General features: G+C 69.4%; 51 protein-coding genes, 1 tRNA gene and 1 other annotated feature (2 of these 53 running past the window's edge). Of the genes, 20 read left to right on the top strand and 32 right to left on the bottom strand.

Going from position 1 to position 56674, the window contains the following annotated elements:
- The 4 genes from cysC to MFF58_RS00755 form a co-directional block, all read right to left on the bottom strand.
- Positions 1 to 557: the 5' portion of an adenylyl-sulfate kinase gene (gene cysC / locus MFF58_RS00770; RefSeq protein WP_238284659.1), read on the bottom strand. It extends 55 nt beyond the left edge of the window; only the first 557 of its 612 coding nucleotides appear in the window; its start codon is at positions 555 to 557; its stop codon lies beyond the left edge, outside the window.
- A gap of 22 nt (positions 558 to 579) precedes the next feature.
- Complete coding sequence (locus tag MFF58_RS00765) at positions 580 to 1602, bottom strand: hypothetical protein (RefSeq protein WP_238284658.1); 1023 nt, start codon at positions 1600 to 1602, stop codon at positions 580 to 582.
- A 297-nt stretch (positions 1603 to 1899) separates the two neighbouring features.
- On the bottom strand, positions 1900 to 3186 hold the full coding sequence (locus MFF58_RS00760) for a DUF5666 domain-containing protein (RefSeq protein ID WP_238284657.1): 1287 nt from the start codon (positions 3184 to 3186) through the stop codon (positions 1900 to 1902).
- Between the two features lie 11 nt (positions 3187 to 3197).
- Positions 3198 to 4052: a DUF6502 family protein gene (locus tag MFF58_RS00755; RefSeq protein WP_238284656.1), complete on the bottom strand. Its 855-nt coding sequence runs from the start codon at positions 4050 to 4052 to the stop codon at positions 3198 to 3200.
- A 151-nt stretch (positions 4053 to 4203) separates the two neighbouring features.
- Here MFF58_RS00755 and MFF58_RS00750 point away from each other — a divergent pair, with 151 nt between their 5' ends.
- The 4 genes from MFF58_RS00750 to MFF58_RS00740 all read left to right on the top strand — a co-directional run bounded on the left by MFF58_RS00750 (position 4204) and on the right by MFF58_RS00740 (position 6499).
- Positions 4204 to 4533 (top strand): hypothetical protein, encoded by a 330-nt coding sequence (locus MFF58_RS00750; protein ID WP_238284655.1) that lies wholly within the window; start codon positions 4204 to 4206, stop codon positions 4531 to 4533.
- Positions 4530 to 4655, top strand: coding sequence for a hypothetical protein (locus MFF58_RS32170; protein ID WP_283206413.1), 126 nt, complete (start codon positions 4530 to 4532; stop codon positions 4653 to 4655). Before MFF58_RS00750 ends, MFF58_RS32170 begins: the two co-directional genes overlap by 4 nt.
- Before the next feature lie 36 nt (positions 4656 to 4691).
- Positions 4692 to 5429, top strand: a complete 738-nt coding sequence (locus MFF58_RS00745) for an outer membrane protein (protein ID WP_238284654.1) — start codon at positions 4692 to 4694, stop codon at positions 5427 to 5429.
- A 140-nt stretch (positions 5430 to 5569) separates the two neighbouring features.
- Positions 5570 to 6499 (top strand): SGNH/GDSL hydrolase family protein, encoded by a 930-nt coding sequence (locus MFF58_RS00740; RefSeq protein ID WP_308445405.1) that lies wholly within the window; start codon positions 5570 to 5572, stop codon positions 6497 to 6499.
- Positions 6500 to 7081: 582 nt separating this feature from the next.
- Here MFF58_RS00740 and MFF58_RS00735 read toward each other — a convergent pair.
- From MFF58_RS00735 to MFF58_RS00720, 3 genes are all read right to left on the bottom strand, one after another.
- Positions 7082 to 8347: a site-specific integrase gene (locus tag MFF58_RS00735; RefSeq protein ID WP_238284652.1), complete on the bottom strand. Its 1266-nt coding sequence runs from the start codon at positions 8345 to 8347 to the stop codon at positions 7082 to 7084.
- Between the two features lie 1040 nt (positions 8348 to 9387).
- Positions 9388 to 9885, bottom strand: a complete 498-nt coding sequence (locus tag MFF58_RS00730; RefSeq protein ID WP_238284651.1) for a hypothetical protein — start codon at positions 9883 to 9885, stop codon at positions 9388 to 9390.
- Between the two features lie 1037 nt (positions 9886 to 10922).
- On the bottom strand, positions 10923 to 12020 hold the full coding sequence (locus MFF58_RS00720; protein ID WP_238284650.1) for an acyltransferase family protein: 1098 nt from the start codon (positions 12018 to 12020) through the stop codon (positions 10923 to 10925).
- A gap of 84 nt (positions 12021 to 12104) precedes the next feature.
- Positions 12105 to 12160 (bottom strand) — a sequence feature (sul1 is cis-regulatory element that is thought to sense ions involved in sulfur or methionine metabolism; They are found in Alphaproteobacteria).
- 820 nt (positions 12161 to 12980) lie between these two features.
- On the opposite strand from MFF58_RS00720, the gene MFF58_RS00715 reads away from it, so the two are divergent.
- The 3 genes from MFF58_RS00715 to MFF58_RS00705 all read left to right on the top strand — a co-directional run bounded on the left by MFF58_RS00715 (position 12981) and on the right by MFF58_RS00705 (position 15262).
- Positions 12981 to 13262: a hypothetical protein gene (locus tag MFF58_RS00715; RefSeq protein ID WP_238284649.1), complete on the top strand. Its 282-nt coding sequence runs from the start codon at positions 12981 to 12983 to the stop codon at positions 13260 to 13262.
- Between the two features lie 699 nt (positions 13263 to 13961).
- Positions 13962 to 14819, top strand: a complete 858-nt coding sequence (locus tag MFF58_RS00710) for a manganese catalase family protein (protein WP_238284648.1) — start codon at positions 13962 to 13964, stop codon at positions 14817 to 14819.
- Positions 14820 to 14944: 125 nt separating this feature from the next.
- Positions 14945 to 15262: a metal-sensitive transcriptional regulator gene (locus tag MFF58_RS00705; RefSeq protein ID WP_238284647.1), complete on the top strand. Its 318-nt coding sequence runs from the start codon at positions 14945 to 14947 to the stop codon at positions 15260 to 15262.
- 37 nt (positions 15263 to 15299) lie between these two features.
- Here the strand turns inward: MFF58_RS00705 and MFF58_RS00700 are convergent, their stop codons facing one another.
- Positions 15300 to 15545, bottom strand: coding sequence for a hypothetical protein (locus tag MFF58_RS00700; protein ID WP_238284646.1), 246 nt, complete (start codon positions 15543 to 15545; stop codon positions 15300 to 15302).
- 299 nt (positions 15546 to 15844) lie between these two features.
- Here MFF58_RS00700 and MFF58_RS00695 point away from each other — a divergent pair, with 299 nt between their 5' ends.
- The 5 genes from MFF58_RS00695 (at position 15845) to MFF58_RS00675 (ending at position 18897) form a co-directional block, all read left to right on the top strand.
- Positions 15845 to 16594: a sigma-70 family RNA polymerase sigma factor gene (locus MFF58_RS00695; protein WP_238284645.1), complete on the top strand. Its 750-nt coding sequence runs from the start codon at positions 15845 to 15847 to the stop codon at positions 16592 to 16594.
- 58 nt (positions 16595 to 16652) lie between these two features.
- Positions 16653 to 17030, top strand: a complete 378-nt coding sequence (locus MFF58_RS00690; protein ID WP_238284644.1) for an energy transducer TonB family protein — start codon at positions 16653 to 16655, stop codon at positions 17028 to 17030.
- 372 nt (positions 17031 to 17402) lie between these two features.
- Positions 17403 to 17624: a hypothetical protein gene (locus tag MFF58_RS00685; RefSeq protein ID WP_238284643.1), complete on the top strand. Its 222-nt coding sequence runs from the start codon at positions 17403 to 17405 to the stop codon at positions 17622 to 17624.
- 247 nt (positions 17625 to 17871) lie between these two features.
- Positions 17872 to 18081: a hypothetical protein gene (locus MFF58_RS00680; RefSeq protein WP_238284642.1), complete on the top strand. Its 210-nt coding sequence runs from the start codon at positions 17872 to 17874 to the stop codon at positions 18079 to 18081.
- A gap of 567 nt (positions 18082 to 18648) precedes the next feature.
- Entirely contained in the window at positions 18649 to 18897 is a 249-nt protein-coding gene (locus tag MFF58_RS00675; RefSeq protein ID WP_238284641.1) for a hypothetical protein, read from the top strand.
- A gap of 953 nt (positions 18898 to 19850) precedes the next feature.
- Here MFF58_RS00675 and MFF58_RS00670 read toward each other — a convergent pair.
- The 10 genes from MFF58_RS00670 to MFF58_RS00625 all read right to left on the bottom strand — a co-directional run bounded on the left by MFF58_RS00670 (position 19851) and on the right by MFF58_RS00625 (position 30354).
- Complete coding sequence (locus MFF58_RS00670) at positions 19851 to 20765, bottom strand: manganese catalase family protein (RefSeq protein ID WP_238284640.1); 915 nt, start codon at positions 20763 to 20765, stop codon at positions 19851 to 19853.
- 301 nt (positions 20766 to 21066) lie between these two features.
- Positions 21067 to 21543: an SRPBCC family protein gene (locus tag MFF58_RS00665; RefSeq protein WP_238284639.1), complete on the bottom strand. Its 477-nt coding sequence runs from the start codon at positions 21541 to 21543 to the stop codon at positions 21067 to 21069.
- A gap of 49 nt (positions 21544 to 21592) precedes the next feature.
- Positions 21593 to 22330, bottom strand: a complete 738-nt coding sequence (locus MFF58_RS00660; RefSeq protein WP_238284638.1) for an ABC transporter ATP-binding protein — start codon at positions 22328 to 22330, stop codon at positions 21593 to 21595.
- Positions 22327 to 23133 carry an ABC transporter ATP-binding protein gene (locus MFF58_RS00655; RefSeq protein WP_238284637.1) on the bottom strand — a complete coding sequence of 269 codons (807 nt, stop codon included), beginning with the start codon at positions 23131 to 23133 and terminating at the stop codon, positions 22327 to 22329. The genes MFF58_RS00660 and MFF58_RS00655 overlap by 4 nt, the downstream gene beginning before the upstream one ends.
- Entirely contained in the window at positions 23127 to 24167 is a 1041-nt protein-coding gene (locus MFF58_RS00650; protein ID WP_238284636.1) for a branched-chain amino acid ABC transporter permease, read from the bottom strand. The genes MFF58_RS00655 and MFF58_RS00650 overlap by 7 nt, the downstream gene beginning before the upstream one ends.
- A complete protein-coding gene (locus tag MFF58_RS00645) occupies positions 24164 to 25063 on the bottom strand; it encodes a branched-chain amino acid ABC transporter permease (protein WP_238284635.1) in 900 nt (299 codons plus the stop codon). Before MFF58_RS00645 ends, MFF58_RS00650 begins: the two co-directional genes overlap by 4 nt.
- A 37-nt stretch (positions 25064 to 25100) precedes the next feature.
- The gene (locus MFF58_RS00640; RefSeq protein WP_238284634.1) at positions 25101 to 26336 is read right to left on the bottom strand and encodes an ABC transporter substrate-binding protein; all 1236 of its coding nucleotides are present in this window, start codon (positions 26334 to 26336) and stop codon (positions 25101 to 25103) included.
- Between the two features lie 247 nt (positions 26337 to 26583).
- A complete protein-coding gene (locus MFF58_RS00635) occupies positions 26584 to 28968 on the bottom strand; it encodes a xanthine dehydrogenase family protein molybdopterin-binding subunit (RefSeq protein WP_238284633.1) in 2385 nt (794 codons plus the stop codon).
- Entirely contained in the window at positions 28965 to 29492 is a 528-nt protein-coding gene (locus MFF58_RS00630) for a (2Fe-2S)-binding protein (RefSeq protein ID WP_238284632.1), read from the bottom strand. The genes MFF58_RS00635 and MFF58_RS00630 overlap by 4 nt, the downstream gene beginning before the upstream one ends.
- The gene (locus MFF58_RS00625) at positions 29482 to 30354 is read right to left on the bottom strand and encodes an FAD binding domain-containing protein (protein ID WP_238284631.1); all 873 of its coding nucleotides are present in this window, start codon (positions 30352 to 30354) and stop codon (positions 29482 to 29484) included. The genes MFF58_RS00630 and MFF58_RS00625 overlap by 11 nt, the downstream gene beginning before the upstream one ends.
- Before the next feature lie 95 nt (positions 30355 to 30449).
- Here MFF58_RS00625 and MFF58_RS00620 point away from each other — a divergent pair, with 95 nt between their 5' ends.
- Positions 30450 to 31142, top strand: coding sequence for a TetR/AcrR family transcriptional regulator (locus MFF58_RS00620; protein ID WP_238284630.1), 693 nt, complete (start codon positions 30450 to 30452; stop codon positions 31140 to 31142).
- Between the two features lie 118 nt (positions 31143 to 31260).
- Complete coding sequence (locus MFF58_RS00615; RefSeq protein WP_238284629.1) at positions 31261 to 31695, top strand: cupin domain-containing protein; 435 nt, start codon at positions 31261 to 31263, stop codon at positions 31693 to 31695.
- A gap of 145 nt (positions 31696 to 31840) precedes the next feature.
- Here the strand turns inward: MFF58_RS00615 and MFF58_RS00610 are convergent, their stop codons facing one another.
- The 5 genes from MFF58_RS00610 to MFF58_RS00590 form a co-directional block, all read right to left on the bottom strand.
- Positions 31841 to 33064: an FAD binding domain-containing protein gene (locus tag MFF58_RS00610; RefSeq protein ID WP_238284628.1), complete on the bottom strand. Its 1224-nt coding sequence runs from the start codon at positions 33062 to 33064 to the stop codon at positions 31841 to 31843.
- Between the two features lie 443 nt (positions 33065 to 33507).
- Positions 33508 to 33582, bottom strand: a tRNA-Gln gene (locus MFF58_RS00605).
- Between the two features lie 96 nt (positions 33583 to 33678).
- Positions 33679 to 35256 carry an aldehyde dehydrogenase (NADP(+)) gene (locus MFF58_RS00600; protein ID WP_238284857.1) on the bottom strand — a complete coding sequence of 526 codons (1578 nt, stop codon included), beginning with the start codon at positions 35254 to 35256 and terminating at the stop codon, positions 33679 to 33681.
- A gap of 53 nt (positions 35257 to 35309) precedes the next feature.
- Positions 35310 to 36980 (bottom strand): thiamine pyrophosphate-binding protein, encoded by a 1671-nt coding sequence (locus MFF58_RS00595; protein ID WP_238284627.1) that lies wholly within the window; start codon positions 36978 to 36980, stop codon positions 35310 to 35312.
- 130 nt (positions 36981 to 37110) lie between these two features.
- Positions 37111 to 37821: a GntR family transcriptional regulator gene (locus MFF58_RS00590; protein WP_238284626.1), complete on the bottom strand. Its 711-nt coding sequence runs from the start codon at positions 37819 to 37821 to the stop codon at positions 37111 to 37113.
- A 190-nt stretch (positions 37822 to 38011) separates the two neighbouring features.
- Here MFF58_RS00590 and MFF58_RS00585 point away from each other — a divergent pair, with 190 nt between their 5' ends.
- The 3 genes from MFF58_RS00585 (at position 38012) to MFF58_RS00575 (ending at position 41584) form a co-directional block, all read left to right on the top strand.
- The gene (locus MFF58_RS00585; protein WP_238284625.1) at positions 38012 to 38731 is read left to right on the top strand and encodes a ribonuclease activity regulator RraA; all 720 of its coding nucleotides are present in this window, start codon (positions 38012 to 38014) and stop codon (positions 38729 to 38731) included.
- Between the two features lie 66 nt (positions 38732 to 38797).
- On the top strand, positions 38798 to 40528 hold the full coding sequence (araD, locus tag MFF58_RS00580) for an L-arabinonate dehydratase (protein WP_238284624.1): 1731 nt from the start codon (positions 38798 to 38800) through the stop codon (positions 40526 to 40528).
- 51 nt (positions 40529 to 40579) lie between these two features.
- Positions 40580 to 41584 (top strand): SMP-30/gluconolactonase/LRE family protein, encoded by a 1005-nt coding sequence (locus MFF58_RS00575; RefSeq protein WP_238284623.1) that lies wholly within the window; start codon positions 40580 to 40582, stop codon positions 41582 to 41584.
- A 134-nt stretch (positions 41585 to 41718) separates the two neighbouring features.
- Here MFF58_RS00575 and metH read toward each other — a convergent pair whose 3' ends face one another.
- From metH to MFF58_RS00545, 6 genes are all read right to left on the bottom strand, one after another.
- Positions 41719 to 45471 (bottom strand): methionine synthase, encoded by a 3753-nt coding sequence (gene metH, locus MFF58_RS00570; RefSeq protein WP_238284622.1) that lies wholly within the window; start codon positions 45469 to 45471, stop codon positions 41719 to 41721.
- A 236-nt stretch (positions 45472 to 45707) separates the two neighbouring features.
- A complete protein-coding gene (metF, locus tag MFF58_RS00565) occupies positions 45708 to 46628 on the bottom strand; it encodes a methylenetetrahydrofolate reductase [NAD(P)H] (protein WP_238284621.1) in 921 nt (306 codons plus the stop codon).
- Between the two features lie 57 nt (positions 46629 to 46685).
- Positions 46686 to 47741: an ArsR/SmtB family transcription factor gene (locus tag MFF58_RS00560; protein ID WP_238284620.1), complete on the bottom strand. Its 1056-nt coding sequence runs from the start codon at positions 47739 to 47741 to the stop codon at positions 46686 to 46688.
- 226 nt (positions 47742 to 47967) lie between these two features.
- Positions 47968 to 48864, bottom strand: coding sequence for a bestrophin family protein (locus MFF58_RS00555; RefSeq protein WP_238284619.1), 897 nt, complete (start codon positions 48862 to 48864; stop codon positions 47968 to 47970).
- 132 nt (positions 48865 to 48996) lie between these two features.
- Positions 48997 to 49923, bottom strand: coding sequence for an ROK family protein (locus tag MFF58_RS00550; protein WP_238284618.1), 927 nt, complete (start codon positions 49921 to 49923; stop codon positions 48997 to 48999).
- Positions 49923 to 51296, bottom strand: coding sequence for a dicarboxylate/amino acid:cation symporter (locus MFF58_RS00545; RefSeq protein WP_238284617.1), 1374 nt, complete (start codon positions 51294 to 51296; stop codon positions 49923 to 49925). Before MFF58_RS00545 ends, MFF58_RS00550 begins: the two co-directional genes overlap by 1 nt.
- Before the next feature lie 234 nt (positions 51297 to 51530).
- Between MFF58_RS00545 and MFF58_RS00540 the strand changes: the two genes are divergently transcribed.
- Positions 51531 to 51959 carry a L,D-transpeptidase gene (locus MFF58_RS00540; protein ID WP_238284616.1) on the top strand — a complete coding sequence of 143 codons (429 nt, stop codon included), beginning with the start codon at positions 51531 to 51533 and terminating at the stop codon, positions 51957 to 51959.
- A gap of 118 nt (positions 51960 to 52077) precedes the next feature.
- On the opposite strand, the gene MFF58_RS00535 is transcribed toward MFF58_RS00540, so the two are convergent.
- From MFF58_RS00535 to MFF58_RS00525, 3 genes are all read right to left on the bottom strand, one after another.
- The gene (locus tag MFF58_RS00535) at positions 52078 to 53064 is read right to left on the bottom strand and encodes a CYTH domain-containing protein (protein ID WP_238284615.1); all 987 of its coding nucleotides are present in this window, start codon (positions 53062 to 53064) and stop codon (positions 52078 to 52080) included.
- A gap of 318 nt (positions 53065 to 53382) precedes the next feature.
- The gene (gene msrB / locus MFF58_RS00530) at positions 53383 to 53793 is read right to left on the bottom strand and encodes a peptide-methionine (R)-S-oxide reductase MsrB (RefSeq protein ID WP_238284614.1); all 411 of its coding nucleotides are present in this window, start codon (positions 53791 to 53793) and stop codon (positions 53383 to 53385) included.
- Positions 53794 to 53901: 108 nt separating this feature from the next.
- On the bottom strand, positions 53902 to 55086 hold the full coding sequence (locus tag MFF58_RS00525) for a YihY/virulence factor BrkB family protein (RefSeq protein WP_238284613.1): 1185 nt from the start codon (positions 55084 to 55086) through the stop codon (positions 53902 to 53904).
- 117 nt (positions 55087 to 55203) lie between these two features.
- Here MFF58_RS00525 and MFF58_RS00520 point away from each other — a divergent pair, with 117 nt between their 5' ends.
- Positions 55204 to 56277, top strand: a complete 1074-nt coding sequence (locus tag MFF58_RS00520) for an apurinic/apyrimidinic endonuclease family protein (protein WP_238284612.1) — start codon at positions 55204 to 55206, stop codon at positions 56275 to 56277.
- 46 nt (positions 56278 to 56323) lie between these two features.
- A protein-coding gene (locus MFF58_RS00515) for an RBBP9/YdeN family alpha/beta hydrolase (protein WP_238284611.1) crosses the window boundary here: on the top strand, positions 56324 to 56674 show its 5' portion. Its footprint extends 201 nt past the window's final position; the window shows 351 of its 552 coding nt (coding positions 1-351); its start codon is at positions 56324 to 56326; its stop codon lies off the right edge, out of view.

The raw sequence follows: 56674 nt of genomic DNA, 5'->3' as shown, positions 1-56674 counted from the left end.
GACGCCACCGCCAACCCCTCCGTGCGTAGCACGAGGTCGGGGGCCTCCGGCACATCATAGAAGGCCGACACTCCGGTGAACGCGGCGACCTCGCCCCTGCTTGCCCGCGCGTAAAGCTTTTTCGGGTCTCGGCGTGCGCAAATCGAAACTGGCGTGTCAACGAACACCTCCAAAAACGGGATGTCTCCTGCCACGCGCCGCGCCAGTATGCGGTCGGCGTGGGACGGTGAGATCAGCGAGACGATCACCACCGTGCCGGTCTCGGCCATTAGGCGCGCCACTTCGGCGGCGCGCCGCACATTTTCCGATCTATCCCGGGGCGTGAACGCAAGGTCGGCGTTCAATCCATGGCGTAGGTTGTCGCCATCGAGCACAGCGCTGTGCCGGCCGGCGGCGATGAGGGATCGGTCCGCGGCAGCCGCGATGGTCGACTTGCCCGCACCGGGCAGACCTGTCAGCCACGCTATCGCTGGTCGCTGGTCGAGCCGCGCCCAGCGCAGCTCCCGCGGGGCGAGCGGATGCCATGTCAGGTCGGACCGCGGAGCCGGATTGGTCATAGGCTCGTACACTGCAGCCACCTCAGCGCACCCGCCAAGCCGGTCGCCCGGCGAGGTCGGCAATACGCTCCACGCCCCGCTCGACGATACCGTCCAGCCGCCTCAGCCACGCCGGGGGCGTCCGGAAAGCGACCCGCGCGGTCATCTCCGTCACCAAGCGGTCGACCTGCGCCTCAATCTCGGGTGGGATCGGCCGCCCGGCCAGTTCATTCGGCGGGCGCATTGGCACGCGGGCGACGACTGCGTCCCAGCCCCGGCCCCAGCAAATCGCAGCAAGTCGTTCGTTCGCGGGTCCGTGGCCGGCCTCGACCTTGGCGAGGGCGTTGGGCGCATTGCCGCGGAACGGTTCGGCGTCTAGGCCACGCGCCTGAGCCAGATCGTCCAGAAGATGCCCGAGCCGCCGCGGGTGCCGCCCGGTCGTCATGCGATGCAACCCGAGTCCGTGCAGGCGGCGGGACGCCTCGACGGCGACCGGGCCCGCGCTGCGGTTCGTGCGGTAGGTAAGGTCGTCAGGGGACAGCAGCGGTCCCAAGCGCGCATATAGTCCGAGGCTCTCAACGAGACGGACCAGCAGAGGCGCTTCGGAGCAAAGGTCTCGCACCGGCAGGGCGACGACCCGGCCTTCTGCGGCACGGCGCCATGGCTCAAGCCGCGCCACGTAGTCGTAGCGCCCGGAGGAGCCTTCCCGGCGCACGAACTCTTCGAAGGTTCGTGGTTCCGCGATGAGCTGCGTGCGCAGGGCGTAGGCCGAGGTGAGCTGTTCGGCCTGTGGCTTCACCACGAGCGCGACATCCATGCCGAAGTCGTGTCGCGCGAAGATGTCGGCCAGGACGCTGGGCACGCACAGGCCCGGCCGCTGCACAGCGAAATCCTCGTAGGACAGGATCACCGTATCGGCGCGGGTCTCGGACAGCGTCCGCGACAGGCGGTCGAGACAGTCGCGACGCAGGCGCCCGGCGTCACGGCCGTCGAGGGCCCGCCCGAGCAGATGGTGGTTTACGTCCGCCGCGGGGGCGAGCCGGGGGGTGCAAGCTTCGGGTAGCACAGACCGACCGAGCCGAGGCGCGGCCGCAGCCGAGCGAGCACCTCTTGGAACGAGGTCGACCCTGTCCGGGGCATGCCGATGTGGACGATCGCCCGTCGCATGTGCGTTGACCTCTGTGAAGGAGCGCAACATATCCGTGGGAATTATGACCACGTAAACCGTTCAAATCGCCGTGATGTGTGTTCGCGCACGCGTCTGGGATTAATGGCCCGGCGCCTCCCAGATCGCAGACACGATCTGGCTCTTATTGGGCGGCGGTCGCGGGATAACGTACGAATCTTCGTCGCCGACGTGTCGTCAACGCGGACGACCGGGACCACCCATCCCGCCGGGGCCTCCGGGGCCACCAGGACCTCCGGGCCCCGCACCGCCGGCACCGGGCGGGCCGCCGACCCCGGGTGCACCCCTCAAGCCGCCTTGACCGCTAGCCCCGCCGGAGCTGCTGGGATCGCTGAAACCGCCCGCGCCCGGCGCGTCGTCCGGCCCAGTACGGGGGTCAATCCGGAAGACCCGCGGTTCCCCGCCGGGCTCGACGTCGAGAGGACGGTCGGGCAAGCCGCGTGGGTCGAGACGGTCGCGTTCGAAGCGTGGGATGTCCCGCGGCGGCTCAACTGGCACGCCCCCGTCCTCCGAACGCAGGCGCTCGACGGTGAGGCCATCGTCCCCCGCCACGCGCGCCGTCAGGACCGCACGCACGCTGCCCGTGCGGGGAACAGAGGTGTCTGCCCGTCCGGCCACGGCAATCCCCGAGCCGAGTTCGATCCCGGCGCCGACGCGCCCGACGTAGTCCTCGATCGACATCTGCCGAAGTCCCGGCGGGAAAGGGTATCCGGCAAAGGCCGCGTTCGTGACCCTGAGGCCGCCGTTCGCCGACTCGCCGACGACGAGGGCGCGCTTGCCGGGCGGGGGAACGCCTACTCCCTCCAGCTGTAGATTACCGATCATCGCCACTCCGCGCTCACCACGGCGCACCGGGCCGACGACCCGGTCCGGGCCGGGGCCGCGCGGCTCGATCAGGCTCGCGACGATGATACCGTCCGGTCGGCGCAGGCCGCTCACCGCCACTCGCCCTCCGAGTGCCCATTCGCCGGTCAGCCCCGCCGTGAAGACCCGCTGCCCAAGGACGACGAGCCGCCCCGGAGCCACCGCCTCCACAGGGCCGACTACCTCGGACACCACGTCGATGCGGCCGGTTACGAGGCCGCCATCGGACCCGTCGGGCTGGACCGCGACCCGCGTAGCGACGACCTGCACCACCTGGCCGATCCTCAAGTCCCTGACCTTGGCCGGCTCGCCATCCACCGTGACCACCGCCTCGGTCGGGTAGGCGATGCGCAGGCCGTTCACGACGATCGAGCCGAACCCGCGGATCGTGCCGATCACCCCCGTGCCCCCGATGCCGCGATCGCCCTCACCGAGCGGGCGCTCGGGAGAGGGGTCCGTACGCATCATGCCGGTGCCGCCGATGCCCTGGTCGCCCGGCGCCTGCTGCGGGCAGGCCGCTCCCGGGCGCAGTGCCGACAGCGACGGGCCCGCACCGGCAAGCAGGCGTAGGACGGATCGGCGGTGGGGCGGGACGCGCACTGGCCGGTCCCTCAGCGCCGGTTGGCGGGTTGGGCGGATGGCGCCGGGGGATTGCCCTCGACGTATACGTAGACGCCAAAATTCCAGCGGTGCTCGCCGCCGGGATCGGTCTGGGAGGCTGCGTGTGCTTCTCGGTTGGCTTGCTGCAGGGCCTCCATGGCGATCTCGCGCGCCCGTGCCTCGAGCCTAGTGGCGAGGTCCTTCGACAGGCCGTCGTAGTGGACCGCCCGCTCCAGGAACCGCGGCGCCTCGCCCACGATATTGACCACGGCGGCCGCGATATGGTCGTGCAGGTTGCGGCCGAAATAGTAGAGCTGCGCGTCCGCCGCGCCGTCACCGCGGGGCACGTAAGCGGCTTCCGCCAGCACGATCCGGTCGTCGGCGTTCAGGAAGGCGAGCCCGCGATCGAGCCATTCGTCGAGCACGGCCCGGGGCCGCAGGTCCCGGGTGACGCCCGAAACCAGGACCTCGAACGACGGTGCGCCGCCGTCGGCCGTTCGTGGCAGCGGCAAGGGGTGCCCCTGCGGATCGGTGAAGGCCGGGTCGGCGATCCAGCGGGCGATGATCCGGCTCGTCCGCGAGACCACGGCCGGGACCGCACTCACCGGGGCGCCAGCTCCGCGCAAGCGCCGCACTTCCTTACGGTGGATGCCGGTGAGCAGGGAGACGCGGCTGTCCGTCTGCTCCTTGCCGGTGAGAGCGAAGTCGTACTCGGCGACGTTCACGTAGAGCTCACGCAACAGGTCGGTGAGGGCCGGGAAGGTGATGCCGCGTGAGACCAGCAGGCGCACGAGCGGGCGGAGCAGCCGCGCCAGGGGCGCGTGCAGGCTGGCGCCGTCTCGCGGTGTATTGGCAGTCTCAGACATGACCTCATCGATATAGAAAGTGTCGTGGGAGACAATCCCACAGCGTGCGAAAGCGCACACACGGCCAAGCTTTTCAGATTGACGTGGGAATTTTGCACACGTAGATAGATGGCGTGGTCAAGTTTCCCACGAACTCCGCGGAGGCGATGGCATGACGCTCGAAACACGCATCCTCATCGCGCAAGCGCTGCCGCCCATCAGGCTCGCAGCCGTTTCTGCGTCCCGCGCCGGCCATGACCAAGCCATGCTGCGGTTGCGACGCCTCGTCTGCGTCGCCGCCGCCCTCGCCCTGCCCGCCCTCGGTATCACTGTCGCGGATACGGTCCACCGCGCCGGCGGAACGAGGGCGTCGCAGACCGCCGCTCCCGTCATCCCCTCAGACGGGGCGGCGGTACCTTCGGGTGCCGTCACGCCCAAGCGCGCCCTGCGGGCCGTTCGGACGGCCGCGGCACCTGCCAGCCTCTCGCAGGTGCGCTCGTGATCGCCCTGTCCGCGACCGGCCGCGGCCCAGCGTCTACCTGCGGCGGAGCCCCGATCCTCGATCTGGCGCTCTGCCTAATCCTCTCCGCGACCGTCGTCGGCCTGCTCCTGCTGGCCCTCTGAACCCCGCGGCCCGGCCGCTTCAAGACGAGACCTCCTATGACGAAACCCTCCCGGGCCGTGCTCCTCGGCGCCGCGGCTGGCTTTATCGCGATCAAGGCCCAGGCGGCGGACCTTCCCCGCCGCGTGCCACCGCCGCCCCTGCCATCGCTGCCGGTCTTCACCTGGACGGGCTTCTACGCCGGTCTGAACGCCGGTTACGCCTTCCGCACCGGGAACGACAGCTACACCGATCCGACCTACGGAGCGGTGACGGGCGGCAGGCGGTCCGGCGGGTTCAGCGGCGGTGGCCAGATAGGGTACAATTATCAGTTTACGCCTGGCTCCGGCCTCGTGGTCGGCGTCGAGTCAGACATTCAGGGACTGGCGAACGCCAAGGCCGACGCGGCCTATCTCGGCACGACGCCCTACTACAGCGTCCGTTCGAACCTGGACTACTTCGGCACCGTGCGCGGACGGGTCGGCTACGCCTTCGATCGGGTTTTCGTCTACGGCACCGGCGGCTTCGCATACGGCGGCGGGTCTCGATCGGCTTACGCCTCCGCCTACCCCTACACGCTGTCGGATACGACCCGGACGGGCTACGCGCTCGGCGGCGGCATCGAGTACGCGTTCACGGAGAAACTCTCGGCCAAGGTCGAGGCTCTCTACCTCCACCTCGGTCGTGGTGCTGCAGCGGCGACGTACTACAGCGCTGGCACGCCGGCCTACTACGGTACGGGGCGCGAGGATGCGGGCTTCGCCGTCGTTCGCGCCGGTCTTAACTACCGTTTCTGATCTGAGAGGGACGACGTCGCCGGATCAGGCTGGACGCCCCGGTCCCCTCGGAGCCAGAAGACCCAACGCCCGCCACGTCTGTATGCGCTCGGCCGATAGAATAGTGGTCGGTTCCCGCGGGGTGGTGTGTCAATCCCGACATGCCCGCACAGCCGCGCAAGAGACCCACACGACCAGCAACGCCGCGAGTATGGCGAGCGGCCGACTTCCCCCAACAACACCAAACACCATCCTCAGCGCCTCGCGCCACGCCGCTGAGGCGATTGTCCAGGCACGGGATAATCATGCACACTCGGTGGGTTCACACGCTCGTTGGAGAATGGCGAGTCAGGCGCTTAGTTCGCCAGCTTGCAGATGCGCACTGGTCCCAAATCCGGACCAATCTCGCCGCCGCCGCTGAGGGTAGTGTCCTGCTCGCCGGCAATTCGCACGCGGCGCTGATGGGCACGTTACAGATCGCTGGCCGGCCACCATCTATCAACATCGCTGCCGGGGGCCTCACCGCTCGCGGCTGCGTTGCACGGCTAGCGCGTCTCGATCCACCAGCCCGAGCAGCCGCTGTGGTGCTGTTCCTGGGTACGAATGATATCAAGCGCCGCTATCATCCGGAATGGACGACCACGGGGCATCGGTTCGAAGCTGATGTGCGGCGCATCCTGGTAACCCTTCAGGAGTGGGCCGAGCATGTCTTCGTCGCCGCCATTCCCCCCCTCGGCCCCAGTGCGACGGATCGCGATCCTGCTGCCATAGCGACCTTCTCGGATCGCCTTGCACGGATCTGTGCGGAGGGCGATTACATCTTTTTCGACCCGTTTGCGGCAATCCGCTCTCCCGGGGGATGCCTCGCAACATCAGGTCTCTTCGCTGACGGCATACATCTCGCTGACTACCCAGCGTTAGCAGCCGACGTCGCCCAGTTTGTTGGGCTTGTTCTTGATAGTAAGCGCCGTCCCAACGGTAGGCAGCCGGTTGGCACGCCTAACGTGGAAGAACTGTACTACGATCTTGGCAACCATACGTTGCCGCCGGCCGCTGTTGGTCCGGGCATGCATGCCTATGCCACGCGTTAACAGAATGAGAACGCGCTCGACCGCTTCGCCTGAGCTATAGGTTCGGCCGGCACTGAATGCCGTATCATGAGCGTGACTTGAGCATCTTCAGTCCGATCAAAATGGCTGCTTAGTCTTGAGGCGTCTTCGGATCTAGTCCCAAGGCATTTTTGCGCGTACGATCATGTCAGTCTTCGTTCGATTCCTGAAACAATTGATCCGAGCGACCCCTGGCCGCCCGCGGCCCCAAGAATGCGCTTTCATCTACGGAATATACCTACCACATCGATGTGCGCCTTTTTACCCACGTAAAGTTGAGACATGAGCACGCCAGCCTTGTATGTCCTTGCACGGAGTCTGATGTGACTAAAGCCGTGATAATCCTGAGCTTGAGACCGTGGTCATTCAACATAACTGCAGCCAGCTAAATAAGAATGGTGTTGGAAAAATCCGCATGGATTTTGCATTCCAGGGCAATGCGATTTCTGAGAGAGCGTATGAACTTCAAACATCAGCACAGCTTTTGCTGGCTCGGATAAATTGTCGTGTCGACATGTTGACGGACCATATCGAATGATGGCAAGGGCAAATACGCCGAACTCATCACAGTTCGTCATTCTTGGTTCCCAACTCGACCCGGTGCAGCCCCATCGCATCTACCAAGCGACTGGCGATCAGGTCCGCGGCCTGCCGCAATGGATTTGCGTCGAGGTGGGCATAGCGTGCCGTTGTTTGCGGTTGCGTATGCCCCAGCAGTTTGCCGACAATCGGTAGGCCAAGGCTCTCGCCTGCGCCCACTGAGGCGAAGGTGTGTCGCAAGTCGTGCAAGCGCACCCCGGGCAAATCGGCCGATCGGCAGATCGCCGCCCAGGGACGCTGAAGGTCAACACGCGGACGCCCTTCCTTGATACCCGCGATCACAAAGGGCGATTCTGTCCGCGGCAAGCTGGACAGGATCCGCAATGCGGGACCACTGAGGGTCAGAGTCTTTCGACCGGTTTTTGAGTCGGGCAGGAACGCGAGACCCCGCTCAAAGTCGATCTCCTGCCAGCGCAGGTGCAGAATCTCTCGCAGCCGCGCGCCAGTGAGGATCAACAGGCGAATCGCGGCTACGGCTCCCGGGTCGAGCACGGTCCTTTGGTTCTCGGGTCGTGCCAGGTGCTTTGCCTTCGGGCCACGCGCTTCGATGGCCCACGGTAACCCGACCGTTTCAGCCTCGCGCAGGGTGGTGCCAAGCCGCTGCAATTCCTGGGAGGTGAGGTACCGTTCGCGACCTTGCTGCCGAAACCGGTCGACGCGAACGACGGGATTGAAGCCCTCTGGCACCAAACCTTGGCGGTCGCACCAGGAGTATAGCGAGCTGAGCACGGCCAGGACATAGTTGGCAGTCGCCGGCTGGGCGCTCAGGCGGCCATGCAACCGAGCGACATCGGCCCGGGTCACCGCCTCAGCGCGAAGTGATCCGAACTCCGGCACGATCCGGGCGATGAGCGCGTGCCGATAACTCGCGATTGTCGCAGCTTTGCGCTTGGGTGTCACATGCTCGGCGAGAAAGCGCTCGGCGACGTGCGCGATGGTCGCGGCCGCCTTCTGACGGGCTTTCTCCAGCGCCGGATCGGATCCCCGAGCGACTGATCCGAGGTGGTCGCGTGCCGAACGGCGCGCCTCCTCCGGCGTGATAACGCCATACCTGCCGAGGGTGACGTAGCGTTTGGCGCTCCCGCGACCGCCGGCGCGGTAGCGTAGGATGAACGACTTGGCGCCCGTCGGCTCGACCCGTACGCCGAGACCTTTGAGCTCGGCGTCCCAGAGCACATATCGCTGCTCGCCAGCCACCAGGGCATCGATTGCCCGCTTGGTGAGTTTCACGGCAACTGCTGGCATGCGCCGGTGCCTCGGTGACCACATGGTGACCACCGAAGCGGGAAATGACGGTGTCACGCGGGTAACCTAACACAAAATAAGTCGTTCTAAAACAATTGCTTAGGGACATGGCGGGTAACGCTGGGAACAGGTGGGATAGTGAGGAATTATGATTGGTAATGAAGAGGTCGAGAGTTCAATCCTCTCTCGCAGCACCAGAATTCCCCTCGAGATGACAGTAGGCTAGGGGTTAGGCGACTCTCAGACGATAGGCGCACGCTTGCACGGCGGTCGCGAACATTGTCCCGTCGAACCGCCGGACCTGGGAAGGTCCCCAAATGGGGGGCCATCTAAGCCCACATACGCCTTCCGATCCTGTCGCCCGGTCGAAGGGTGGGAGCATTCAGCGTCCGGTCGGTGAGCGGGACGGCGCTCGCGTCCATGCAGCGCTGCGGACCGAAGGACCAAGCACCGCCGGGCTCCGTCAGGCCATGGGCGATACCCCCCTGAAACATTTTTGGCATACTGCGCGGACCGGTGGTCCTGCGGGGGGGGGGGCAGCGCGGAGCACGGATGGCACTGAAGTCCGTCCCTTCGGCCCGTATCGGTTCGCGCGGGACCCCTTCCTGCGCGGGGGGACGTGTTCGCTTGGCTTGTCAGCGGGCGTGATGCGGAGGGGATCGGCCCGCGGGCGATAAACAAGAACGATCCCGCGGCCGTTCGATCCCGCGATGGGACGTAGGGCGGGCCTCCGGTCAGCTCCTGCCCACGAACCCGGCCGCCGGCATCACCCCCGATGGGCCCAGGATCGTTCTTCGGCGGGTGTGGACGTTCAGGGATGGGCAGAATGCAGCCGTTCGGGGCGCGCGCTTTACCAACCCGAGGCTTCCGCTCCCTCCGGGGGCCGAGCCAAGGAACTCGGGGCAGCCCGTGCGTGGGTCTGGCGTCTGCTGACCGGCCCCGGATCCTCAATCGCGCGCTGGGAAGCCCCGTGAGGGCCGTGGGGTCGCCGGAACGCCCCTATGCTCCAGGATCAAGCGAGGGGGCTACGGAGCGACGATCTCGAACTCGATGCCCCCGTTCTCATAGGTCGCGTCCCACTCGCCGCCATCCTGTAAGTGGAAGCCGAAGCCCAGGGCCCAATCCAGCCAATCCGTCTCTTCCATCCAGTCATACAGGTCGGCCGTGGACGCCAGCACCCGGTCGAACATCATCTGAAACTGAGCGTAGCCGGAAATGGTGGGGAGCGGACCATTTTCGAAGCTGCACGAAAACAGTCTTATACTCTGCGCCTCGATCGCGCCTTTGGGATTCAGAAGGCCGCCGGAGTAGTGTTCGGGCTCCGGTTCGATCCTGGCGTAGAGCAGAGGTTCGATGGTGCGCCTGACGAAGGCCCACTGATCTTTCGGCCACGACGTCCGCCTACCCCGATCCTTCCATAATCGTTCGCACTGGATGAGGGCTGGTGAAAGGAAGGCCGTGGGATCCTCCGAGAGATCCGGAGAACCATTCTTCAGCGAAGCGAAGACGGTGTTAGCGTGCATTCGAACATTGTATCATGGAGCCGCTCTGTTCCATATAACTATCGAACAGTGATTGCAGGCCTGATGATCTCGTAATCGGCTCGTTTCAAGACCCGGCGCGTAAGAAGGTCATCGGTCGCGGAATAGGGGCGGAACTCCATGATCCGCTTGCCTATCATTCCGGCACCAAGCGCATTCAACTGGTCGACCGTCGCGGTGTTGAGGTCGACGCCGCCCCCGGGCGTTGCGGATTGTGCGTCGGGGGCCGTCTGCGTTCTCAACCCTGCGAGGGACGGATTGTCGCTCTGCCTTCCGGGAGCGCCCGGATCTGCGGATGCATCGGGGTTCATCTTTTGACCCGACGGACCGGCGGCGGACGACGCTGCGCTCGGTGGAACCGATGCCATTCCCGGTCCGGATGGCGCTCCTGGCGCGATGGCGCGGATCGTCTGGCCTTTCGCGTCCACAGGGGATCGTTGCCCCTGGGGCATGGGCATCGTGGCCGATGCCCTCTTGTCCTGGCCACCCTGCGGGCGCGGCCCGAATCCGATCCACAGTGACGCCAGAACGACGGCAAGCACTGCCAGACCCGCACTGATGGACAGCGTAGTTCGGAACATTGCCACCCCGTGTTCGACTGACCCGGAGAATGCCGCGCGGCTATGGCACCTTCAGGGCAATCGAAGCCGAAGCGCGCCAATCGCTTGGGCGAGACCGATCACGGGAGGCCTTCGGGTTCTCGCGAGGACGGCCAGCAGGAACCCCAAGGGTCGGTCACGGTCCCGACCGGCGGGGTGATCTGCAGGAGCTACGGAAGACCTTCATGAACCGTCCCAGGTCATAAGGGCGTCACGGTCAGGCACTCACAGTGTAAGGCCGCGATCTGACCAAATTCGACGCTCGATACGCGCCCGCGTCCGCTGGACGGGAAAGAAGTGTCCGAAGGATCGCGTCAGAAATCAGGGTGCCGCCTCGGAGAGGCTGGAATGAGCGAGGCACGATGGTGCCGCATCGGACTCGTCACCAGCAGGACATCGAAATCACTGTGGCGTATAACATTACCTCGACCGAGTGGAACTGCGTTCTAAGGGATCGGAAATTTGGCGCTGGCTGAATCTGATGGCTGTCAGCTCAACATAGTTCCAGGAAAACCACGCTAGAACGAGAATCACGGGCAGCGACGTCAGCAGGACGGAGTACCACGTCGCCGCGTCACCGAGATATAAAACGACCATTTGTTGAACGGGCCACGCATATATGTACATGCCATACGATAAGTCGCCCCTCGCGGTTACCCACGAAAAGCAAGTTCGGGTAGAAATCGCCAGATATATCGTCGCGTACGATCCAATGATCGTGAAGAGCACATTAAATAACGATGTCGAAAGCGAGATAAGCAAGACCAACAAGCTGATCATGGCGTATGATTGCTTCCAGGCAATCCTATCGTGCCACAGATAGATTATGGCGCCGCCCATGAAGGTGGCCAACAGCAGCGCCTGCCTGCTCTCCTGTATGAACAAATAAAAGAGTACCGCCGCTGCCCAAACTGCGATGACTGTGAACCTATTCAAATACCCAATGATACCGAGGAAAAGGACACAGATATAGAGCTTGAATTCGGGACTTAAGCTCCACAACGACCCATTGAAGATTGGGCCGATTGGATTGTTCGTAAAGACTCCCGGCAACTCGAAGCGGGTCCCTGTCAGTGATAAATTGATAATCGTATACAGAACAGTTTCGCGATGGAAAAAATAGTCGGCCGGCGAAAATGTTGTTATCAATGAACCGACAAGAACCGACGATACAATAACTACAATCAGACCAGGTATAATGCGAAAAATTCTCGCTTTAAGATAGCGTATCGGATCCGGATTTCGAACGTAGCTTTGTGTGATCAGGTAGCCGCTGATTGCGAAGAAGACCAACACGGCGATAGAGCCAAGCTCGGTCTGGTCGTTGCTGAATTCCTCGAGGGGTTGCTTGACGGTGGACCCGTAGGCGATCGGGAAGGCGTGCGAGACGATCACGGCCAACGCCGCCAAGAATCTCAATATATCGAAATTGTTCTGACGGCTTCGGCGATGGGTGGCGTTGTCGCCACGCTGCGATGCGAGGTTCATGACGGATCGGGGGCTTTCGTCGTCCCGCACGAAGGACGTCCGCGAACTCATGCGGGAGGCGCAACACGGCGGGTCGGCCTCCGCGGAGGTCCGTGACACAGTCGCCGATGATTGCGTGGTCCGGCGGATCGGCGGCCGGAAGAGCCACCCGGGTTTTCACCGGGTCCTGACGAATACGACTATTCATACATCAGGTCGGCAAGGCGATGCAATATCCTGGCGGCATACGCCGCACGCGCCGCGCATATACTTGGCAACGGCTATCGACCGCCACGTCGTCACGGGCGGTATCGGGGAGCGCGGGTCCATCCTGATGCCTTTGGGAACCCTGTGCGACCTTCAACGATGGACCCCTCTCCACTCGCCCGGGCCGCCCTGATCGACACCGGCGGGATCCACGCCGTCCCCGGCCGCCGCCTGCACGGCGTCTGTCGGCGCGGTCACGGCCATCGGCCTAGGTGGGCGTGACGTGCCGGGCCGGCGCTGGGCCGCGTGCAGCTTCGAGCCGCGGCTGCGCCCGTGTCCCCCCGGGGCGACGCGAGCGTCGTTCTCGGGTCTCGAACGCCGGGTGCGGCCGCCGCGCGCCGCCCGGCCTCCTCGGGCAGCAGCGTCAGGTTCGGGAACGATCAGCGGCCCTTCGTCATCGCTGACATCGCACGGGTGGCGCGGCGGGACTGCATCGCCGCGAACTTGGTGCGCCAACAGGTCCGTCACATCTCTGACACCCCGCCAGTCGCTCGGCCTGTCCTCCGAGGCTCCCATTGACGGTCGCGCAAAGCTCTCCCACAGTACGGGTGCGGGGTTGCCTGAGGGATGGTTGAGCTTGCTTGGCGCGACGGGCGATTGATGGTTGGCTTCGATAACTTTCGAGTTCAATCCTCTCGCGCAGCACCAGCCATCTCTCCGATTGGACAGGCGATCCGGCGATGCCACCTGTTTCGTGACGAAACCTGTCGCGGGCTGAGCTGCCGCTGAAGGGGACGCGCGGACGTGAATTCCACAGCCCTGTTCACGATGCTGGGCCTCGTCCTCGGCTGGGCCGTGCTGGCCGTCGCCGCCCTCGCCACCGGCCGCTACGCCACCTTCGCGTTCCTGATCCTGACCGTGATCGGCCTCTACCTCTACGTGCCCTGGGCGCGGCTGCGCGCCAGCGGGATCGAAGGGTCCAGCCGGCCGGTCCGGTTCTGGACGAATGCCGCCATGCTGGCTGTCAGCCTCGCCGCCTGCCTCGCCTTCGCGATCATGCTGGCCCGGCGGCTCGGGTACCTGTGAACGCTGCCGGATCGGGACTTCCGGCTTCTGTGAGCGCGCGGTCCCGCGGGGGTGCGCAATGCGGTGGATCGCAGCCGACCCGACGGCCCGTCCGAGCCCTGCCCGAGACCCGGCTTCGGCCCCGCCCTCCGCGATGGGGACTCGTGGGCCGCACGTCGCTGACCGGAGAGGGATGAGCCGGCCGTCGCACCGGCCTTTCGGGACCCGATTGACGCGCACGGAGGTCGGGCCCAGCGCGGCGGTGGGCTCGTTCCGCGTCAGGGTTCGACGACGATCAGCAAAGCCTGGTCCGTCAGCCGTGCCGTCGCGGGGTCCGCTCGCTGCGCTTCCCACACCGCCCTGGCCGCACAAACCTGTCGGGGCGGGAGCCGGAACGGTGCATGCCAAGATCAGGGCCGGCCTTGGGTCGCCGTGGCGCGGCAGACTAACATAGATCGCTGTGTCTTGATCTGTGTTGTCGTCGTCGTTCGTGCCTACAGGCCGCAGAGGTGAAAATTTTTCCCGCGCTTATACATTGAATGAACAGGTAAAATTCGGGTTTGGCGAGTCTTGATCGTCCTGAATGCGTCGAGAGACCGAACCGCCGACCGGAGGCCGGGTTGGACAGGAGACGCGGCACGATGCTCCCATGGAGTACGGAGCCGGCGGCCGATCGTGCGGGAGCCCTGGGCACCGCGCCTCTCACGAGGAACCGACATCATGTACTATCACGACAAGCGACTTCAGTACCCGGTCCGGGTCGACAGCCCCGATCCGATCTACGCCCGCATGCTGCAGCAGGCGATCGGCGGTATCGAGGGAGAGATCCGGGTTTGTTTCCAGTATTTCTTCCAGGCGTGGGGTAATCGCGCGCCGACGACCAAGTACCGCGACATGCTGCTCCATACGGCCACCGAGGAGATCGGCCATATCGAGATGTTGGCGACCGCCGTGGCGATGAACCTCGAGACCGCGCCGACCAAGGTGCAGGAGGCCGGCGCCGCCGATGCCATCGTGGGCGCCGTGATGGGCGGCGAGAACCCGCGCCACATCGCCGAGGGCATGCTGCACAAGACGCTGCTCTCCGCCGGTATGGCGGCCTTCCCGGGCAATTCGGACGGACTGCCTTTTGACATGAGCCACATCTACGCCAGCGGCAACATCGCGGCCGACATGTACTGCAACGTCGCCGCCGAGGCGACCGGCCGGACCCTGGCGGTGCGCCTCTACAACGCCACCAACGACGCCGGCATGCGCGACATGTGGAGCTTCCTCATCGCCCGTGACACGATGCACCAGCAGCAATGGCTGGCGGTGATCGAGGAACTCGGCGGGGCCGCGGGCACGCTGCCGATCCCGAACTCGTTCCCGCAGAGCGAGGAGAACCAGAAGTTCAACTACAACTTCTTCTCCACGTCGGCCGACGGTTCGCCGCCCCCGGCCGGCCGCTGGACGCAGGGCCCCTCCCTCGACGGCAAGGGCGAGTTCAGCGTGGTGCAGAACCAGCCGATGGGTGAGGAGCCGGTGCTCGGCCCGGCCCGGCCCGACAGCGGCGCGCAGTCCCAGCAGATCGGCTGACGCGACGGTGCTCCGGCGCCGCCGTCACGGTCGGACGCCGGGGTACCGCCTCCTATGATCCTCGCCAGAGCCGCCGACGACCCGGGTCATCGGCGGCCGGAGCCGAACAGTCGGGGCGCAGAGCGGTGACAAGGGGCACATTCGTGGACGGCCGCGTCTGCCTCATCCGAAGCGATGAGGATCGCGCACCGCTGGTCCGGCGCCTCGGGCGGATCGAGGGCCAGGTCCGCGGCCTCCGCGCGATGATCGAGGCGGATCGGCATTGTCTCGACGAGATCCAGCAGATCCGGGCAGCGACCGCCGCGCTGCGGGAGGTCGGCCTCCTCATCATCGGTCAGCACGTCGCCGAGGGCCTGAACCTCGCGCGCCACGAAGCAGATCGCGCGGCGGTGATGGAGGATCTCTTGCGCGTGCTGCGCGCCGCCATGGCGGAGACCGGGTAGTGTCGGCCGTACCCCGGACGGCCGGGCGCTCCGGGGCTCAATGCTTCGTCAGCGTCGCCACGACGGTGCCCTGCTCCAAGGTCTCCGAGAAGCGGGCCAGCCGGCTGCGGCTGGGCTCGTTCAGACCGCCGGCATGCGCGAAGGTCGTCAGGGCGATGCCCACCAGGAAGCGGGCCTCCTCCACGGTGACGGCCCGCCCGCTCAGCGTGCTGGCCGCGCCGCGCACCGCGAGGACCGCTTCCCGGAAGGCGGGGTCGTCTTCGAGTTCCGTCAGTCGGTTCATGCGTGTGGTCCCGTGCTCCATGGGGTGTTCCGGTGTCGTCGCCGCCGTCTCGCTCGCATCGGCGCGACGGTCTGGCGTCGGGCGCCGCAGCTTCGGCGCGCCGGTGGACAGATATTCGATCGGGAAATGCGAGTTGAGCGCATTTCCGCGGCCCGCAGATCTTTCGTGACTGCCAAGCATAGCATCATGGATCAATCTTAACTTCGCTGTTTCGGCTGATCTATGTTGCGGCAAGGTTTCCGTATTCGGGGGCTTATAGCTGAGCCCATGCTCTCATCCCACTCAGGTGATCGGCTGTCATGCTCGCACCCTCGCTCGACGATAGTACAATCGACACGCAGGCGCCCAGGCTTCCCGACAGCGTCCAGTATCATCTCGGCCATCTGCTCGCGGCGAGCTACGCCCAGGACCTGGACGAACCACCGGTCGCGGACCGCTTCGCCGAACTCCTGGCTCTGCTGGATGCCGCCTTCGGCCGGGCGCGGGACGGCCACGAGAAGTCGTTCCAGGCGGCCCTCCTGGGGATGGTGCCGAACCTCCAGCGCTTCGCGCGCTCACTGCTGCGCAACCATGTCGGCGCCGACGATCTCCTGCAGAACACGCTCCTGCGGGCGTGGCGCTCGCGCGCGAGCTTCGCGCCGGGGACCAACCTGGAGGCGTGGCTGTTCACCATCATGCGCAACCAGTTCTACAACGAGCACCGCAAGCGCGGTCGCGAGGTGCAGGACGAGGACGGCGCCCAGGCGGAGCGGATGGTCTCGCTGCCCGAGCAGGGCGGACATCTCGACCTGAGCGACGTGCGCTCCGCCCTCGATCGTCTCGCGCCGTCGATGCGGCAGGCGCTGGTCCTTGTGGCGATCGAGAACCTCACCTACGAAGAGACCGCAGCGGTCATGAACTGCCGCATCGGCACCGTGAAGAGCCGCGTCTGGCGTGCCCGGACGCAACTCGCGGAGATGCTGGGCTACGATGGGCTCGAAGTCGGCAGCGACGACGTCATGCTGGCCGCTGCGGGTCCGAAAGCCCGGAGATCCGCGTCCGTCTCGTGATCGCGGGTCGGTCGGCGCCGCGTCGTTCTCGCAACGCTCACGGATCCGCCTGTCCCGCATGCCGCGAGCGCTCATCCACGGATCCGTCGTGCTCGCCCTGCTCCTGGGCACCTGGAACGCCCCGGCGCAGGCCGGATCCGAACGCGCGATGCGCCGGTGGCTCTCGGATCTCGTGACACGGATCGACGCGGGGGACCGGGCCGCACGGCCGTCAGGCTCCGCGCGGCCGACCGGTACGGTGGTGGTCCACGTGAGGATCACCCCGGACGGCGCCGTGCAGCAGGTTGAGGTCGAGCGCAGTTCGGGCAGTCCGGACCTCGACCGTCGGGCGCTCCGCGCCGTCCAGGGGGTTGGCCGCCTCCCCGCGCCGCCCTCCGCCCTGCTAGGCCTGTCGGGGGTGGCCGATCTCAGCATTCCGGTGGAACTCGGCCGCTGAGCCTCCAATCGCGCGGCCCATCCCGACCTCGCCCCGGCCGGGACCTTCGTGCACGGCCTGCCCGGGCCGCAGATGCGCCGGCCCGACCGATCAGGCGCTCGCGTGCGTCGCGGACGCCCCGCCGATCGGGCCTTGATGCCGGTCGGCGGCCTGGTCTCGACCGTTAGGCCCAGGATGGCCGGCCTATCGTGAACGCGCCACGGCTACACGCCTGCTCGAGCGCATCCTTCACCGCCCGCGGCGTCGGGCAGCCGGGGAATTGATTTCATCAATTTGCGCTATCGATCCAATCTGTTTGGATCATGTTGCTGTGCAGCGTAGATATCTCTCGACCCCGGGCACAGGCTCGGAAGACCGAGAGGAATGAGGATCATGACCGTTCGTACAATCGCCCTCCTCGTCATCGCTGCCGGCTCCATGATCGGCCCCGCGCTGGCCGATGAGGCCGTTCACCTGACCCCCCCGCTCTATCGCGAGCAGGCGCGCCCCACGGCCTCCGTCCGGCCGGCTTCTGAATTGGTCACGACGCCGCGCCTCGTGCCGACCGCGGCCGAATCCCGGCGCGTGGTCGCCACCGCCGTGTCGGCCGAGTGATGGGACGCGCCGGACCGGCGCCGTCGGGGCATCCGGTGGCGCCGGACGCGGAGGCGGGTCGATAGCCGCCCCCTCATGCGGACCGGAGCGCGGGTGGGCCAGCATTCCCAGGCGCGATCACAGATCCGCGGCGTGCGCCCGCCTCAGGGAAGCGGATGTCGGTCGCCCAATACGCATCGTTGCTATGCCCTGCACGAGCATGTCGGCCTAAACAAAACGTGTATCCTTCGCGAAAACGGAGGAAACGATGGCCTACAAGATCACATTCCGCCGAGGCAAACGGATCAGCTCTTCCAAGCTCTGGCCGTGCGACCTCGAAGCCGCTGTCGCGCACGCCAAGGCGCAGCTCCCGATCCAGCGCGAGCAGACCGGCGCGACGTCGGTGAGCGTCTCGTGCGAGCGGACCGGGGACGTGATGTTCACCTTCACCGAGCAGCCCGAGCCCGCGGAGTTGTAGGCCGCTCGTGTCGGCGCGAGACCGGCGCAACGGGTTCTGGCCCGATGGTGACACGGTCGAAGATGCCGCCGGCGCGGTCCTGCAGCGCCCCGGCGCGGCCGCACATCCCGAGGCGGGACGCGTCCCCTCGATGCCGTCCGCTCCGTGCAGCGCGGTCGCCTCCCGGGGCCGGTCCTGCGCCCCGTCCCCTCGGAACGCGGGCGTCGCGCGGTGGCTCGAGCAGGACGTTTCCGTACGGGCGGCCGCCGGATCCGGCGAGATGGTCGAGGCGGGCGTAACGCGTCCGGATGCGTTCCGTCTGATATCCGGCGGTCTGTCGTTCAACCGGCGGTAGGAGGTCGTCCGGCTCGGGGGCCGGGAGCGCGGACTGAGATTCGTCCCCGCAGATCCACGTCTCTCTCCGGCATAGCGCGACTCGAGGATGTCGACGCCGCCCGCTTCGACTGGTCTGTCCCGCGACTTGCGCGATTTCCAATTCCGAGCCGGGCTAAACTGGCAATAATCGGTGCTGGCTCAGCCCCTCTTGGACATGATACGTCTCGGCAGAAGGTCCTGCGCCGGTGATGGATGCCTGCCAATCCGCTCAAGCCGCGCGCTGGCTTCTCGATCGCCACCGCGGCTTTCGGGGAGCCCCTCCGAACGATCGATTGCGTCGTCCTGGTCGAAGGCCGGCGCGGCGCCGTGATCGAGCTGTCCAACCCGGAACGCCTTCCGGACGAGTTCCTGCTGATCGCAACGTCCATTCAGATCAGGCGGCCCTGCCGGGTCGTCGAGCGGGGGGCCGATGGCGTCCGGGTGGAGTTCATCCGCGCCTGAGGCGGATTCGCGACGCAGATCGGTCCGTCGTCGCACGGGGCCGCTGTCTCCGGGAACGTCCCACGCTGCCGGACGCTTCGGTCCGGACGGGCGCAGCGGCGCCGACGCCAGCCGCTACATCACGGGAGTACGCGATGACCGGCGGGAATCACGGTGTCGATCGGAGCCTTTCGGACGCCGCCGGGCGCGAGGACGCCGGCAGCGAGCGGCGGCGCGAGGCTGACGATCCACCGGCTCAGCCTTCGGATGACCCGGCCGCGGATGGGAACCCCGGCGTTCCCGAAGCCGAGGAGCCCGGTCTCATCGGCTCGATGCGGGGCATGTAGGCGCGCAACCGCACCGATGGGCGGGTGCCAGGGAGATCCCCGCCCCCGCTGGGAGCGGCGGGTATCCGTCGCCGCCAAGATCGAGATCGACTCAGCTGCTCGACCGGCGCGCCCACTCGGAAGCCGAAGACGCCCTCCCCTTGGCCGGCGGCGCCGAGCCGGTCATGCGCCGGCGGAACGGGCGAATTGCCGGGCCCGGCGGCCCGGTGCGGGACGAGGCCCCTCGACAGGAGCCTCGAAACCCATGCAACGATCGACGCCATCGTGCGGGCATCGCGCTTGGCCGAGACGCCCTCACGGGGCAGCCATTCCTGGGCGGCCGAAGCGCGGGTGCCTTCGATGATCAAGCCAGCCACCGCGGGCAGCCGCCTCGTCGATCCCGCTGTGACGGCTGCCATCGCGCCCAGCCAGATCGTGGACGCGCAGTTCATGATCCTGCGGCCGCAGGTCGTCTGAGGCCACCGGAGATCGGTGGGGAACCGAGGCGGATGGGGCGGCGCGGTCTGGGGGCGTGACCCACGCCGTCATCCCGGGGAGCGCAGCCCGGGATCACGCAGCGGGTGCGATGAGAAGGCAAAGGCGAAACCGGATCCCGACGCATCGGCCGCGACCCGGAATCCCGAGGGCTCAGCGGCTCTTCTTGTAGAGTTTGCTGGCGATCTCGAAGATCTCCTCCGGCGCGTAGTTCGGCGCGAAGGCCCCGTAATTGCCGTCGAGTTCCGGGATCTTGCCGCCCTCGGGTAGCCCGTCGACCACCTCGAGATTGCCCGGGGGATCGCCTGGCAGCGCCACCTCATCGTTCGACCAGACGCCTGCCGCCTCCCGGTAATCGTCAGGGCTGAAGCGGTAGAGGCGCCGGTGCGAGCCCTCCTGCAGGTACTTCTGGCACTCCGGGAGCTTGTCGAGGACGATGTTCGGGGTGGGCAACATCTTCTCGATCTCGACGCCGGTGAGCTTCTTGAGCGCCAGCGCGTAGGCGTGCGCGTGGACCGAGCCGCGTACCAGGAGGTAGCCGCAGACCTCGCGGCCGGTGGGATCCTTCAGGGTCTCGTAGACGCGCAGCTTGTGCAGGCGGGCGCCGCATTCCAGGTGGAAGTTGTGCAGCAAGTCGATGATGATGTTGCCCGTCGTTGTGACCATGTCGACGTTCCACGACTGGGCGTTCGAGTTGATCGGTGTCGCGCCGCCGCCGTTGCTCAGGAAGCTGCCGGCCAGCCGGATGTCCTGCATATCGTGGAACGGCGCCTTCGAGACATCGACCTCCTCGGTGTCGTCGCCGGGTCCGTTGTTGAGCATGGCGATGCCCGTCGAGACCAGCTCGACGTGACCGAGTTCCTCCGCGAAGATGCTCGACACGAGGCTGTAGAACGGCCGCAGCTTCGTCTTGTTTCGGAAGTTGAAGCTCTGGAACATGTAGTTCCCGAGCGTGGACATTTCGCCGTACTTGCCGCCGAGGAGCTCCTGCAGAGCGGCCGCCGCGTTCGGGTCTGGCTTCTTCGGCTGTGGCAGTTCGGCCTGAAGGCGATCGAGCTTCATGAACATGCGGGGCAGCTCCGTTTGCGCGGGGTGCGCATTGGGGCATCTGTTTGGGCGGGCGATCGTTCCGCATGCCCTGTTCGCCGATGATCGTGCCGGCCGAGCCGGAGGGGGCTCAGGGCCACCCGCCTTCATGCACCTGGACGTGGCGGGCATGCCGTACCCGATGCCGTCCCGACCTTCGCGATCCGTGGGCGCACGGCCCACGAGCTCCATCATCCGCCCGCCCGGCGAACCGTGCCTCCGCTTCCGGCCTTGTGCCGGCCTTGTCCCGGCCCCGTCCAGGCGACGGCTCGAGGGTGCGGGTCTAGGCTTCGGCCGGTGCCGGGGCGGCCGGATCGCGGGTCACGCCGAACTCGGCGGCGAATTTGCCGAAGAACTCGTCGGCGAGCTTGCGCGAGGTTGCCTGCATGAGCCGTCCGCCGAGGGTCGCGATCTTGCCGCCGACCTCGGCCTTGGCGGTGTAGGCCAGGACCGTCTCATCCCCCTCGGACGCGAGCGTGACGGCGGCGCGACCCTTGGCGAAGCCGGCCATGCCGCCGTTGCCCTGCCCGACGAGGCTGTAGCCCTCCGGGGGGCGCACGTCCTCCAGGCGAACCGTCCCCATGAAGGCCGCAGAGACCGGTCCGATCTTCAGGGCGACCTTGGCCTTCATCTCCTCCGGGGAGACCTGCGCCAGCTCCTTGCATCCGGGGATGCAGCGGGCCAGCACGTCCGGATCGTTCAGCGCCGCCCAGACGGCCTCCCGCGCGGCGGGGATCCGGTACTCGCCGGCGATGTCCATGCTCGTCTCCTCTCGCGAAGCCGCGCCGCCGGACGGCCGGGGCGGGCGCTCAGACCGCGCAGTAGCGCGCCTGGATTTCCGGATCGTCCCGCAGCGCGGCCGCGGGGGCGTGGTAGACGACAGCACCGCCGTCGACGATGTAGACGCGGTCGGACACCGCGAGGGCGAGCTCGACGTTCTGCTCGACCAGCAGGATGGTGGTGCCCGCCCGCTTCATCGCGACGAACTGCTCGAACATCTCCTCGACGAGGATCGGCATGATCCCCTCGGAGGGCTCGTCCAGCAGCACCATCACGGGCTCGGCCATGAGCGCGCGGGCGATGGCGAGCATCTGCTGCTCGCCGCCCGACATGGTGATCGCCTCCTGCTTCAGCCGCTGCTTCAGCCGCGGGAAGGTCTCGGCGATGACCTCGATCCGCCGCGCCTCGTCGCGGCGCGTCGCCCGCGCCCCGCGGGCCGCCAGGATGCCGAGGCGCAGGTTCTCCTCCACGGTCAGCCCCGGTACGATGCGCCGCTCCTCCGGAACGTAGGCGAGGCCCCGGTGGAAGCGCTCGTGGGGCGGTCGGTCGAGGATGTCGGCGCCCGCGAAGGTCACGCGGCCCGTGCGCTTCGCCACGAGGCCCATGATGGCCTTCAGCGTCGTGGTCTTGCCGGCGCCGTTTCGGCCGATCAGCGTCACGATCTCGCCGGGGCGGACGTCGAGCGACAGGCCCTGCAGGATGTGGGAGTGGCCGTACCACGCCCGCAGGTTCTCGACCGCCAGGAGCGGCTGGGCGGCGGCGCTCATGCGGTCTTGCCCAGGTAGACGCGGCGCACCTCGGGATGCGCGCGGATGTCGTCGGGGCTGCCCTCCGCGAGGAGCTGGCCCTGGTGCAGGACGACGAGGCGGCGGCACAATCCCATCACGAGCTTCATCTTGTGCTCGACGAGGATCAGCGTCCGCGTCTCGGCGAGCCGCTGCACGAGGTCCATCATCTCGCGCGTCTCCTCGGGGCTCATCCCGGCGGTCGGCTCGTCGAGGAGGAGGAGGCTCGGCTCGGCGGCGAGCGCCACCGCGATCTCCAGGGCCCGCTGCTCGCCGTGGGCGAGTTCCCGGGCGAGGCGGTCCATCCGGGCGCCGAGCCCGACCTCGCCGAGCAGCGCCTCGGCCCGCTCGGTCAGCTCGGGATAGGCGGAGCGGTTCCGGAAGACCGCGAAGCGGACCCGCCGCGCCTGGGCGGCCACGCGCACGTTCTCGCGCACGGTGAGGTGCGGGAAGACGTTGGTGATCTGGAACGACTTGGCGATGCCCATCCGGGCGAAGTGGTGCGGGGGCGATCCGGTGATGTCGCGCCCCCGGAACAGCACCCGGCCCTCGCTGGGCGGGAAGGCGCCCGAGATCAGGTTGAAGAAGGTCGACTTGCCGGCCCCGTTCGGCCCGATGATCGCTGTGATGCCCCCTTCCGGGAACGCGACCGTCACGTCCGACAGGGCGCGGAAATGCCCGAACCGCTTGCCGAGCCCCTCCGTGGCGAGGATCGGCGCGCCCCCGACCGAAGTCGCGACGGGCGCCGTGGCGGGCGCGGCGGCGACCGGGGCGGCGCTCACCATCCGGCCCTCCGGAGGCGCGCCAGCACCTCGCCCCAGATGCCCAGCGGCAGGAACAGCACGAAGGCGATGAAGATGGCGCCGACGAAGAGCTGCCAGTGGGTCGTCAGGGTGGCGAGCCCGTCCTGAAGCAGCGCGAAGGTGGCGGCGCCCACGAAGGGTCCGAAGAAGGTCCCCATGCCGCCGAGCAGCGCCATCATCACGGCCTGACCGGAGGTCGCGTAATGCATCGTCTCGATCGGCACGATCGAGAGGTGGATGGCCTGGAGCGCCCCCGCGAGCCCGCACAGGGCCCCGGAGATCACGAAAGCCACGAGCTTCATGCGGCGGACGTCGAAGCCGCAGGCCTGCGCCCGGCCCTCGTTCTCGCGGATCGCCTCCAGGGCGGCCCCGAAGGGCGAGGACAGGAGGCGCGAGAACAGCCAGACCGCGATCCCGACCACCGCCAGCACGGCGTAGTACTTCACCGTCGGGTCGAGGAGGTCGAGGCGAAGGCCCGGCAGGGCCAGGGACGGCACGTTGATGCCGCGCAGGCCGTTCTCGCCGCCGGTGAATGCCTCCGCGCGGTAGAAGGCGTAGTAGACGCACATCGAGAGCGCCAGGGTCGTCATCGCGAAGTAGATGCCGCGGGTGCGGATCGCGAGCACGCCCATGACGGCGGCGATCCCGGTGGCGAGCAGCGTGCCGGCGACGAGCGCCAGGGCCGGGTGCAGCCCGAATTGGACGATGGCGATGCCGCAGCCGTAGGCGCCACCGCCCAGGAAGGCGGCGTGGCCGAAGGACAGGAGCCCGGTATAGCCGAACAGCAGGTTGAACCCGAGGGCGTAGAGGCCGAGCACCAGGATGTTCACGGCCAGCGCCTGGTAGGGCGTGATCCAGGGGAACACGAGGAGGAAGGCGAGCGTCAGCGCGACGCGGTGCCGGCCGCACCATGCCAGCCCGCGTCCGGTCCGGCCGGAACCTGGCCGGGCCGCCGGCAAGGTCGCCGGCAAGCCGCTTTCCTCCGCGACGGCGGGGACTTGGGCGCGGGCGCTCATCCGAGGGCTCCGGCCCGTCCGAGAAGGCCGCGGGGGCGCACCAGCAGCACCAGGGCCATGAGGGCGAAGATCGCCATCTTGGTCATGTCGGGGGCCACCAGGGAGGTCATCGCCACGACGATGCCGACGAGCAGCCCGGCGAGCACGGCGCCGCCGAGCGAGCCCATCCCGCCGACTACCGTGACCACGAAGGCCTCGGCCAGCACCGGGATCCCCATCTCGGGCGTGACGCCCTGGAGGGGCGCGGCCAGGATGCCTGCGAGCCCCGCGAGCGCGCAGCCGAGGGCGAAGACCGCGAGCCAGACCTTCGCGATCTCGATGCCGAGCACCTGCACGATCTGCGGGTCGCGGGCGCCGGCCCGGATCACGAGGCCGAAGGGCGTGCGCTCGATGAACAGCCAGAGCGCGCCCACCACCACCAGCGCGAAACCGATCAGGAACAGGCGGTAGAGCGGGAAGTAGCCGATGCCGATATCGACGGCGCCCCGCAGCTCGGGCGGCGCCCCGAAGGGCAGCCCGGTGAGCCCGAAGGCGATCCGCACGCTCTCGATCATCACGTAGGACAGGCCGAAGGTGAGGAGCAGCGGATCGTCGATGCCCCGCCCGTAGAGCGGGCGGACCAGCACCCGCTCCACGACGAGCCCGAGCAGCCCCATCGCCAGCGGCGCCGCGACGAGGCTCAACCAGAAGCTGCCGGTGAAGCCGTAGAGGAAGACCCCGACATAGGCGCCGGCCATGAAGAAGGCGCCGTGGGCGAAGTTGACCACGTTCATAAGCCCGAAGATCAGGGACAGGCCGATGCCGACGAGCACGTAGATCGCCCCCAGCGCGATGCCGGTCACGAGCTGAAGGGCGAGGAGATCGAGGGGGAAGCCGCCGATCGTGATGTCGCTCAAGGCCGCGCCCTCCCGCCGGCTCGCATGGGGTCGCGCCTCACGCCTTGTGGCCGAGTTCGTCGCAGCCGCGCAGGAAGCGCTCGTCGGGCCCCTCGGTGCCGAGGATCGTGAACACGTCGTCCGGCGTCTTCAGGTCCTTCGACTTCGCCTCGACGATCAGGACCGACTGGACCGACTGGTGGTCGCATTTCCGGAAGCTCTGCGGCCCCTTGTAGAAATCGGCCTTCAGGTTCTCCATCGCGGCCACGACCTTGTCGGTCTCGACCGACCCGGCGGCCTTCACCCCCTCCAGCACCGAGCGGACGCCGGCATAGCCCAGCGCCCCGTAATCGGACGGCACGGCGCCGTTGTAGGCGGCGCGGAACCGGTCGTTGAACGCCTTGGCGGAGGGCACGCTGTCCTCCAGGCGCCAGTAATAGGAGGTGCCGCCGATCACGCCGTCGAAGGCGTCGCCGCCGGCCTTGCGGGCGGTGAACAGGAGGACCGGCGCCACCAGCTTGGTGTTGCGCTTCAGGCCGAATTCGGTGGCCTGCTGGATCGACACGACCTGGTCGCGGCCGAAATTGCACAGGCAGAGCACGTCGGGCTTGAGCGCGGCGATCCGGGGCAGGAAGGCCGAGTAGTCGGAGGCGCCGATCGGGTGGCGGATATCGGCCACGACCTCGATGCCCGAGGCCTCGCCGGCGCGCCTGAAGCCACGCATCATCTCGTGGCCGTAGGCGTAGTCGGCGCTGAGGAAGGCGACCCGCTTGCCGGATTTCGGGAAGACGTAGCGGCCGACCGCCCCCGCGGTCATGTGCGGGTTCAGGGCCTCGTGGAAGGTGGTGCGGCCGAAATCCTTGGCCTCGTTGATCGCGTCGGACTGGCTGATCGAGTTGTAGATGACGCCGCGCTCGCGGGCGACGTTGTTGGTCGACAGGGTCACGGCCGCCGAGAGGCCGCCGACCAGGAAGTTGACCTTGTCCTTCTCGATCAGCTCGAGGGTCCGGGTCGCGGCCTCGCCGGGGTTGAGCTTGTCGTCGCGCACGAGGAGCTCGGCATTGCGGCCCTGGAAGCCGCCGGCCTCGTTGAACTCCTTGATGGCGAGCTGGGCGGCGCGCACCTGGTCGTTCGCCTCGGCCCCGAAGGCGCCGGTGAGCGGCACCGGGAAGCCGATCCGGATCGGGCCGGCCTGCGCGGCGGCGGAGCGCAGGAGAGCCGGGGCGGCGAGCGCCAGCGCGGATGCGGCGGCGCTGCCCTGGAGCAGCCGGCGCCTGTCGAAGACCGTTCCCATTCCCGTCCCTCCGTTGGCGTTTCCTCGTCGGGACCGGTCTCTTCAGCGGACCGTGCCCCGTCTCTCGTCGATACCTGTGCTCGCCCCATCCCACCCTCAACCGCATCCTGAGGTGCCGGAGCGCCGGGGAGCCCTCGAAGGAGGTTTCCAGCCGGCCGCGCGATCCCTGGAGGGCTCCTTCGAGGCGGCTCCGCCGCACCTCAGGATGAGGTCGAGGGTGGGACCGGGGAGACGCCCGTGCTCGAGTTCAGATCAGTCCCAGCGCCTCCAGCACCACGTCCGGCGTCACCGGCTGGCGCGAGACCCGCGCGCCGAGGGGCGCGAGGGCGTCGTTGATGGCGTTGACGACCGCCGCCGGCGCGCCGGCCGTGCCGGCCTCGCCCGCGCCCTTGGCGCCGATCTCCGAGGAGGCCGTGGCCGAGACCACGTGGGCGACGTCGATGTCGGGCATCTCGCCGGCCATCGGCACGAGGTAGTCGGCCATCGACCCGTTCAGCAACTGGCCCTCCGCGTCGTAGAGGCAGTGCTCGAACAGGGCGCCGCCGATCCCCTGGACAATGCCGCCGCGGATCTGCTCGTCGACGAGGAGCGGGTTGAGGACGGTGCCGCAATCCTCGACACACCAGTGCTTGAGCAGCCGCACGAAACCCGTCTCGGTGTCGACCTCGACGTAGGAGGCCTGCACGCCGTTGGTGAACGCGAAGGGGTAGTCCTTCGGCACGTAGTGCCGGGTCGCAACGAATTCCGGCTGCACCCCCGGCGGCAGCGTGTCGGGGCGGAAGTAGACGATGCGGCCGAGTTCCGAGAGCGGCATGCGCTCCGTCCCGGTGGCCGCGTCCACCACGGCGCCGTCACGGATATCGAGGCTGCCGGGATCCGCCTGCAGGATCGCGCCCGCCACCGCCAGGACGTTGCCGCGCAGGGCCTTGCCGGCCTGCCACGCCGCCTCGCCGCCGATGCCGGCCCCGCGGGACGCCCAGGTGCCGCCGCCGTAGGGGGTCGTCTGGGTGTCGCCCGAGATCACCCGGACTTGGTCCATCGGCACGCCCGTGGCGGTGGCCACGATCTGCGCGATGATGCCCTCGGTGCCCTGGCCCTGCTCGGTGACGCTGACCGCCGCGACGACGCCGCCCTGGGGATCGAGCCGGATCGTGCAGCCGTCCTGGGCGGAGATGCGCGCGCCGCCGACCCCGTAGAAGGCCGCCGACGGGTTGGTGATCTCGATGAAGGCCGCGAGCCCGATGCCCCGGTGGATTCCCCGCTGGCGCAGGAGCGCCTGCTCTTCCCGCAGGCCGTCGTAGTCCATCATCGCCCTGAGCTTGGCGAGCGCCGCCTGGTGGGACAGCTTCTCCAGCTTGATCCCCGAGACCCCGGCGCACGGATAGGCATCGTCGGGGATGACGTTGCGCACGCGCACCGCGAAGGGGTCGAGGCCGAGCCGGGCGGCGCCGAGATCGATGAGCCCCTCGGCGACCATCGTGGCGATCGGGTGGCCCACCGCCCGGTACTGGCAGGTCGGCGCCTTGTTCTGGAGGACGACCCGGGCGCGGGCGCGGTAATGCTGATGCCGGTAGGGGCCGCCGGTCAGGTTGACGACCTGGTTGGCCTCGACCGCGCTGGTGCGCGGGTAGACCGAGTAGGGCCCGATGCCCGTGAGGTCGTCCATGTCGAGGGCGAGGATGTCGCCCTCGGCCGAGAAGGCCATCCGCGCGGTGACCCGGTGGTCGCGGGCGTGGATGTCGCTCTGGAAGCTCTCCAGCCGGTCGGCGACGAACTTGACCGGGCGCTTCAGCATCAGCGCCAGGGCGCAGGTCGCCATCTCGTCGGGGTAGATGTGGACCTTGATCCCGAAGGAGCCGCCGACATCCTTGCAGATCACCCGCACGGCGCCCTCCGACAGGGCGAGGTGCTTGCACAGGATGTCCTGCATCATGTGCGGCGCCTGGAAGGAGTGGTGGACGGTGAGCATCCCGTCCGCCGCCGCCCAGTCCGCCAGGATCGCCCGCGGCTCCAGGCATACGCCCGTGTGCCGGCCGAACTGGAAGGTCTCCTCGACCACCACGGCCGCGTCGCGGAAGGCCGCGTCGACGTCGCCGACGTCGAGGACGCGCTCGAAGGCGAGGTTGTCGCCCAGTTCGGGGTGGATCGGCGGCGTCGCGGACTCGAGCGCCGTCTCCATGTCGACCACGGCGGGAAGCGGGTCGAACTCGACCATGATCGCCGCCAGCGCGTCCTCGGCCTCGGCCCGGCTGCGGGCGACGACCGCGCAGAACGGCTCGCCGACCCAGGTCACCCGGTCGAGGGCCAGGGCGTGCTGGGGCGCCGAGCGCAGGCCTTTGAAGTGGCCGAGCACGCCGACCCAGGGCGTGCAGACCGCGGCGAGCTCGGGCCCCGTCACCACGGCGATCACGCCGGGCATCGCCTTGGCGTCCGCGGTGTCCAGCGCGACGATGCGGGCGTGGGCGTGGGGGCTGCGCAGGAAGGCGACATGGCCGAGGCGGGCGACGGCCACGTCGTCCACGTAGACGCCTCGGCCCTCGAGAAGGCGCCGGGCGTTCGGCCGCGGGACCGAGCGGCCGATATAGCTGTTCGGCCGGTCGAGGAAGGTGAGGCCGCTTAGGTCCGCGCTCATTCGGCGGCCTCCCGGCGGGAATTCTTCGGTCCATCCCGACGCGCCTCGGCGGTCGCCGCGATGGCGTCGACGATGGCGTGGTAGCCGGTGCAGCGGCAGTAATTGCCCGCGATCGCCGCGCGGATCTCCTCGCGCGAGGTGGCCGCGTCCGCGTCGTTCAGCAGCTCGGTGGCCGTCACCAGCATGCCGGGGGTACAGTAGCCGCATTGCAGGGCGTTGCGCGTATGGAAGGCGTCCTGCAGATCCCGGATGCGGCCGCTCTCGGTCAGGCCCTCCACGGTCTCGACGGTGGCGCCGTCGGCCTGCACGCCGAGCATCAGGCAGGCGCGCACCGCCCGGCCGTCCACCAGGATCGTGCAGGCGCCGCACACGCCGTGCTCGCAGCCGAGATGCACGCCCGTGAGGCCGAAGGATTCGCGCAGCAGGTCGCCAAGATGCATCCGGGCCGGGACGTGCGCCCGCACGGCCTCGCCGTTCAGCGTGAAGGCGACCGCGTGCGCGCGGTCCGGGCTCTCAGGCGCCATGGGAGGTTTCCTCCTTCACGGTGCCGTCGCGCATCCGTCCGGCCACGCGGCCGAGGACGACGCGGGCGAGGTGGAGCCGCGTCGCGGCCCGCGTGGCCGGATCGTCCGGCGGGTCGAGTTCGTCGGCGAGCGCCGCCTGGGCGCCCGTGAGGTCTCCCGCCTCGATGGCCGCGGCCGCGGCGCGGGCCAGGACCGGCCGGTCGGCCACCCCGAAGAAGGCGAGGCGCAGGTCCGACAGGCCGACCGCGGACCGCCGCCCGGTCGCCGCGAGGCCCACGAGGGCGTAGTCGCCGTGGCGGCGGGACAATTCCTCGAAGCCCCAGACCGCGCCGTCGCCCGGTACCGGAAATTCGATCGCCGTGACGATCTCGCCGGGCTCCAGCGCCGTCGTGTAGAGGCCGAGGAAGAAGGCGTCCGCCGCGATGCGCCGCTCGGTCCCGGGGCCGCGCACCACGATCGTGGCGCCGGCGGCGAGGCAGCAGGCGGGCCATTCGGTGGCCGGGTCGGCCAGCGCCACCGAGCCGCCGATCGTGCCGCGGTTGCGGATCGCCGGATGGGCGATGTGCGGCAGCGCGGCGGCGAGCAGCGGCAGGCGTTCGCGGACGAGGGCCGCCGTGCCGACGTCGCGGTGGCGTGTCATGGCGCCGATCCGCACGACGCCCTCGTCCTCCGAGACGCCGGCGAGTTCGGGAATCGCGTTGAGGTCGACGAGCAAACCGGGTGCGGACAGCCGCATGTTGAGGGCCGTGACGAGGCTCTGGCCGCCCGCGAGGGGAACGGCGTCCTCCCCGTGCTCGGCGAGCAGGGCGAGCGCCGCGTCGAGCGAGGCCGGCCGCGCGTAGGCGAAGTCGGGCGCCTTCAAGCCCTGATCCTCCCGATGGGCTTGCCCATGACCGCCCCGATGGGACAGGCTGGAGGCCCTTATTGATCGTTCGCTCAATAGAAGGCGAATCCGTGATGGCGTCAAGGCGGCCGGCGGGCCGGGAAGACAGCGTCCAGACCGGCCGGCGGCTGACCCCGGAGGCCCGCGAGCGCCAGATCGTCGAGGGGGCGGTCGCCTACTTCGCGGAGGTCGGGCTCGACGGGCACACCCGCGAACTCGCGCGCCGGCTCGGCATCACGCAGCCGCTCCTGTTCCGCTATTTCCCGACCAAGGCGTCGCTGATCGAGCGCATCTACGAGGAGGTCTACCTCAGGCGCTGGGATCCCGGCTGGGAGGCGACGGTGCGCGACACCGCCCTCCCCTGCCTCGAACGCTTCCGGCGCTTCGAGATCGACTACCAGCGCCGGATCGACGACTACGCGTGGCTGCGGATCTTCGTCTCGGCGGGTCTCAAGGGCTTCGATCTCCCCAGCCGCTACCTCGGCATGGTCCGCGCGCGCATCTTTGCGCCGCTGCTCGCCGGGATGCGGGCGGAATCCAACCTGCCGGACCCGGAGGCGCAGCCGCTCGCCGCGGACGAGTTCGAGCTCCTGTTCGGCATCCACGGCGCCCTGGTCTATGTCGGCCTGCGCTCGCGGGTCTACGGCATGGACGGCACCGCGGACCGCGACGCGGTCCGGGCCGCGATGCTGGACGCGGCCCTGCCGGGCCTGCTCGCGACCCACCGCCGGGTGGTGATGGCGGCGCCTGCGGCCGCCGGGCCGTAGCGCCGGGCTCCGAATGTTCCGAGAAGCGCGGTGGCGGCGTCGATGCGGCAGCGGAACTGGCCGCTTCGACGATGACTTCCGCGGAAACTGCGCTAGCCTCGCAGGCCGGAGGAACGCCATGACCCAGGGATCACAACCGGCATCGGCGGCGCTGCCGCCGGACTTGGCCCGCGAATTCGCGGCGGCCCGCGGGAACGGCTGCGTCGGCACCCGCCTCCTCTCGGAGGACGCGCGCTGCCGGGTCTGGACCATCGTCCTCGCGCCGGGCGCGCGCATCGGCTTCCACACGCACGTCCTCGACTATTTCTGGACGGCCGTGACCGCGGGGCGCGCCCGCTCGCACTACGGCGACGGACGGATCGCGGAGGTCGATTACCGCGCGGGCGACATCCAGCACCTGTCCTTCGGGCCGGGCGAGTCGATGACCCACGACCTCGCCAATATCGGCGACACGGAGCTGATCTTCACCACCGTCGAGTTCCTGGCGAGCGCGAATCCGCCCCTCGCGCTCCCGGCCGCCATGCGTGCCGGGGCCGAGCGCAGCGCGGCCTGAGACCGGGCTGGGCGCGACCCGAGAAGCACGCCTGAGGGCCGTACCGGCCGCCTTGCGGCACGCTCGGGGGCCGCGACCGGAACGGGGCTGATACCGACCCGCCGCCTCTCGTGTCGCGCCGTGTGCGACGCGATCGGACGTGTCTCTAGACGAGGATTTCGTCCGGCGGGACCGCCGTCCCGGCCATCACCGCCTCGGGACTGCGGAACCGCTCCGTGGCTGCCCGCTCGGCCGCGCCGTGCTGCTGCGCCTGCAGGTACGCGCCGAGTTCCCGTCCCCGCGCCACGACGGCCGCGCCGTAGGCCCTTCGGCGGCCGTCGAAGGCGGCGAGGGCGGCCTCCACGACGCCGCCGGCCGCGTCGAGGGCCTCCGCCAAGGCGGCCGCGTCCTCCATGGCCTTGGTCACGCCCATCCCGACATGGGGGCGGGCCACGAACGCGGCATCGCCGATCAGGGCGACGCCGCGGGCCGGGATCATGGTGGGCGTCTCGATGTCGAGGATCGCCTGCAGGAACGGCTGGCCGGCACGCAGCATGACCTCGGTGAACGGCGGCGCCAGGACCCGCTCCGCGTCCGCGCGCATCGCCGCCAGCACCTCCGCCTTGATCCGGCTCGGCGGGATGGACAGGGCATGGCGGATGCCGCCGGTATCGGTCAGCAGCGCGTTGAGCGCCGTTTCCTGGGTCGGCCTGTACCAGACCGCGTTGAAGCTCCTCCTCGCCGCGTCCCCGTCCTCGAGGCTTGAGACCGGATAGCCGAGGATCTGCTCGCCCGGCGGCAGGCAGAACGCGAAATGGCCGCCGATCGCCGACCGGGTGGTGGGGGAGAGGGCCGCCTCATCCACGACCGCGCGCCATGCCACGTACCCCGCATAGGCCGGCGTCACGGCGGGCAGGAACTGGCTCCGCACCGTCGAGAACTGCCCGTCCGCTCCGACCAGGAGATCGGCCGTGATCCGGTGACCGTCCGCGAAGCCCGCGACGACGTGATCCTCCCGGTGGTCGACCGTGGCCAGCGCCGCGCCGAAGCGGATCCGGTCCGGCGGCAGCGCGTCCAGCAGCAGGCGGTAGAGACGCCCCCAGCCTGCGAGCACCTGCGGCAGCCTGCGCTCCGCGATCACGCGCCCGTCCTGGTCGAGCACCCTGCGGCCCTCCACCGTCACGCCGAGATCACGCGCGGCGGCCGGGCTGCCGCAGCGCTCCAGCACCGACCGGAGACCCGGATGCGTGACGATCCCCGCTCCGCGGCTCGTGAGTGCGCTCGCCGACCGCTCGAAGACCGAGACGGCATGCCCGCTCCGCGCAAGCAGGCAAGCCGCGGTCAGTCCGGCGATCGAACCGCCGATGACCGCTACGTCCAGTCGCTTCATGCAGCCCTCGAACCGGTACGGCACCCCCGACCGCGCACAGAATGGCTGGAACCGACCTCTTTACCAAGTCGGTCGGCCTGCGCCCGTCGGCCCCTCCGCCAGGCCTGCTCCGAAGCGGACCTTCTTCGTCCCGCCGTATCCAGCGGGCTCAAGCCGAGAGCCGTCCGGCCGATCCGGGGTTCGGGCGGACGACGCCGGCCGTCATGGTTGAACGCGGCGCCACCGTCCGGCTCGGCTTGGCGCGCGGGGCTGTCGCCATCCGCCGTGTCGACCGCGCTGGGCGCTTCGATCACAGGTATCCGAACAGGGCAGCTGTCGCGCGTGCTCGCGATCACGTGCGCGTCGCCCTTCGCCCCGCAGACCGGCTCGGTGCACGAACGCGCGGTCCAGTCCCGCGGCGGCTGCGAGCCGCCTGCAACTGGATCGACGACCTCGGGAAGGCTTGGCTGGGGCGCCAGGATTCGAACCTGGGAATGGCGGTACCAAAAACCGCTGCCTTACCACTTGGCGACGCCCCACCGTGGGCCGGGGCTCTCTAGACGCCGGGGGGCGGGCTGGCAAGATGGCCGAGCCGCGAGCGGGGCCGTTTCCGGCGGCCCGCCCGCGTGCCCGCCTCAGCGCGGGTCGAGCGTGCCGTCGATCCGCCGGGGAAGGTTGAGCGGATTGGCTTCCTGCAGCGCCGCCGGCAACAGGGCGTCGGGGACGTCCTGGTAGCTCACCGGCCGCAGGAACCGGTCGATGGCGAGGCTGCCCACCGAGGTCGTGCGCCCGTCCGAGGTGGCCGGGTAGGGGCCGCCGTGGACCATGGCGTGCGCCACCTCGACCCCGGTGCCGAACCCGTCCACCAGGATGCGCCCGACCCGGCGCTCCAGGAGCGGCATGAGATCCCGCGCGGCGGCGTGATCCTCGGGGGCGAGGTGCAGCGACGCCGTGAGCTGACCTTCCAGGTGCTCGAGCACGGCCCGCATCGCGGCAAGGTCGCGGCAGCGGACGACGAGGGCCGAGGCGCCGAACATCTCCTCCTGCAGCACGGGTTCGGCCAGGAACGCGTCCGAATCGGTGGCGAACAGGGCGGCCCGGCCCTGCGCCGCCGCGCCCTCCGGGCCCTCGGCCAGGAGGGTGACGGCGGCGTGGCCCGCCACCCGGGCGACGCCCTCGCGATAGGCGCGCTGGATGCCCGGCGTCAGCATGGTCGCGGCCGGGCTCTCGGTGAGGGCCGCCGTCGCCGCCTTCAGGAAGGCGTCGAGGCCGGGCCCCGGCACCGCCAGGATCAGGCCCGGGTTGGTGCAGAACTGCCCGGCGCCCAGCGTCAGCGAGGCCACGAACGCCGTGCCGATCGCGGCGCCCCGCGCGGCGAGCGCCCCCGGAAACAGCAGGACCGGGTTGATGCTGCTCATCTCGGCGTAGACCGGGATCGGCATCATGCGCCCGGCGGCGATCGCCATGAGGGCCGTTCCGCCCCGGCGCGAGCCGGTGAAGCCCACGGCGGCGATGCGGGGATCGGCCACCAGGGCCTGCCCGATGGACTGGCCGGCATCGAAGAGCAGCGAGAACGTCCCGTCCGGCAGGCCGCAGGACGCGACCGCCTTCTGCACCGCCCGGCCGACGAGTTCGGAGGTGCCGGGATGGGCCGGGTGCGCCTTGACGACCACCGGGCATCCCGCCGCCAGCGCCGAGGCCGTGTCGCCCCCCGCCACCGAGAAGGCGAGCGGGAAGTTCGACGCCCCGAACACCGCCACCGGGCCGACCGCGATGCGCCGCAGGCGCAGGTCGGGCCGCGGCAGCGGCTTGCGGTCCGGCAGGGCCGGGTCGATCCGGGCCTCGACGTAGCCGCCCGCGCGCACCACGCCGGCGAACAGGCGCAACTGGCCGGCGGTCCGGGCGCGCTCGCCCTCGATCCGCGGGCGCGGCAGCCCGGTCTCCGCCATGCAGCGGGTGACCAGATCGTCGCCGATCTCCAGGATGTTCGCGGCGATCGCTTCGAGGAAGCCGGCCCGGGTCTCCGGGTCGGTCTCGCGGTAGGTATCGAACGCACGCTCCGCCAGCGCGCAGGCGCGGTCGAGGTCGGCGAGGCTCGCCCCCGGAAAGTCGGGCTCCAGGGACGCGCCCGTAGCGGCCTCCACGGCCCGGAAGGCCGCCTCGGTGCCGCGCCGCGCCTCGGCGCCGATCAGGTTCTCGCCGCGCAGGGTCATGGGCATGTCCTCATCCTGTGATAGGGGAGCGTCTCGGCGCCCCGCGATGGCGGTCAACCGCGCTGCGCGTCGAGCGCCTTCTCGCGGATCGCCGCGAGGGTCATGGTCGGGGTCAGTGCCTCGGGATCGACCCGGCAATGGATCATCGCGGGCAGGCCCGAGGCGAGGCAGCGCTCGAAGGCGGGGGCGAAATCCCCGGTCCGTTCCACGTGCTCGCCGTGGCCGCCGCAGGCGCGGGCGAGGGCGGCGAAGTCGGGGTTGCGCAACTCCGTCGCCGAGACGCGCCCGGGATACTCGCGCTCCTGGTGCATCCGGATCGTGCCGTACATGCCGTTGTCGAGGACGACCACGACGATGGCGACGCCGTACTGCACCGCGGTGGCGAATTCCTGGACGGTCATCATCACGTCGCCGTCGCCCGCGAGCGCCACGACGATCCGGTGGGGGTGACTGCGCTTGGCCATCACGGCGGCCGGCAGGCCGTAGCCCATGGAGCCCGACGTCGGCGCGAGCTGCGTGCCGAAGGCGCGGAACCGGTAGTAGCGGTGGATCCAGGTGGCGAAGTTGCCGGCGCCGTTGCAGATCACTGCGTCGGACGGGAGCCGCCCGCGCAACCACGTGATGGCTTCGCCGTACTGGAACGCTCCGGGCTTCGGTTCCGGCGTCTCGGACCACGCGCGGTAGGCGGCGTGGGCCTCGGCGGCGCGCCCGCTGCCGGTGGGCGCGAAATCCGGCAGGGCCGCGCAGAAGGTCCCGGGCGTCGCCTCGATCGCCAGCGCCGGCTGGTAGACCCGGCCGAGCTCCGCCGCGTCGGGATGGACGTGGACCAGCGGCAGGCCGGGATTTGGGATGCCGAGCAGGCCGTAGGATTGTGCCGGCATCTCGGAGAGGCGCCCGCCGACCATCAGCAGAAGGTCCGAGTCCTTGATCCGGGCAAGCAGCGCGGGATTGGGACCGATGCCGAGCTCACCGGCGAAGTTCGGATGGTCCGCGGGGAAGAGCTGGGCCCGCCGGAACGAGACCGCCACCGGCACGTCGTGGCGCTCGGACCAAGCCGCCAGCGCGGCGACGGCATCCTGCGTCCAGCGCGCGCCCCCGAGCAGCGCCACCGGCCGCCGCGCCTCCGCCAGCAGCGCCCGGAGGCGCGCCGCGTCCTCCGGCGACGGGGCCGGTGCGGCCGGGACGACGCGCGGCGCGTCCGCCACGGCGGCGACGTCGTCGAGCATGTCCTCGGGCAGCGCCACCACGACGGGGCCCGGGCGACCCTGCATCGCCACCCGGAAGGCCCGGGCCAGGATCTCCGGGATGCGGGCCGCCTCGTCGATCTCCACCGCCCACTTGGCGACGCCGCCGAACATCTGCCGGTAATCGACCTCCTGGAAGGCCTCGCGGTCGCGCATCCGACGGGCGATCTGCCCGACGAACAGGATCATCGGCGTGGAATCCTGGCGGGCGATGTGGACGCCCGCCGAGGCGTTGGTGGCGCCGGGGCCGCGGGTGACGAAGCAGATGCCGGGCCGGCCGGTGAGCTTGCCGGCGGCCTCCGCCATGATGGCGGCTCCGCCCTCCTGGCGGCAGACCAGCACGTCGATGCCGCTGTCGCGCAGGGCGTCGAGCACCGCGAGGTAGCTCTCGCCGGGCACGCAGGTGACGCGCTCCACGCCCTGCGCGAGCAACTGGTCGACGAGCACCTGGGCGCCGGTGCGTGCGGGCGATGCGTTCAAGCCGTTTCTCCCTGGCGTCTGCCGGGCCCGGATCCCATGACGGACCGCTCCGCCGCGATCACGCCCCGCGGCCTGGAATGCGCCTGATATCTCAGACGAGGATAAAGGCGTGCCCTGTGCCGTCAACCTGTCAGACCAGCGGCCGCCGGTCGAGGGCCTTGCGGGTCATCTGGTCGAGAAAGTCGAACAGCGTCCCGATCCCGGTCACCGCCGCCTCCGGATCCCGCGCCGCGATCGCCGCCACGATCCCCAGGTGGATGCGCGCGCAGTCGAGGAAGCTCGCGGTCGGTTCGTAGGTGTACCAGAAGCGGCGGGACTGGGCATGGAGTGCCGCCATGGTGCCGGTCAGGGTCGGGTTGTAGGCGGCCCCCACGAGGGCCTCGTGGAGCGCGCGCTTGAGCCGGAAATACGCCTCGCGGTCCCGGGCGCCGGCCGCCGCGATCAGGCCGGTCGCGCAGGCGTGGAGCGCCGCCACGTCCGTCTCGGAGGCCCGCGCGATCACGCAGCGGGCCACGGTCTCGTCCAGCGGGCGGCGGACCTCGAGGAGTTCGAGGTGCTTGATGATGTCGACGGGGGTGACGAGGACGCCGCGGCGCGGGTGGACCTCGACGAAGCCGATGGCCTTGAGCCGTGCCAGCGCCTCGCGAACCGGCGTGCGCCCGAGGGCCAGTTCCTCGGCGAGTTCCCCCTCCGACACCATCGCGCCCGGGGCGAGCCGACGGCTGATGATCATCTGCTCGATGGCGTCGTAGGCGGTTTCCGCGAGGGAGCGCGGCGGTCGCGGGTTCGGCACGAGGGCGTCGCCGTCCGCTTCAGCCGTGACAGGTCTGGGGCTGGCCAACAGAGTTCTCGCCCGTTTCAGAGATCGATCCGCCGCTCGGTAGGCCGCGTGCATTGGAGTTGACAATGGCTTCGCGCGGCGTGCTATGCAAGTCCTGAGATATCAGTCGGCGCCCAGGGACCAGAGGTCCGTTCGGGCCGGATCCGCGACGCTCCGGTTCCCGGCGACACGACCATCGGGAGGAGACCAGATGCCCGGGCTGTCCCCTGAGACGCGCGCCAAGCTGAAGACCGTCAGCACCGCGACCCTGATGACCGCGCTGTACAAGCGCGGCTTCCGCAACCAGATGATCCAGGGCGTCCTGCCCCTGAGGAAGGGCGGCGGCACGATGGTCGGCGAGGCGTACACCCTGCGCTACATGCCAGCTCGCGAGGACCTCAATCCCATCACCGTGTTCCGCGACCGGGCGCACCCGCAGCGCAAGGCCGTCGAGGAATGCCCGCCGGGCGCCGTGTTCGTGATCGACAGCCGGAAGGACGCACGCGCCGCCTCCGCGGGCTCGATCCTGGCGACGCGGCTGATGGTGCGGGGCTGCGCCGGCCTCGTGACCGACGGCGGATTCCGCGATGCCGACGAGATCGCGGCGCTCGACATGCCGAGCTATCATGCGCGGCCCTCGGCGCCCACGAACCTCACCGTCCATCAGGCGATCGACATCAACGTGCCGATCGGCTGCGGCGACGCCCCGGTCTTCCCCGGCGACGTGATCGTGGGCGACGGCGACGGCGTCGCGGTCATCCCGGCCCACATCGCCGAGGCGGTCGCCGCCGAGGCCGTCGAGATGACGGCGTACGAGGATTTCGTCACCGAGGAGGTCCGCAAGGGCCGCTCGATCCTCGGGCTCTATCCGGCCACCGACGAGCAGAGCCTCGCCGACTTCGCCGCGTGGCGGAAGCGGACCGGCCGCTGAGCCCGGGGCCCGACCAGCACTGCGGCGTTCCCGACGGTCCCTCGCGGCCGAACCTGTGAGTCCCTCATGACCGCGCGCACGAAGACCCTGGGCGAGCTGCGCAGCCAGCGCTGGTTCGGCGCCACCGACCTGCGCAGCTTCGGCCACCGCTCGCGGATGCTCCAGATGGGCTACGAGCGCGCCGACTTCAGCGACAAGCCGGTGGTCGGCATCATCAACACCTGGAGCGACATCAACCCCTGCCATCAGCACTTCCGCGAGCGCGTCGAGCACGTGAAGCGCGGCGTCTGGCAGGCGGGCGGCTTCCCGATCGAGCTGCCGGCGCTGTCGCTGTCGGAGAACTTCGTCAAGCCGACCACGATGCTCTACCGCAACCTCCTCGCCATGGAGGTCGAGGAACTGCTGCGCCAGCACCCGGTCGATGGCGCGGTGCTGATGGGCGGCTGCGACAAGACCACGCCCGGTACCGTGATGGGCGCCATCTCCATGAACCTGCCGATGGTCTTCCTGCCGGCTGGCCCGATGATGCGCGGGCATTCCGGCGGCACGATCCTCGGCTCGGGCTCGGACGTCTGGAAGTACTGGGCCGAGAAGGAGGCCGGCACCATCACCACGCAGGAATGGAACGACATGGAGGCCGGCATCGCCCGCTCGGCCGGCACCTGCATGACCATGGGCACGGCCTCGACCATGACGTCGATCACCGAGGCGATGGGCCTGTGCCTGCCGGGCTCGGCCTCGATCCCGGCGGCGGATGCCGACCATCCCCGCATGGCCAGCGCCTGCGGCCGGCGGATCGTCGCGATGATCTGGGAGGATCTGAAGCCCTCCGACATCCTCGACCGCCGCTCGATCGACAACGCCCTCGTGGTCCACAACGCGCTCGCCGGCTCCACCAACGCGATGATCCACTTGGTCGCCATGGCGGGCCGCGCCGGCCTCCCGGTCAAGCTCACCGAGTTCGACGACTTCGCCCAGAGGGTGCCGGTGATCGCCAACCTCCGGCCCTCGGGCCAGTGGCTGATGGAGGACTTCCACATCGCCGGCGGCATCCGGGCGCTGATGGCGCGGCTCTCCCCCCTCCTCCACCTCGAGGCCCGCTCGGTCACCGGCGGCACGATCGGCGACGGGCTCGCCGGCGTCCGGGTCTACAACGACGACGTGATCCGCCCCCTCGACCAGCCGATCGTGTCGACCGGCGGCACCGCGATCCTGTACGGCAACCTCGCCCCCGACGGCTGCGTGATCAAGCCGCCGGCCGCCGACCCGCGCTTCCTGCAGCACACCGGTCCGGCGCTCGTCTTCGACGATTACGACGCGATGAGCGCGGCGGTGAACGACCTGACCCTCGACGTCACCCCCGACCACGTGATGATCCTGCGCAACGCCGGCCCGATCGGCGGCCCCGGCATGCCGGAATGGGGCATGCTGCCGATCCCGAAGGTGCTCCTCCGCCAGGGCGTGCGCGACATGGTCCGCATCTCGGACGCGCGGATGAGCGGGACGAGCTACGGCGCCTGCATCCTGCACGTGTCGCCGGAATCCGCCGCGGGCGGGCCCCTCGGCGCCGTGCGCACCGGCGATCTGATCACGGTCGACGTGCCGGGACGGCGCATCCACCTGCACCTCGACGATGCCGAGATCGCGGAGCGCGTGAAGACCTTCCGCCCGCCGGACCGGACCTATCCGCGGGGATACAACCGCCTGTTCGCCCAGCACGTGCGGCAGGCGCATGAGGGTTGCGACTTCGACTTCCTCGAGGGCGCGGGCGGCATCCCCGAACCCGAGATCCACTGACAGGCTGGAAACGTCGGCAACGGGCGGCGGGCCAGACCACAGGGAGGTTACATGGTGACGATCGCGCGCAGGGGCTTGCTGGCCGGGGCGGCGGTGCTCGGCGCTGCACGGGCGGCCGGAGCGGGCTGGGAACCGTCGCAGCGGGTGCCGGACCCGGCCGTCGAGATCCTCGATCCGGCCTTCGCCAGGTACCGCCTCGCCTCGGCGACGGTGGAGCGCGTCGCCACGGGCTTCCGCTGGGCCGAGGGGCCGGTCTGGTTCGGCGACATGGGATCACTGCTGTTCAGCGACGTGGTCAACGACCGCATCATGAAGTGGGAGGAGGCCTCCGGCGCGCTCTCAGTGTTCCGCAAGCCGTCGAACTACGCCAACGGCAACACCCGCGACCGGCAGGGCCGGCTGATCACCTGTCAGCACAGGACCCGCAGCGTGACCCGGACCGAGCACGACGGCACCATCACCACGCTGATGGACCGGTTCGACGGCAAGCCGCTGAACTCGCCCAACGACGTGGTCTGCCATTCCGACGGCGCGGTCTGGTTCACCGATCCGGCCTTCGGGCCGAACCCGCACGAGTCGATGGCGGCGCCGGAACTGCCCGGCAACGTCTACCGGATCGATCCGAAGACGGGACAGGCCAGTGTCGTGGTCGAGGGCGTGGCGGGTCCGAATGGGCTGTGCTTCTCGCCGGATGAGTCCAAGCTCTACGTCATCGAGGCGCGGGCGAAGCCCAACCGCCTGATCCGCGTCTACGACGTGGTCGAGAACGGCACCAAGACTGCCAACGGGCGGGTGTTCTACGATGCCGGCACCGGCACGCCGGACGGGTTCCGTGCCGATGTCGACGGCAATCTCTGGTGCGGCTGGGGGATGAGCGAGGCCGAGGACGGGGTCATCGTGCTTTCTCCGCAGGCCAAGCTGATCGGGCGGATCCGCCTGCCGGAGCGCTGCGCCAACCTGTGCTTCGGCGGCCTCAACCGCAACCTGCTGCTGATGACGTCCACGCACTCGGTCTATGCGCTGTACGTGAACACGCGGGGTGCCGGGACCTGCTGAGGCTGGACGGGCGGTTCGGGCCGCCGCGCCGTCCTTGCGAGCGGAGCGAAGCAATCCCGGTAGCGCCACGCTGACTGTTGTCGCGCTGCCGTGGGTCGCTTCGCTGCGCTCGCGATGACGGTGGTGCCCCGCCCCTACTCCGCCGCCTGCGCCAGGTACCGCGCCGGGTCGTAGTTGAGGATCGGCCCGAGCCAGCGCTCGACCTCGCGGACATCCATCCCCTTGCGGGCGGCGTAATCCTCGACCTGATCCCGCTCCACCTTGGCGACGCCGAAATAATGCGCCTCCGGATGGGCGATGTAGATCCCCGACACCGAGGAGCCCGGCCACATGGCGTAGGACTCGGTGAGCTTCACGCCGATCCGGCTCTCGGCCTTGAGCAGGTCGAACAACGTCGTCTTCTCGGTATGGTCGGGCTGGGCCGGGTAGCCCGGGGCCGGGCGGATGCCGGCGTAATCCTCCTTCATCAGGTCTTCGGGTGCGTAGGCCTCGTCGGGGGCGTAGCCCCAGAACTCCTTGCGCACCCGCTCGTGCATCCGCTCCGCGAAGGCCTCGGCGATGCGGTCGGCGAGGGCCTTCACCAGGATCGCCCGGTAATCGTCGTTCGCCCGCTCGAACCGCTCGGCGATCCGCACCTCCTCCAGGCCCGCCGTGACCACGAAGCCGCCGATATAATCGGCGATGCCGGTCTCGGACGGCGCCACGAAGTCCGACAGGCAGGTGTTCGAGCGCCCGTCGCGCTTCGAGAGCTGCTGGCGCAGGCCGTGGAAGGTGGCGAACCGCTCCTGCCGGCTCTCGCCCGTGTAGAGGGCGATGTCGTCGCCCACGCTGTTGGCCGGCCAGAAGCCGATCACCGCCTTCGGGTTGAACCAGCGCTCCGCCACGATCTGCTTCAGCATCTCCTGCGCGTCCTCGTAGAGGGCGCGGGCGGCCGGACCCTGATCGGGATCGTCGAGGATCGCCGGGAAGCGGCCCTTGAACTCGTAGGTCTGCAGGAACGGCGTCCAGTCGATGTAGGGCACGAGATCGGCGACCTCGTAGGAGCCGTAGACCCGGGTGCCGGTGAAGGTCGGCTTGGCCGGCTTGTAGGCCGACCAGTCGACCTTGAAGGCGTTGGTCCGGGCCTTGGCGAGGGGCAGCCGCTGCTTGTCGAGCTCCGAGCGCTTGTGGGCGGCGGCGACCTTGGCGTACTCGGCCCGGACCTTCTCGATCGTGGGCCCACGCGTCTCCTTGGAGATCAGGCTCGAGACCACGCCCACCGCGCGGCTCGCGTCGGTGACGTAGACCGCCTGCCCCTTGGCGTAGGCCGGGTGGATCTTCACCGCCGTGTGGACGCGGCTGGTGGTGGCGCCGCCGATCAGAAGCGGCACGTCGAGGCCCTCGCGCTCCATCTCGCCGGCCACGTGGACCATCTCGTCCAGCGACGGCGTGATCAGGCCCGACAGGCCGACGATGTCGACCTTCTCGGTCTTGGCGGTCTCCAGGATCTTGGCGGCCGGCACCATCACGCCGAGATCGATGATCTCGTAGTTGTTGCAGGCGAGCACGACGCCGACGATGTTCTTGCCGATGTCGTGGACGTCGCCCTTCACGGTGGCCATCAGCACCTTGCCGGCGGCCTGCCGCTTGCCGTCGCCGCCGTTGGCCAGCTTCTCGGCCTCCATGTAGGGCTCGAGATAGGCCACCGCCTGCTTCATCACGCGGGCGGACTTGACCACCTGCGGCAGGAACATCTTGCCCGCGCCGAACAGGTCGCCGACCACGTTCATGCCGGCCATCAGCGGGCCCTCGATGACGTGGAGTGGGCGCTCGACGCCCTGGCGCGCCTCCTCGGCATCGGCCAGGATGTACTCGGTGATGCCGTTGACCAGCGCGTGCTCGATGCGCTTCTCGACCGGGGCCTCGCGCCAGGTCAGGTCGGCGGTTTTGGCCTGGGCCGAGGCGCCGGTCTTGAACCGCTCGGCGGATTCCAGCAGGCGCTCGGTGGAATCGTCGCGGCGGTTGAGGACCACGTCCTCGCACAGCGCGCGCAGCTCCGCCGGGATCTCGTCGTAGACGGCGAGCTGGCCGGCATTGACGATGCCCATGTCCATGCCCGCCTGGATGCAGTGGAACAGGAACACCGCGTGCATCGCCTCGCGCACCGGCTCGTTGCCGCGGAACGCGAAGCTGAGGTTCGAGACGCCCCCCGAGATGTGGGCGTGCGGCAGGGTCTCGCGGATCGTGCGGGTCGCCTCGATGAAGGCGACGCCGTAGCCGTTATGCTCCTCGATGCCGGTGGCAACGGCAAAGATATTCGGGTCGAAGATGATGTCCTCGGGCGGGAAGCCGACCTGCTCGGTCAGGATCCGATAGGCTTTGGTGCAGATCTCGACCTTGCGCTCGTAGGAATCCGCCTGACCCTGCTCGTCGAAGGCCATCACCACCACGGCGGCCCCGTAGGAGCGGCAGATCTTGGCGGCCTCGATGAACTTCTCCTCGCCCTCCTTCATGGAGATCGAGTTCACGATCGGCTTGCCCTGGATGCACTTGAGGCCCGCCTCGATCACCTCGAACTTCGAGGAATCGACCATCACGGGCACCCGGGCGATGTCGGGTTCGGCGGCGACGAGGTTGAGGAACTCGACCATCGCCTTCTGGGAGTCGAGCAGGCCCTCGTCCATGTTGACGTCGATCACCTGGGCACCGGCCGCGACCTGATCGCGGGCGACGTCCAGCGCCGCCGCGTAGTCGCCATTGGTGATGAGCTTGCGGAACTTGGCCGAGCCCGTGACGTTCGTGCGCTCGCCGACGTTCACGAAGGGGATCTCCTTCGTCAGCACGAAGGGCTCCAGGCCGGAGAGCCGCATCAGGCGCGGGATCTCGGGGATCGGCCGCGGCGCTTTGCCGGCGACCGCCGCCGCGATGGCGCGGATGTGGTCGGGCGTCGTGCCGCAGCAGCCGCCGACCATGTTGACGAGGCCGGATTCGGCGAACTCGCCGACCAGCTTGCCCATCGCCTCCGGGCTCTCGTCGTAGAGGCCGAACTCGTTGGGCAGGCCGGCATTCGGGTAGGCACAGACCAGGGTGTCGCAGATCCGCGACAGCTCGGCGATGTGGCCGCGCATCTCGCGGGCGCCGAGCGCGCAGTTGAGGCCGAAGGTCAGCGGATCGGAATGGCGCAGGGAGTGCCAGAAGGCCGCCGGGGTCTGGCCCGACAGGGTGCGGCCCGAGAGATCCGTGATCGTGCCGGAGATCTGGATCGGCAGGCGGATGCCGGTCTCGTCGAAGACCTGCCAGGCCGCGGCCACCGCCGCCTTGGCGTTGAGCGTGTCGAAGATGGTCTCGATCAGGATCAGCTCGGCGCCGCCGTCGATCAGGCCGCGGACCTGCTCGACATAGGCCTCTTTGACCTGGTCGAAGGTGACGGCGCGGAAGCCCGGATTGTTCACGTCCGGCGAGATCGACAGGGTGCGGTTGGTCGGGCCGATGGCGCCGGCCACGAAGCGGCGGCGGCCGTCCGTCTCCTCGGCGCGCTTGGCCGCCTCCCGGGCGAGCCGCGCGCCGGTGGCGTTCAATTCGTGGATGATCGACTCCATGCCGTAATCGGCCTGGGCGATGGTGGTGCCCGAGAAGGTGTTGGTCTCGCAGACGTCTGCGCCGGCCAGGAAGTAGTCGAGGTGGATCTGCCGGATCGCGTCGGGCTGGGTCAGGATCAGGAGGTCGTTGTTGCCCTTCTGATCGTGCCCGTGGTCCCTGAAGCGGTCGCCGCGGAAGTCCTCCTCCGAGTACTTGAGCCGCTGGATCACGGTGCCCATCGCCCCGTCGAGGACGAGGATCTTCTCCGCCGCGCGCTGGCGCAGGGCCTTCGCGATCTCGGGGCCGTCGACGGGGGCAAAATCGGTCATCGTGCGTCCTGTCAGATCACCTCATCCTGAGGTGCCGGAGCGAAGCGGAGGCCTCGAAGGAGCCCTCCTTCGAGGCCGCTCGCGCGGCACCTCAGGATGAAGTGGAGGGTGGGGTCGTCGGTCTCTCGTGCGTGCCCAGGCCGTCGGCTCGGGCACACCGTCGTTGCGAACGCAGCGAAGCAATCCCGTGCGCCGCGTCGGACTGGCCTCGTGGCCGAACCGGGCGCAACTGAAATCTAAGCCGCCGCCTTGGCGGCCGCCAGCTTCGGCGCCTGGGCGCGCAGGCCGAGCAGGTGGCAGATCGCGTAGACCAGATCCGAGCGGTTCATCGAGTAGAAGTGGAAGTCGTTGACGCCCTCGTCCACGAGGTCGAGCACCTGCTCGGCCGCCACCGCGCCGGCGACGAGGCGGCGGGTCTCGACGTCGTCCTCCAGCCCCTCGAACCGGGCGGCCAGCCAGTAGGGTACCGAGGCCCCGGTGCGGCGGGCGAAGTTCGCCGCCTGCTTGAAGTTCTGCACCGGCAGGATGCCCGGGATGATCGGAATGGTGATCCCGGCGGCGCGGACCTTCTCCAGGTAGCGCAGGTAGATCTCGTTCTCGAAGAAGAACTGCGTGATCGCCTGGTCGGCGCCGGCATCGACCTTGGCCTTCAGGGCGTCGATGTCGGCGTCGAGCGAGGACGCCTCGGGATGCTTCTCGGGATAGGCGGAGACCGAGACCTTGAACGCGCCGATCCGCTTGATCCCCTCGACCAGCTCGGCGGTCGAGGCGTAGCCCTCCGGGTGCGGCCGGTAGGCATGGCCCACGCCCTCGGCCGGGTCGCCGCGGAGCGCCACGATGTGGCGCACGCCCGCGTCCCAGTAGGACTGGACCACCGCGTCGATCTCCTCGCGGGAGGCGTCCACGCAGGTGAGGTGGGCGGCCGGCTTGAGGCCGGTCTCGCGGACCATCCGGGCCACCGTGTTGTGGGTGCGCTCCCGGGTCGAACCGCCGGCCCCGTAGGTCACCGAGACGAAGCTCGGCTGCAGCGGCGCCAGGCGCTCGATGGAGTTCCAGAGGATCTTCTCCATCTCGTCGGTCTTCGGCGGGAAGAACTCGATCGAGACGCGGATCGGGTGGTAGCCGTCGCGGCTGGCGCGGTGGGTGGAGCGGCGCATCGGGGTCTCGTCCTCTATGTCGGTCGGTTCAGACGAAGTCTGCGGAAATTGTGTGGCTCAGGCGACGGCGCGCCGAGGCTGTTCTGCGTCGATGCCGGCCAACGCGTCCTGAGCCAGCCCGTTTCGGGCACGTTCATCCTGTGCGAGGTCATCCTGGGCCAGCCACAGCGTCACGGTGAGCTGGCCCGATTCGCGCGGCGTCAGATCCCGGGTCGTGACCGTGGCCAGTCCGGCCTCGGCGAGCCAGCCGGAGACCTGATCGGCGGAGAAGCCGAGCCGGCGGTGGGCTTGTCCCGTGCGCAGGAACTCCAACTCGTGCGGCGCGAAGTCCACCACCAGGAGGCGGCCATTCGGCGCCACCAGACGCGCGGCGCCGCGCAGCGCCCGCGCGGGATCGTCCAGATAATGCAGCACCTGATGCACCACCACGAGGTCGAAGCTCCCCCGGGCGAAGGGCGGGGCGTGAATATCGCCCTGCCGCAGGTCGACCCGCGACAGGCCCTGCCGCTCCAGGTTGGCCCGGGCGACGGACAGCATCGCGTGGCTCGAATCCAGGCCGGTGGCGCGGCCGGCGCGCGGCGCGAGCAGGCCGAGCATCCGCCCCGTGCCGGTCCCGAGATCGATCAGGCTGCCGATGGGGCGCGCGCCCAGCGCATCGAGGACCGCAGCCTCCACGGTGGCCTCGGGCACGTGCAGGGAGCGCAACTCGTCCCACTTGGGCGCCAACCGCGCGAAGAAGGTCTGAGCCGTCTCGGCACGCTGCGCCCGGACGGCGTCGAGCCGGGCGCGATCCTCCGACAGCGGCGGCACCGTCCGGTCGAGGCCGGACAGCAGCGGGTCGGCCAGGCCGGCGCGGCCCTCGGACAGCCGGAAGAACGCCCAGGCGCCCTCGCGATGGCGCTCGACGAGCCCGGCCTCCACCAGCAGCTTCAGATGGCGCGAGATCCGCGGCTGCGACTGGCCTAGGATGTCGGTGAGGTCGGAGACCGACAGCTCGCCCTCGACCAGCAGCGCCAGGATCCGCAGGCGCGTCTCCTCGGCGGCCGCGCGCAGGACGCCCAGGGCCTCGGGGAACGGGATCGATCCCAGTACGCGCTCGCGTTCGATAGACATAAAGATATGTTTATGTCCGTTTCGGTGCGGGTGCAAGGGCCATCTTGCAGCCGGCCCGTCCAACCGGCTGCGGCCGAACGGAGCGCCCCCGTCGGGGGCGGGATCCCGCCGCCCGACTGTCGGAGAGCGGATCGCCACAGCGGTGTGGGTGCGGTGCGATCGACGCCGGTATGGCAGCGGTGACCTGCGCGCCGCAGCGCCCATTCCCGGAAGGGGCGGTCGGCCCCTACCGCAGCCAGTAGCCGTCCGGCGCCAGCGCCTCCGGCATCGGCTCGCCCAGCGCGTGATGCACGATCCGGTCGATGGTGCGGACCATGGCGTCGAGGGGCAGGTCGTTCGGCTCGGTGCCGAAGGGCTCTTCCAGTTCGTCCCCGAGGGCGTCGAGACCGAAGAACGTGTAACCGACGAGCGCCACCACGACCGGCGTCCCCCAGCCCAGCGAACCCGTCAGCCCTACCGGCAGAAGCAGGCAGTAGAGCCAGGCGGTGCGGTAGACGAGCAGCGTGTAGGCGAACGGCAGCGGCGTGTTCGCGATGCGCTCGCAGGCGGTGTGGACCCCCGACAGGGCCTCGATGCGGGCTTCCAGGATGCCGAACTGGATGTCGGTGAGACGTCCCGCCCGCACCAGCGCGGCGAGATCCCGGGTCATCGCGGCCAGGATCGAGTCGGTCGGGTTGGGGCCTGTCCGGTCCGATCCGGGTGCCTTCCGGTCCACCGCTGCAGCCTCGTCGAGGCCGCGCAGGCGGGCATGGAGCCCGTGCGCGAATGCCGAGAGCCGCCGGAGCTGCGGGGCGGCCTCCGGCCCCGTCAGCAAGGCCGGCAGGGCGCGGGCGAGATTGCGGACTTCTCCGATCAGGCTGCCCCAGGCCTTCCGGGCCTCCCACCAGCGCTCGTAGCAGGCGTTGTTGCGGAAGCTCAGGAAGATCGACAGGGCGAGGCCGACCACCGTGAAGGGCGTGACGCCGGCCGTCACCGGGAAGGCCTCGGGCCAGCGTGCCTCCGCCCAGACCACCGCGCAGGAGACCGCCACGATCCCGGCGAGCTTGGGCGCCACCCGCGGCAGGATCGAGCCGCGCAGGGTGAACAGCAGGGTCAGCAGGTTGGGCCGGGTGCGGACGATCATCGGGCCATCGAGGCTGGGAAGCCGCCGTCCTGCCCTGCCCCCCGCGCCCCCGCAAGAGACGTCTCCGTGAGTCGGTCCTGCCGCCGGTCGCCCCCGTGCCCGCCGACGACCCGTCGGCGGACGGCAGCCGCGTCAGACAGGCTCGGCTTCCCACAGCCACGCCGCTCCGCGTACGCCCGAGGCGTCCCCGTGTTGGCTCGCGCGCACCGGCGTGTCGAAGGCGTCGGAGAAGACGTGGGGCGCGATCGCGGCGGGCAGGCCGGCGATCAGTTCCGGGATCCGCGACAGGCCGCCGCCGATCACGATGATGTCCGGATCGAGGACGCTGACCACCTGGGCGACCGCCCGCCCGAGCCGGTCGAGATGCGCGGCCAGCGTCGCCTGCGCCTCAGGGCTGCCCGCCCGGGCGGCGGCCACCACAGCTTCGGCCGTAAGGGTTCCGCCGTGGCGCCGTCCGTGGTCGGCCGCGAGGCCGGGACCGGACAGCCAGGTCTCGACGCAGCCCTCGCGGCCGCAATAACAGGCGGGTCCGGGGCGCTCGTCGTCGCGGGGCGCCGGCAGGGGGCCGTGGCCCCACTCGCCCGCGATGCCGTTGCGGCCCGTGAGCACCCGCCCGTCGACGGCGATGCCGGATCCGACGCCGGTGCCCAGGATCACCGCCCAGACCACGTGCGCGCCCGCGCCGGCACCGTCGATCGACTCCGAGACCGCCAGGCAGTTGGCGTCGTTCTCGATCCGCAGCGGCCGCGCGAGGCGCTGCGCGAGATCAGCGCCGAACGGGAGCCCGTTGAGCCAGTCGGAATTGGCATTGCGCACGAGGCCGGTCGCCGGCGACAGGCTGCCCGGCATGCCGATGCCGACGCTGCAATCCGTGCCGGCCGCGGCCTCGAGCTGCAGGACCAGGGCGGCCACCGCCTCGATCGTCGCCCGGTAGTCGCCGCGCGGGGCCGCCATCCGCGCCTCGGCCAGGGTCGCGCCGTCCGGGCTCAGCACGATCCCGGCGATCTTGGTGCCGCCGAGATCGATGCCGAGGCGCGCACGTCCTCTGGGCGTGCCCATCACTCGGCGGCGGCGACCTTGCTGTCGGTTCCCATCGGCTGCGGCGACTCGTCGGAGATGTGGGTGCCGATCGCGAGCGGGTGGGCCATGACCTCGTTGAGCTTGGTCACGTCCAACTCACCCTCCCAGCGGCTGACCACGACGCAGGCGACGCCGTTGCCCACGAGGTTGGTGAGCGCGCGGCACTCGGACATGAACTTGTCGATGCCGAGGACCAGGGTCATGGCGGCCACCGGAACCGGGCTGTTCGGGATCGCCGAGAGCGTCGCGGCCAGGGTGATGAAGCCCGCCCCGGTGACGCCCGAGGCGCCCTTCGAGGTCAGCATCGCCACCAGGATGATGGTCGCGTACTGGCTGATCGACAGGTCCACGCCCACGGCCTGCGCCAGGAACAGCGTGGCCAGCGTCATGTAGATGTTCGTGCCGTCGAGGTTGAACGAGTAGCCCGTGGGCACCACGAGGCCGACCACCGAATCCGAGGCGCCGAGCCGGCGCATCTTGGTCATGAGCTGCGGCAGCACCGTCTCGGAGGACGACGTGCCGACGACGATCAGCAACTCGTCCTTGATGTAGGCGAGGAAGCGCAGGATCGAGAAGCCCGCCACCCGGGCGATCGTCCCGAGCACCACCAGCACGAACAGGATCGCCGTGATGTAGAAGGTGCCGACCAGCCACGCGAGGTCGTAGACCTTCTGGATGCCGTACTCGCCGATCGTGAAGGCCATGGCGCCGAAGGCGCCGACCGGGGCGAGCTTCACGATGATGCCGATGATCCGGAAGAAGATCTGGCCCGCGGTGTCGATCGCGCGGTTCACCGAGGCCGCGCGATCACCGAGATTCGTCACCACGACGCCGGTGAGGATCGAGATCAGCAGCACCTGCAGCAGGTCGCCGGTGGCGAAGGGATCGAGGAAGCTCTTCGGGATGATCGCCAGGATGTGGGCGACGGTGGAATCCGCGGCCGCCTTGCTGGCGTAGCTCGCGACCTTGCTGGCGTCGAGCTTCGACGGATCGGCGTTGAAGCCGGCGCCGGGCTTGATGATCTCGCCGACGAGGACGCCGATCAGCAGCGCCACGGTCGACACCACCTCGAAGTAGACCAGCGCCTTGAGCCCGACGCGCCCGACCTTCTTGAGATCGCCGATCGACGCGATGCCGTGCACGATGGTGCAGAAGATGATCGGCGCGATCATCATCTTGATCAGGCCGATGAAGGCGTCGCCGAGCCACTTCATCGACTTGCCGGTGGCCGGGTCGTACCAGCCGAGCAGGACGCCGAGCGCGATCGCGATCAGGACCTGGATGTAAAGCACCTTGTACCAGGGCTCGCGGGGTACGGCGGCCGGACTCGTCGCGTGGATTGCCTGTGCCATGTCCATCCCGTGCGCCCGCCGCGCACCCTCCCGATTTGCCGGCACGCTAGCGACTATCGCCCGGCGCCTCAACGGCCGCTCGGTAATCTGCCGGGAACCAATCGTGACAAAAGCCTGTCGATTCCCGCCGGAAAGTCTTCTCCCGTCTGACGATTAGGCGCATCCCCAGTAACCGAGCTGTCCTGGCGCGGCGCCGGGATTTATCCTGGGGTTCGAGACGTTTCGGGGGCATCCGTGTCTGTGCGGAATCGGGCTGCGACCGGCGCTCTGTGCGGCTTCCTCGTCGTCGCCCTCGTCGATCCGGCCGCGGCCGGGATCGTCGCGAAGATCGACCAGTCGCGGCAGCGCATGCGGGTGTTCGTCGACGGCCATCCCGCCTTCGACTGGCCGGTTTCGACGGCCCGGCGCGGCTTCGTCACACCCAGCGGCCGCTACCGGGTCGGGCTGATGGCTCCGATGTGGCGCTCGCGCAAGTATCACGGTTCGCCGATGCCGCACGCGATGTTCTTCCGCGGCGGATACGCGATCCACGGCACCTACGCGACCGGCTCCCTCGGGCGCCGGGCGAGCCACGGCTGCATCCGTCTCGCGCCGGGGCACGCGGCCGCCCTGTTCGGCCTCGCCCGCAGCCGCGGCGGAGCGGCGGTCATCATCCGCGACTGACCGGTTTGCGGCCGCCGACACCGGTCCGGGCAGCAGAAGGGCCGCAGCGCCTGTCGCGCCGCGGCCCCGAAAACGACGGCCCCGAAAACCCCGACGCGCCGCGGCGCTCGGCGGGTGGTCAGTTCTGCTGCTGGGTCCGGCGCGGGCGCACGGTCCAGCGCTCGAACACCGAGCCGGCATCCTCGCCCTTGGCGTCCTTGGACTCGGACGCGGGATCCGGCTGCTGGTGGATCGCCGCGCCGAGCGCCTGCGACAGGCTCTCGATCACGTCGTCGATGCGGGCGTCGCTGTGCAGAGGCTCGGCGGCGCCGGCCTGGGCGGACGGGGCCTCGGACTCTGCCGGCACCGCGTGGTGGGCCGGCTCGGGAGCGGGCGCCGGCTCGGGCTCGACAGGGTGTTCGGGGGCCGGCTCGGGCTGCACTGCGGTCGGAGCCTCGACGACGGGTTCCGGCGCGGGCGGCGGCACCGGGACGGCGGGCGGGGGCGGTGCGGCCGGAGCAGCGGGCGGGGCGACGACGCGGCGGAGCGCGCCCTCGTCGGCCTCCTGGGTCCGGGCGGAGCTGCCGTAGCGGCCGAACCCGAAGCGGGGCTCGATCAGGTCGAGCACCGCGTCGAGCGCGGCGTTGCTCAGCGACACCTCCTCGGCAGCCGGCACGCCCTGGATGGCCAGCGCCTGCCGCTCAAAGGCCGGCTCACTGCTGACTTCGCGGCCGAACCAGCCGGGCGCCTGGAAGCCGGCGGCCTCGCCGTCGTTGTCGAAGGTGACGCTGATCAGATCCAGGCTGCCGGGCGTGACGTAGCGATCGAGGGCGATCTCGCGACCGCCGGCGTTCAGGGTGGTGCGGTCGTAGGCCGCCTTGCCGGGGCAGACGTCGAGCAGCGCGTCGCCATGGGCACGCGGCACGTCGGTTCGCTCCTCCACCGGGGTGCCGTCGGCTCCCTTGTTCACGAGCACCAGCTGGCAAACCTGGCCGTCGACGCGCACGTACGAGGCGCGGCCCCCCTGCGGTGCGAAGTGCCCCTCCGTGATGCGGGTGCCCCCGCGCTCCTTCCGGATCAGGCGGACGAGGGACGGGGCGACCAGAAATCGGCGAACGGTGCTCATATACTCAAAAACCCTCCCGCTTGGTCGGCGGCGCGCCGATCCGGCGGACACCCCTCAGGTCTTCCGGCGCGGCGGCACGCATCAAGTGGAACCGGCAGAATCGGCGTATAAGCTGAGCCGCCACGCCGTATTCGCTCGAACCTGACCGCATCCGCCGGCAATCACCGGATGGCGACAACATGAGAGCATACAGCGCTAAGCAAAAAAGCGACGAAATCAAGACGGGAACCGGTCGCTACTCCGGCGGGGACCGAATCTGTCCCCGCAATCCCAGCGTCGCGCCCAGATTTGACAACCCAGATTAAACCGGGCGCCGCCTCACGTTGCCGGCTCGAAGGTCATCGCGGCGCCGTTCATGCAGTAGCGCAGGCCGGTCGGCGCCGGGCCGTCATCGAAGACGTGGCCCAGATGGCCCTTGCAGCGGGCGCAGTGCACCTCGGTGCGGACCATCCAGTGGCTGCGATCCACCGTGGTCTCCACCGCCCCCTCCATCGGCTCGAAGAAGCTCGGCCACCCGGTGCCGGACTCGAACTTCGTCCCCTGCTCGAACAGCGGCTGGCCACAGCCCGCGCAGGTGAACGTGCCGGGACGCTTCTCGGCGAGCAGGCAGCTCGTGCCGGCGCGCTCGGTGCCGTGCTCGCGCAGCACGCGGTACTGCTCCGGCGTGAGGGTGGTGCGCCACTCGGCCTCGCTGCGGGCCTCGGGGCTGGTGGTCGGCGTGTCGGCCATGACGATCTCCCTATTCGCGTCGCTATATAGGGATCGCGCGGGGTGTTCGGCAGGGTGTTCGGCTTGCCCCGAGGCCGGCCCTGCGCCGCCGCGGCACACTGGCCGGGATCAGGCGGCGGCACCCACTGTGTCGGCCATCCGCGCGCGGCGGGCGCCCATCGGGAGGGGCGGGCCCGTGGTGGTGTCGCGACCGGTCTGATGCTCCAGCTCGGCATTGATCTCGCCGCCGAGCAGGACGATCGTCGACGAGATCCAGATCCAGGTCATGAAGCCGATCACCGCGCCGAGCGACCCGTAGGTCTCGTTGTAGGTGCCGAAATTGGCGACGTACCAGGAGAACAGCAGCGAGGCCACGAGCCAGAGGAGGCTGGCCACCACGCTGCCGACCCCGACCCAGCGCCACCGGGCATGCTCCCGGCTCGGGCCGAACCGGTAGAGCACCGACAATCCACCGAGCAGGACGATCAGGATCGCCGGCCAGCGCAGGGCCGCGAGCAGCCACGCGGTCGAGCCCAGCCCCATGAAGTTGAGCATCACCGGCACCACCACGATGGCGTTGAGCGCGATGATGATGAACAGCAGGGCGCCGATCGTGAAGGTCAGGGACCGGAGGTTGAGCCAGAAGAAGTTCCGCTTCTCCTCCTCCTCGTAGACGACGTTCAGCGCGTCGAACATCGCCTTCATCGCGGCGTTGGCGCTCCAGATCGACAGGAGGAGACTGGAGAAGAACGTGATGCTCAGGGAGCCGCTGCCCTTGGCCGCGATGCGCTTGACCTGATCGCCGATCAGCTCGACTGCCCCCGATGGCAGGACCGCGTGCAATTGCGCGAGGTGATCGTTGATGGCGTTCACGTCCGCGAACAGGCCGTAGCACGTCACCAGGGCGGCGATGGCCGGGAACAGCGACAGCAGCGTGTAGAAGGTCACGCCTGCGGCGACCGCCAGGACCCGGTCCTTGTTGAACTCCAGGTAGACCCGCACGGCGATGTCCTTCCAGCCGGACTGGGTCATCTCGGTCGGGCTCTCGGCGGCGCGTCCCCGCTCCGGCTGGGTGGCCGCGGTGAGCTGCGCGGCGCGGCCCGAGATCGAGCGCGCGCCGGCGGCCGCGCCCTTCTGCTGTCCAGGATTCGCCCTGGGCCGGCCGCCCTCCGCCGGCGGTGTCTCGGATGGGCTCGACGGTCCGCGCCGCCCCGGCGCGGCGGCGAGGGCCACCAGCGCGGACCCGAGCATCAGGATCCACAGGATCGAGCCGGTCTCGGACGGTCCGGTCGAACGCGAGGGCGACGGAAGCATGGGTCCGGACGATCCGCCGCGCGGAACTGCCGCGCTCGGGACTCCCAACGTCGTCGTGCAGCGGCCGTTCCGCGGGTTTCGCGGGGACGCCCGGTGCTTCCGCGCGTTGTGCTCCTTATGCGCGATCAGCCACGCCTCGGATTCTGTTGCAAGTTCGTCCTGGACGAGCCGCCCGGCACGCACGCCACCCTCAAGGCGGAGCGGGATGCGACGCTCCACATGAACCTCACCAGCGTGACGATGGCCCACCTCGCCAAGCTGGAGCCGGCCGACCGGCGGGCGAAGCTTTCCGGTCTCGTCGCCCACAACCTCGACGCCCTCGCCCGACAGATCGCCTGGGTCGGGGACCGGCCGCCGATCGAGCGGCTGCTGCGCATGGCGAGCAACGTCCTGCCCGGCTACACCCACCCGATCGCGCAGGAGATCTATGCGGAGCCGGAGATGGCGGCGCTCGTGGAGCGCGGCCTCGCGGAGGCCGGCGCCCTCGCCCGTCGGCTCGGCGTGCGCCTGAGCTTCCATCCCGGCCCGTTCTGCCTGCTGGCTAGCCGGAATCCCGCGGCCATCGCGAACGGCCTCTCGGAACTCGACTACCACGCCGAGATCTTCGACCGCATGGGCTACGGCGGCGGCTGGCACCCGCACGGCGCGCACATCAACATCCATGTCGGCGCAGGCGACCCCGGGGTCGAGGGCTTCCGCGCCACCCTCCCCCGGGCGAGCCGCGTGGCGCGCGACCTCATCACGGTGGAGAACGACGAGAACGTCTTCGGCGTCGAGGCCGTGCTGAAGCTCGCCGACGTGGTTCCGATCGTGCTCGACCTGCACCACCACTGGGTCCAGAGCGGCGGCGCGTACCTCGAGCCGGATCATCCCCTCGTCGGCCGGGTCCGGGAGTCCTGGCGCGGCGTGCGGCCGGTGGCTCACATCAGCGTGTCGCGCGAGGCGGTCTCGGCCGCGTGCGATCCGGACACCCTGCCGGACTACCCGGCGCTGCGCGCGGCCGGCCACGCGGTCCGGGACCTCGCGGCCCATTCCGACATGATGTGGAACCGGGCGGTGAACGACCTCGTGGCCCGACATCTCATCTGGGCGGATTTCGAGATCGAGGCCAAAGCGAAGAACTACGCCTCCATGCAGATCGCCCGCCATATCCTGGACCTGGAGCGGGCGAGCGCGATGGCGGCGGAGTGAACGGCCGGTCTCGACGCGTCCGCCGGACCGCTTTAGGCATCGCGACATGAAGACCGCCGATTGCGACATCCTCATCGTCCCGGGGCTCGGGGGCTCCGAGGAGGACCATTGGCAGGCGCGCTGGGCGAGCCGGCTCACCACGGCCCGGTTGGTGGCGCAGGATCAGTGGCACGCGCCGACGCCCGAGGCGTGGTGCGGGCGCATCGTCGCGGCGGTCTCGGCCGCGACCCGGCCCGTGATCCTGATCGCCCACAGCCTCGGTGTGGTGGCCTGCGTCGAGGCGGCGCCGCGCTTCCCCGCCGGCGTGGTGCGCGGTGCCCTGCTGGTGGCCCTGCCCGACGTCGAGGAGGCACCGGACCTGCCGGCCTCGGTGCGCGCCTTCGCGCCGATGCCGCGG

Origin of the sequence: Methylobacterium longum (genome assembly GCF_022179385.1) — a bacterium.
Taxonomy (GTDB): Bacteria; Pseudomonadota; Alphaproteobacteria; order Rhizobiales; family Beijerinckiaceae; genus Methylobacterium; species Methylobacterium longum.
This window is presented reverse-complemented; position numbering and strand designations above follow the sequence as displayed.

Bases quoted from the DNA above. Each gene is read 5' to 3' on its own strand.
- MFF58_RS00655 (WP_238284637.1), bottom strand. From the start codon at position 23,133: ATGGTGAGCGCCGCCCCGGTCGCCGCCGCGCCCGCCACGGCGCCCGTC.
- MFF58_RS00620 (WP_238284630.1), top strand. From the start codon at position 30,450: ATGGCGTCAAGGCGGCCGGCGGGCCGGGAAGACAGCGTCCAGACCGGC.
- MFF58_RS00640 (WP_238284634.1), bottom strand. From the start codon at position 26,336: ATGGGAACGGTCTTCGACAGGCGCCGGCTGCTCCAGGGCAGCGCCGCC.
- MFF58_RS00690 (WP_238284644.1), top strand. From the start codon at position 16,653: ATGCCGCGAGCGCTCATCCACGGATCCGTCGTGCTCGCCCTGCTCCTG.
- MFF58_RS00740 (WP_308445405.1), top strand. From the start codon at position 5,570: ATGCCCGCACAGCCGCGCAAGAGACCCACACGACCAGCAACGCCGCGA.
- MFF58_RS00660 (WP_238284638.1), bottom strand. From the start codon at position 22,330: ATGAGCGCCGCCGCCCAGCCGCTCCTGGCGGTCGAGAACCTGCGGGCG.
- MFF58_RS00535 (WP_238284615.1), bottom strand. From the start codon at position 53,064: ATGAGCACCGTTCGCCGATTTCTGGTCGCCCCGTCCCTCGTCCGCCTG.
- MFF58_RS00680 (WP_238284642.1), top strand. From the start codon at position 17,872: ATGGCCTACAAGATCACATTCCGCCGAGGCAAACGGATCAGCTCTTCC.
- MFF58_RS00615 (WP_238284629.1), top strand. From the start codon at position 31,261: ATGACCCAGGGATCACAACCGGCATCGGCGGCGCTGCCGCCGGACTTG.
- MFF58_RS00525 (WP_238284613.1), bottom strand. From the start codon at position 55,086: ATGCTTCCGTCGCCCTCGCGTTCGACCGGACCGTCCGAGACCGGCTCG.
- MFF58_RS00755 (WP_238284656.1), bottom strand. From the start codon at position 4,052: ATGTCTGAGACTGCCAATACACCGCGAGACGGCGCCAGCCTGCACGCG.
- MFF58_RS00750 (WP_238284655.1), top strand. From the start codon at position 4,204: ATGACGCTCGAAACACGCATCCTCATCGCGCAAGCGCTGCCGCCCATC.
- MFF58_RS00635 (WP_238284633.1), bottom strand. From the start codon at position 28,968: ATGAGCGCGGACCTAAGCGGCCTCACCTTCCTCGACCGGCCGAACAGC.
- MFF58_RS00520 (WP_238284612.1), top strand. From the start codon at position 55,204: ATGCGCGATCAGCCACGCCTCGGATTCTGTTGCAAGTTCGTCCTGGAC.
- MFF58_RS00560 (WP_238284620.1), bottom strand. From the start codon at position 47,741: ATGTCTATCGAACGCGAGCGCGTACTGGGATCGATCCCGTTCCCCGAG.
- metH (WP_238284622.1), bottom strand. From the start codon at position 45,471: ATGACCGATTTTGCCCCCGTCGACGGCCCCGAGATCGCGAAGGCCCTG.
- msrB (WP_238284614.1), bottom strand. From the start codon at position 53,793: ATGGCCGACACGCCGACCACCAGCCCCGAGGCCCGCAGCGAGGCCGAG.
- MFF58_RS00600 (WP_238284857.1), bottom strand. From the start codon at position 35,256: ATGACCCTGCGCGGCGAGAACCTGATCGGCGCCGAGGCGCGGCGCGGC.
- MFF58_RS00575 (WP_238284623.1), top strand. From the start codon at position 40,580: ATGGTGACGATCGCGCGCAGGGGCTTGCTGGCCGGGGCGGCGGTGCTC.
- MFF58_RS00550 (WP_238284618.1), bottom strand. From the start codon at position 49,923: ATGGGCACGCCCAGAGGACGTGCGCGCCTCGGCATCGATCTCGGCGGC.
- araD (WP_238284624.1), top strand. From the start codon at position 38,798: ATGACCGCGCGCACGAAGACCCTGGGCGAGCTGCGCAGCCAGCGCTGG.
- MFF58_RS00555 (WP_238284619.1), bottom strand. From the start codon at position 48,864: ATGATCGTCCGCACCCGGCCCAACCTGCTGACCCTGCTGTTCACCCTG.
- MFF58_RS00710 (WP_238284648.1), top strand. From the start codon at position 13,962: ATGTACTATCACGACAAGCGACTTCAGTACCCGGTCCGGGTCGACAGC.
- MFF58_RS00585 (WP_238284625.1), top strand. From the start codon at position 38,012: ATGCCCGGGCTGTCCCCTGAGACGCGCGCCAAGCTGAAGACCGTCAGC.
- MFF58_RS00730 (WP_238284651.1), bottom strand. From the start codon at position 9,885: ATGCACGCTAACACCGTCTTCGCTTCGCTGAAGAATGGTTCTCCGGAT.
- MFF58_RS00695 (WP_238284645.1), top strand. From the start codon at position 15,845: ATGCTCGCACCCTCGCTCGACGATAGTACAATCGACACGCAGGCGCCC.
- MFF58_RS00630 (WP_238284632.1), bottom strand. From the start codon at position 29,492: ATGGCGCCTGAGAGCCCGGACCGCGCGCACGCGGTCGCCTTCACGCTG.
- MFF58_RS00665 (WP_238284639.1), bottom strand. From the start codon at position 21,543: ATGGACATCGCCGGCGAGTACCGGATCCCCGCCGCGCGGGAGGCCGTC.
- metF (WP_238284621.1), bottom strand. From the start codon at position 46,628: ATGCGCCGCTCCACCCACCGCGCCAGCCGCGACGGCTACCACCCGATC.
- MFF58_RS00685 (WP_238284643.1), top strand. From the start codon at position 17,403: ATGACCGTTCGTACAATCGCCCTCCTCGTCATCGCTGCCGGCTCCATG.
- MFF58_RS00610 (WP_238284628.1), bottom strand. From the start codon at position 33,064: ATGAAGCGACTGGACGTAGCGGTCATCGGCGGTTCGATCGCCGGACTG.
- MFF58_RS00700 (WP_238284646.1), bottom strand. From the start codon at position 15,545: ATGAACCGACTGACGGAACTCGAAGACGACCCCGCCTTCCGGGAAGCG.
- MFF58_RS00650 (WP_238284636.1), bottom strand. From the start codon at position 24,167: ATGAGCGCCCGCGCCCAAGTCCCCGCCGTCGCGGAGGAAAGCGGCTTG.
- MFF58_RS00670 (WP_238284640.1), bottom strand. From the start codon at position 20,765: ATGTTCATGAAGCTCGATCGCCTTCAGGCCGAACTGCCACAGCCGAAG.
- MFF58_RS00745 (WP_238284654.1), top strand. From the start codon at position 4,692: ATGACGAAACCCTCCCGGGCCGTGCTCCTCGGCGCCGCGGCTGGCTTT.
- MFF58_RS00675 (WP_238284641.1), top strand. From the start codon at position 18,649: ATGCCTGCCAATCCGCTCAAGCCGCGCGCTGGCTTCTCGATCGCCACC.
- MFF58_RS00545 (WP_238284617.1), bottom strand. From the start codon at position 51,296: ATGGCACAGGCAATCCACGCGACGAGTCCGGCCGCCGTACCCCGCGAG.